We start from the raw sequence: 44,986 nt of genomic DNA, 5'->3' as shown, positions 1-44,986 counted from the left end.
CGCCTAATTTAAAGGCTAAGGTGTAATCTCGTTGTGTGCGCTTACGGCTTGAGTTAATTGATGTTGTCATAAAGAAGTCCTCTTTATGTCAACGTATTTCAGGACGAGACAGTGAATCAAAGTAAAAAGCCTGCAACAGCAGGCTTTTGATATTTAAAGAAAGAGGCTAACGCTTAACGGTATGTCAGTGTTGTCGTATCCGTTAATTTATCATTGTCTTTAACGGTTAATTCGACGGTATGCTCTCCGCGGCGCGCCAGACGCAGTACTACAGGACCATTGGCGCGGGTGCCATTATCAAACTTCCACTTATGCTGCTTAATAACCCCATCGGTGTCATAGCTAGTCGAAATAAACATATCGACCAGCCATAGATTGATGCGCTGAATTTGGGCAACGGGTGGTTTCTTCACATTTTCAACCACCACTGACACCATTTGCGAGCTGCTATGGCTTAAGCCGTCATTGTCCGTTACGGTTAACGTCACTAGATAATCACCACTTTGCGCATAAGTGTGTGATACCGCCTCTCCAATACCTTGACTATTATCGCCAAAGTCCCACTCAATAGAGACAATTTGGCCGTCGCTATCAATGGAGGTTGAAGTCAGTTGCACACTCGCACCATTCACAAGCTGAGTGAAGCTGGCTTCAGGAGCTACGTTTTCCGCTTCGAGCAGGAGTGAAATCACCACAGGATCATGGTCAGATGATCGATAAGCATCACTAGCGTACAAGTCTTGCACCTGCGCAGGGGTCTTAAACTCTTCGTTGTAATCTAACACACGTGGCTCGTCGGTATTGATATGCCACTCAGTCACATCTAGGACTTTATCCACTAACGCAGCATTCGCGAGCGCATGGTCTAACTGTCCCGATTCACCCGAGAATACATAGGAATAAGGATTAGCTTTTTCAAGTTTGGCGAACAACTCACTAAAGCCAGCGTTAGCCAATGCCATCAGCGGGTCTTCCTTGGCGTAGGAGTTTAAGTCACCAATCAGCAGTACACCTTGCTCAGGATACTGCGCGGCAATCCACTGCCCTGCCGCCGTTGCTGCACGACTACGGGTAATATTGCAGTTGCCTTGACCATCGTTCATATCTGGATCGCCAGCACACTCACTGCCTTTAGATTTCAAGTGATTAACAGCAACCACCACGCTTTCCTCACTGCCGTTTAGCGCGAAGGCTTGAGTCAACATAGGGCGATTTTTGCTGTCGTCGAACAGCGGCTGCGCGGCGTCATCTAAGGGAGAGTTAGCGCTTGATAAAATACGCGCATCCCCCTGAGGGCTCACTTTGTCACTGCGATAAATTAAACCGACGGTAATCGCATCCGTACCTATCGCACTTAAGCTGCTGCCATTGACCTTTGGAATAACATAAGCATAGCGATTTTCACCCACGGCGGCATTGAGGCCCGCCACGAGATCGGCAATCGCCGAGTTGGCGCCAAAGCCATCGTTCTCGATTTCCATCAGACCAAACACATCGGCACTGATCCCCACCATAGCGCTGACAATCTTCGCTTTTTGACGCTCAAACTCACTCAAGGTATTGGCACCACGCGCAGTCGGGAAACCACCGCCCTGTCCATCGCCATTAAAGTAGTTCAGTACGTTAAAGCTGGCGACTTTCAGGTTGCCGCCTTCGGCAAGCACTGGTGATTGTGGGCGAGGATTTTCCGCTACAAAATTAACGGGCTCAGTCGGCATAATGCGATAAAGATTAAAGCCATAGTGCATAACACCAGTAAGGCTCGTGGCTTTATCACCCACACGCACAGTGTTCGATGCGCTTAAACCTGGCGCAGGGAAAATAACCGGTTCAGGGTTCTGCGCCGTTAAGCCATCGTCGAGTAAAATACTGTCTTTGAGATTGGCCGCCGTGACGGCTAAAGCATCGGCACCTGGCGCAGCGACTTGTGTCCCAATAAAGTGACGGCTGCTACCGAGTGAAATTTCACCATAGCGGCCCAAATTGTAGACTTCGTTCACGACCAGATCTTGGCTAAAGCGTACGCGCATGCCTTCAAAGGGCTCAAAATCATCGCTTGAGTTGACGGGTAAAGTTACTACCGCGGCACTCGGCAAAGCTTGTCCTGCAACGCAAAGTTTATGATCGGCAACGGTAGTCAGTTCCGTTAAGCCTTGATATTCAGTGACTTTAGCCTTTAAGCGTACACGGTCGCCCGCCACGTAACCCATAGGCGCATTACCGGTATAAACAAACACCCCTTCAGAAGTTTGTGGATCGTTATCGGCTTCGTTGTCGGCCATTTGCACGAAGATGCCCTTTAGGCCAGCTTCTTGGTTACTCACCACAATGGCTTCTACCACTAAGGTTTGTCCGTTTAACGGACTGACATTGGTCGAACCTTGCAGAGCATGGATAGGCGTTGAGGCTTCACCACAGGCTAATGAACTCGGTGGCGGCTCAACAGGATCGGTAGGTGTGCCTGCACTGAACTTACCCAAATCCGAGATATCGTCTTTGGCAAAACCTAACCATGTATTAAAGGTGACAGCATCATCAATAATAGGATCGGCGATTAACTGATCGGGATTGCGGCGTAGCGTGTTGTCCTGGGTCGATAAATCACCACTGCCCCATTCACTGCCTGGATCGACACCCACTTGGCCTAAGCTATCAATCACTTGGTCTTGATAGGTCAGCACAATGGCATCATCACCATTGAAAAAACTCGCGCTGCTTTGTTGATTCGTCACCGCCAGAATATCGGCCGATGCGTCGTTATCAGCGACAACATAAGTTGCCCCTGCCGCTAAGGTGCCATTCAGGGTGATAGTCGTGCCCACATTTGTGCTGCCATTAAAATAGAAGCGCAATTGATACTGGCTTAAGTCGATGCTGTTGGCGGTTGGGTTGTACAGCTCAATGGCTTTGTTATTGCCGCTGCCTTCAACATATTCAGAAATAATTAGATTATCGGCAGCATGAGCAACGCCACAGATGCTACTGATGGCTAACGCCAACAGCGTTTTGTTATTAAACATAATGACCCCTAAAAGTATCTTTTATATTGATATTTGAGTTTATGATTGACCATTTTACGAAGCATTCAGCTTCGAAAACTGACGATACTATAGGGAACAAAGGTTACAAATTAGTTGCACTTAAGTTGCAACTTAAGATGGATATTTAGGCAACGATTTAGCGGATTGTACTAGGAAAAATAGCGAAGATGGCGAGCCTAACTCACCATCTTGTTAACATCCATTACGGTTTCCCGTTATAGCGGTTGCAGCTGCTCATCGAGCAGCGTCACCAACAACAACTCTCCCCGTTCGCTGACTCTAAACTCGCCGTATTTGGCTTGGCTGAAGTGGTCAGCTTGGCCCTCTTCAAAGAAAAAACTATTTGAGGCCAGCTTTACCCTATGATTGCGCAGGCGAAAATCTACCGTGAGTTGATCGGCGGCTTTGGGCTGGTCACGGTAAATACCGACAAAGTGCGCCACTTTTTGCGAATCGAGAGTCAACAGTAGTTGCCCCTGCGTCATCCCCTCAGGCAACGCGGCGCGTACCTCCTGTGCAATGGCATATTCCAAGGCCATATAATCCCCCTGCATAATCGAGCGAGGATCCACTGGCGCTAAGGCAAAACGCACCACTTTGCCATCTTGCAATAACTGCTCAAACTGGGCGATTCGCCAATTCACCATCGTCAGCAAGACCACCACAGTAACAACAACCAATAATAGGACTCTTCGGTGGCTGTTCGCTAAACACAACATAGCCGTCCCCATTACACATGCTCCTCTAACTCAGCTTGTGCGTCTGAGATAGGAAAGTAACGCCACATCACTAATCTCGCGGCAAGCAGTAACAATCCTAATCCCATCAAATACAGCGACTTAAGCATCAGCGTTGTCTCTAATGAATAATAATAACCACCAGCAAAAACCAACCCTGAAGCAATACCCATTCCCTTCAACCAAGACTCATTTGCATAGTGCCCCAACAATATAAGCCACACAGCTGTCGATAAACCCTGCATGGGTAAAGACAGTGCAGTAATCAGCACTAGGCCTAAAAACGCAAACAACCCACTGGGGGCGATGAGTGAGATTTGCCATTGGTTAAACAGACTAACGAGTAGGAAACCACAAAGAGTAAATACTACGAGTAAATGACTAACTGCCATTCCCGACTGCCAACCGGATATAAATAACGCCTCGAAGATCCTATCCATACTGAAGACATGTATTAGTTGAATGGAGAGCAAAAGTGAAGCAGCACCATAGACCAACATCCTCGCCCTCTGATAGTGATATCCTGTGCGATGGATATTTAATAGCACCACACTCAGTAACGACACCAGCAAAGTCGGTGTTAAGTTGAGTAAATGCCACTCAGCCAACAGCCCCGTCAAACAGGCTAATAAACAGAATGCAAATACCCATTGAGCAACCTTGTGTTTTATCATGCCCCAAAGCAACAGAAACAAAGCGGCCATACTCAGATACCAAGCAAGATTAAAGGTATCGCCGAGCAAATCAAACAGTCCCCAAGCAAGGGCAAGCGTACCGCTTAAACATGAGGCAAAGGCAAATTGCTGTAAAAAGTGCTGTTGGCGCCCGCCCCAATACAAGGCGAGTCCTAAGCCTAAATAGATACAACCGATAAACAGAGCGGCTCCCCCTTCGAATCGCCCCCATACACTATCGAAAAGTGACGCCATAAAGCCCAATAAAAACCAGGCGGCAATCCAAGCTGCAAAGGCTTGCATCAACGCAATATACCAAGGTATTTCATGGGATTGGGGCCGTTCTGGTGCGTTCACTTCGCCCTTTGCATACAAACTATTCCAAAGCGTTTGCGCCGCTGAAGCACCAGGATCTTGAGTCGAATCAGTGAGGGGGTTATTCATGACTCAGCTCCTCTCCTACGAGGGATATTGGCGTCATTTCGGCGCTAAATTGCCGTTGTAATCGTACTAACACAGTACTCAAGCCGGTACTTGCCAAAATAATATAAAGCCCAATCAATAAAAAGCCGCCTATAGGATCGCTATTCTTAAACAGCAGTTCGGTTAATAGCACAGCACCCACAGCAATCAAACTAAAACCGCCCAAAGCCAACGGATAAATCTGTAATAATCTGTGCCTGAACCACCAGAATCCCAATAACAAATGAATAAAGTAACCAGCCCACACACCTACAAGTAGTGGCTTAGAATCACTGGGTTCAAAAATCATCCAACAGAGCAATAAGGTAAAACAGCCCATGGCCACAAGTGAACTCGCATACTGCATAAGTGGTGCATGCCAGCGATTGCGCTGGCTTTTTCCCATAAAAACAAAAACATAATAGATAGTCAGATTAATTGCCGCAAAGACAAATAACCAAATCTGTTCATCCAAAAGGTAGGATGCGGTATCAGCAAAGAGTCCAAGGCTTAAATTAACTAACCCGAGTAATAACAACCATAAGCCATCAAAACCTGCCACCCAAGCTAAGGGGATAATGGCTAATGCCCACAACGCAAATAGCTGCCAAGGATCCGCTCCCGTTTGATAGGTCTGGCCCACCAAGGCTAAAAGTCCACCAATTAACATACTCACCACTAACAGTGCCACGTTTGCAAGCGTGGCACCAAAAAGATGATGATGGGCATCAACTTGCCTCAACATGCTGCGGTAATACAGCCAAACAAAGCACACAAGGCTAATCAATAGCACGGCTTCAATCAGGGCAAATTTGCTTATTCTGTCTAGGGACTGCCAATTGTAAGCAAAAAAGAAAATAATCCCCGTCACTAGGCTTAACGCCCCCGCCCACTGAAGCAAAAGGGATAATAACCGCTGCCAACTGAGAGAGTTGGGCGACACCAATACGCTGCGAAACAACTCATTTGCCTGCGCCCGAGTAATATGTCCTTGCTCCAGCCACTCATAAACTTGAGAAGTAAGATTGCGCAATATGAAACTTCCTTATTTTTGATACTGACTCACACAAAATACGCATTTAACCAACTTAAGTGCAATAATTAATTGTATTAACTTGTCTCTGTTAAAGATAAGCTTAAGACTTCACGATAAACAGGATAACTTATGCGACTAGCTGTATTACTGAATTTACTATTAGGCCTAGTGTTGAATTTATTCAGTGTTGCAACTGCAGGTCCCCTTTCTCCCGCTCAGACAAAAACCGTTATTCGTGTTGGGGGCTATCAATTTGCTCCCTATGTCAATTTACAGAGCGATGGCCGTTATACAGGCTTAACGCTTGATCTCATCAACGCCCTCAACCAAATTCAGCAAGAAATCAGCTTTGAATTTGTCTCCACCAGCATAGAGCATAGATATAAAGCCTATGCAGCTGGAAGATTCGATATGATCATGTTTGAAAATCCACGCTGGGGGTGGGAAAAACTTAATACAGCATTTATCCCCCTACATATCCATGATGGCGAAGTCTTTATCGCCTTGAAGGAAAAAGTAAAAGATCCTCAGTTTTTTGCTCTGTTCAAAGAGCGAACGCTAGCATTAGTTAAAGGCTACCACTATCGCTTTGCCAACTTCGAAACCGATCCTGCAGTGCTTGAAAAAAACTACAAGGTCGTTTTTGTAAACAGCAATAAAGCATCCATTGAAACCGTGCTTCGAAAGCGCGCAGAAATTGCCCCAGTGACAATTTCCTACCTCAATTTTTACCTCGCTTCAAATCCGCAAGATCAACAACTCTATGTATCAAATCAATGGGATCAACATTATTATCATGGCGTGTTAATCAATCCACATTCGAAACTACACCCAGATAAACTCAACCTTTGGTTACAGCAATTGCAGCAAAATGGCAAACTCACAGAGCTCGTGCGCCAATATGGATTAGAGCTCGCCAGCGAACACAATAGCGCAGGACAAATCACACACTAAGATGTATTGACAGCAATTTAGTGAGCACTATGGTGCCTAAAAGACAATATTAAATCTCAAACCCTCAGTGCGAACTCGATATTGATAAAACGGATTAGTGCAATGCTCCCAACAAGGTAAATAATGATACCAACAACAGGCTCAATGCCATGATATATAAACTAAACCTCTTGTCGGGTTGACCAAGTTTGGCGATATGACAATGCCAAATAGCAAAAATACCGTAATTTAAACCGATAAATAGTAATAAACTGTAGGCATACATACGAGGAACGACACCTAGCGCGCAAGCAAATAAGCTGAGGCTCGTTGTGATGAAAAAGCCCATTTGGCAATAGAATAAACTAAGTAACACTTGCTTATTCAATTGAGCAATATTGGCTCCCTGAAGCATGGCTATAATCTGTAATCTTCCTTGCGATAGGTAATAAATACAAATCATCAAGCTCAATAACGCCGCCACCAATATAGTTAACTGCATAATATTTCCCCTCCTCTGATGCTCTTCAAGAATTGAGAATAGTGCATCTGATTGCGTTAACTGTAAGACCAGCTTAAGCCTAGTTACATTTCGTAATGGGTATGAGATGGATTTAAATCGAGTCGCAGGAATATTATTTAGAGACAAAAATAAAGGAGCCTTATGGCTCCTTTATCATTGATAATATGGCATAAATCAGTGATGACAATGTTCATCATGAACGTGATCATCGTCCATAAACTCATCATCGCCGTCTTGGTGTTGCATCACACCCCAACCATCGGTCATGCCGCCAAACTCGGCCGCAAAATCATTGAGAATGGTTTCTTGCTCAACCAAGTCATCGTAGTCTGGCACCATGTTGATGCATACGATGATTTCCCACTTGCCTAGCTCATCATTCAAATTCAGCTCAACTTCACCTTCGAGATCCGAATTGGCTAATTCTTCAAGTGCAGTTTCAGCATCACGCTGATCATCAAAAACTAAAAAGAAATCAACATCGAGGGCTTTAGTAAGGTCAATTCCGGCTTCAGCCATTGCGGCCAGCATTTTGCCATTATCGTCGTCTGGAAATTGCATATCCTACTCCACAGTATCAGGCTTATTCAGCCGCAATGATTTGAACCGATTCACCGTTAAAACTGACAATATCACCCGCAACGACTTTTTTACGTTTGCGGGTTTCTACTTCGCCATTGACGGTAACCAAACCTTCATCAATAACATGCTTCGCTTCGCCACCGGCATTCGACATACCTTGTACCTTTAATACTTTGTACAATTCAATAAAATCTTCGCCGGGATGCAAAACTAACTGATTAATTTGCGTCACTTAAATACGCCTCAAAAAATAAACCTGCGGCATTATAGCAGCATGTCCATTGCGATGCAGATAATTTAACTTATCTTTGCCTTTCATCGGCGAGCAGGCCATAGGCGCATTCATCTAGCCACTCATCGCCTATCTTAAAATGCTGCCTAAATACGCCTTCGAGTTGAAAACCACATTTTTCCATCACTCGTGCCGAACCTATATTGTCTTTGGCGCAGTATCCGACGAATTTATGTATTGATAAGCTCAAACAGGCCCAATCGATGACAGCTTGCAAACTCTCAGTGGCATAGCCTTTGCCTTGTCCCGCGTGCGCCAGCAAATAACCGACCTCAGCACGTTGTTCCTCCACACTTTGGCAATGAAGACCGGTTAAACCGATAAACTCGCAAGTATCAAGGGTTTCAATCACCAGCGTAAGCCAATTGCCAGAGGTATAGTCCCAGGTGACTGAGCGCTGCTCAAACTTTTGCCAGATCACTTCGGGAGCTTCAGGAATACGCACGTAGCGATTGATGTCAGGATCTTGGTGTAATGCCAAAAAGTGTGGCCAATCCTGCTCTTGTAAACTGCGAAGTCTTAATCTGTCGGTATAGAGTTCAAGCATAGCGGCTCCCCAATGAATGGACGAACTAAAAAAAATGGCAGCCAAACGCTGCCATTGTCTCGGCAAGAAGACGATTAACCGCGGCTGGTGACTTCGAGTAAGTGGTAACCAAACTGGGTTTTAACTGGACCTTGAACCACGTTTAATGGCGCACTAAATACCACTTCATCAAACTCACGCACCATCATGCCTGGGCCGAATGAACCTAATTCACCACCTTGAGCGCCCGATGGGCATGAAGAATGAGCGCGCGCGATTTGCGCAAAATCAGCACCGTCGAGGATCTGTTGTTTAAGTGCTTGGCACTGCTCTTCACTGCTGACTAACAAATGTCTTGCTGTAGCCTGAACCATGATAAAACTCCCTGAATAATGCTGAGACATTTGCCCCAAATATCATATGGTTCCCGTTTTTATGACTGAAAACGAGATGTGAATGTTGAGTATAAAAACATTATGTTTAATTAAAAAGCTTTAAACCGCATCGTTATCAATTTTGTTATCGATAACGGCGCTACATAATCGACTCCGTGTTAAGCCTTAGTCGCCGCTATCCAGCGATCAATTTTCTGTTCCATCACCGCCATAGGTAGTGAGCCAGAAGTCAGAATCTGATCATGGAAAGCCTTAAGATCAAACTTATCACCTAGGGCTTTTTCAGCACGCTCACGTAGGGCAAGAATTTTTAGTTGACCCACTTTATAAGACAATGCTTGGCCAGGAATTGCCATATAACGTTCAACCTCGGCAATAATATCCGACTCGGCCATGGGCGAATTGTCCTTCATGTATTGAATCGCTTGTTCGCGACTCCAGCCTTTGGCATGTAATCCCGTATCCACCACCAAACGCATCGCACGCAGCATTTCGTCTGAAAGCTTACCAAAGTACTGATAAGGGTCGCTAAAGAGCCCCATTTCGATGCCTAAGTATTCAGCATACAGCGCCCAGCCCTCTTCAAACGCAGTATAACCGCTGAAGCGTTGAAACTCAGGTACACCCGTTAACTCTTGCTTAATGGCGATTTGGAAATGGTGACCAGGTGCCGCTTCATGCAGTGACAGTGTCGTCATGCCCCATTTCGGCTGAGCTTTCAAGTTGTAGGTGTTGATATAAAACACCCCTGGACGGCTCCCATCTACAGCTGGTGATTCATAGGATGCGCCCGCAGCCGATTGCTCTCTAAAGCTTTCAACCGGTTTAACCACATAGTCGGCCTTTGGCATTACATTAAAATACTGTGGCAATACTTGGTTAATCTTATCTTTCAACACCATATAACCATCGATTAAGCCTTGGCGATCGCCATAGAAGTATTGTGGCTCAGACGATAAAGAGGCAAAAAAAGCTTTTAAGTCACCTTTAAAACCCACTTGCTCACGGACTTTGTCCATCTCAGAAAGGATTCGTGCGACCTCATTAAGACCAATTTGATGAATTTCATCCACTGGCATGGTTGTGGTGGTATGAGAATTGGCTAAATGCTGATACCAAGCTTTACCATTTGGTAGACCAGACCAACCATCCGTTGCACGGGACTTAGGTAAGTAAGTCTGCTTGAAGTAATCACGCAGTCCCGTTAATGCAGGCACTAAACGCTCATTAATCATCGCTTGATAACTTGCTGTTAGCTCCGCTTTATCTTGATCCGAAAACCCTTCTGGGAAGTGATTAATCGGTGAATAGAAAATACTTTGGCTGGCATCGGTCGTCAGCATAGCATCTAACTGTGGAATAATACGCTCTACCAGCACTCGAGGAAGTACAACCTTACTTGCAATCCCCTCATCCATACGCTGTTGAGCAAGCTGGATCCACTGAATAAAACCATTCACACGCTGTTCCCAATTGCGGTAATCTTGAACGGTATTAAAAGGCTGAGCACTTTCACCACTTCCTAGCTGCACCATAGTTATAACAGTACTGTAAAACTGGCTGATAGGCATAAAGCGTGACGGATAGGTTTCATCGACTAACGCTATTTCACGATCATAAACAAACAACGAATAACTTAATTGCAAATCCGCTGGTAATTGCTCAACATCAATAGCCTTAACTTGTGCTAGATAGCGGGTATTTAGATCGTGTCGAGCCTTAAGATACTCTTCAGTTAAATCACCACCAAACTGCGCATTGTAGTCGTTAACACCCACAAAAGTGGCGTAAATAGGCTCGAGCTTCAAGTAGTCTTTAAAATAGGCATCGACGAGTGCAACATAACGCGACTCAGCCGTTTGGGTTTCTGCTTCAGTCGCTGGGGCCTGCGTTGCCCCTTCCTGTGTAACAACTGTTGATTCAGGCTTTGAGCATCCCTGTAGGGTTAGCACTAAGGCTATCGTTCCGGCAACTACATTTAATTTCATTTTTTATATTTCTCCTTTTACGTCCGAGATAGCCAGACTCTTCCTATACTTACTGAAAAGTCTACTTACGGGATTATTCTATGATCTACTCATTTCGTAACTCAGGTTTTAGAGATCCAGAAACAGGGGTTTACAACCAAACTTATTTCATGGAAGTCTTTAACCGAGAATGGCATAGGCATATACGAGAACAGCAAAGCTTGGCGCTATTGTATCTGTGCCCTCACATTCATGAAACCGTTAAACAACCGCATTTACTCGAATTTTTTACTAAACAAGTACAAGAAGCACTGCTAAGAGCAACAGATTTAATTGCTAGATTAGACCACAATCATTTTGCCTTAGGATTATTCAATATTGATGAAGCTGGTACCGAAGTTGTTCTTAATCGCATAGCAGATCATATTCAAGAATTTAATCAAGAGTTTGGCAAAACTCATAAGCTAAAAATTGACTACAAACTCGCAGCTTGCCTTTGCTTACCGACTCAAGAACAAAAAATTGAATCTATATTCAATAATGTTTCCAAACTTTCACAAGAGCTTGAACGTAAACAACAGCAATCCCAGGCATTAGTAAAGCTTCAATAAACAAAAAGCCCCTTTCGGGGCTTTTTAGATCTACCTAGCAAATTAGATGAATTACAGTTCGACGTTATGCATACGAGCTTTCTCTTTGATGTAAGAGATATAGCTGTTTGCACTCTTCTCTGTCTTCTTATCTTTCGCAGCTAATACAGCACGATTATAAGCAGACTTATACTGTTTCAAACTAAGATGAGCTAAAGCCAGCTCGAAGTTTGCTTCACCGGGATGTTCAATACCTAAAGAGATTGCTTTTTCAAGCACTGGAATCGCTTCATTATATTTCTCACCCAAGCTCAGTAAACGACCTTGCTTCAGATAAAGCTTACCATCATTGCTGATTGCAGCAGCTTTACCATAAAAGTCAGCGGCTTCTTTAAACTCTTTCGCATTTTGGTAAAAACCAGCCAAAATCTCATAAGATTTAGCATCTTGTGTGATTAAGCCCGACTTCATATGCTTCTCAAAAACTTTCGCTGCTTGGTATGGCGCACCCTTCTGAGCCATCAGCTGAGCTAAACGAGTAATGTTAGCTCCAGTTTCTAAGAAACCATTACGATATGCCAAGTCATAAGTCGCTAGCGCTTTATCATAGTCTTCAACCATTAGATAAAATTGTGCGAGCTGAACCCATAATCTGCCGTCATCCGGAAATAACGGTACCATGACTTCTAACACACCAACGGCTTTCTTATATTGCTTCTGGTTAAAGTAAGACGTTAACTTCATCTGATACAGACCTTTATCAGGTGACTCAGCAAGTGAAAGGCCTTTATCAGCCACTTCAATTACTTTATCCCACTGCTTAAGTTCTGTATATGCAATACCAATGCGACGGTACATCTGAGAATCAGTCTTACAGGTGAAATCCATCCATTTGTAATAGTATGGAATCGCTTCCTTAAACTTTTTCTCTTGTAACAACAAATCAGCATAAAGGCGCAATGTTGCAGCATGATCGGTACCACCTAAAATATCAGCTTCAACAGCTTGTTTTAGGTACTTGATCGCAGTATCCATCTTGCCTTTTTCGGCATAGAAGTTACCGAGCATACGCGCGACATAGGCTTTATCGAAATCATTCTTTGGGTTTGCTTCTAACAGAATGGCAATCGCTTCGTCAACTTGACCATTCGTATAAGCTTCAAAGGACTTCTGCACCTTTTTCGCAGCACTCTCACCTACCGCTTTAGATTGACGTTTATCAACTTCACACTTTTCAGCTGCAATAGCAGAAGAAACTGATAACGCACCACCACAAAGGGAAAGTAATAACGCAACTGCGATTTTATTAGCATTACGCATTATTAATTGCCTCCTTTGTCTAAAGTGAAGTCAAGTTGTACTGTCATACCAGGTTGTTTAAGTGGCTTACCATCAACAATCTTTGGTTTGTACTTCCACTTTTTCAGTGCTCGTATTGCTTCTTTATCAAATAAACGTTTAGGTTCTGCTTGAATAACTTCAACGTCATCAACACCACCTAACTCATTAATTGTAAAGCGTAATTGCACCCAACCTTCTTTACCATCACGAGCGGCTGCGATTGGATATTGTGGCTCGATACGAACGATTGGTGTTGCATCGCCGTCACGAGTCATCATATTACCCAATTTAAAACCACCGGCACTGTGACCACCAGCTTCAACGCCTCCCATATTGAACGACATAGACGTATCAATATTTGATGAAGTATCTGGTGGCGCAGTTTGAGGTTTCTCAGGCTGTGCTGGTGGTGGTGGCGGTTTAGGCACTACCCTTGGCTTATTCTGTGCTTTTGCATCCTGTCTATCCATGGTGATTTCAATTACAGGGGTCTCGGCCGATGTTTCAGCGCGCTGCGCCCCACCACCGACCAAGAACGCCATAAAAGCGAACAGACCAAAAGTCACAGCAGCACCAATAATGATTGATACTAGTGCTCTTAGCATATTAATCGTTCCCCGCAGATACCGAAATCTTATCTATACCAGCCGCTTTGACTTGGTCTAGAACTTTAACAACTAAGCCGTGCATTGCGTCTTTATCAGCCTGAATAAGCACTGCTGCTTCAGGCGCTTCAGCTAACATACGCTCAACGTTTGCTGTTACACGTTCGATATCAACCTGACGGTTTTCCATCATGATAACGCCAGTTTTGCTGACGCCAATGAAGATGTTAGCCGAAGGCTTTGAAGTCGCTTGTGATGCTTTTGGTTTGTTATAATCCAAACCAGATGGCTTCACGAATGACGTTGTTACAATGAAGAAGATCAGCATGATGAACACGATGTCGAGCATCGGTGTCATATCAATTTGCGCTTCCTCGTCTACACTGGAATGCTTTTTACGTGCCATGTTCAATCTCTCTCTAGTGGTGCGGCATGCTGTCTTTTAGCTTTTCTAAGCTGATTTTCATTTTCACATCAAGGCGAGTACTGAAGAATACTCCCGATAGTGCCGCAACCATTCCCGCCATAGTGGGCATGGTTGCCATTGAAATACCAGCCGCCATTAAACGAGCATTACTCGTCCCCTGAACTGCCATCACATCGAACACTGAAATCATACCGGTAACGGTACCTAATAAACCTATCATAGGACAAATCGCTACTAAGGTTTTAATCATCAGCATACGTGCATTCAAATCTTGCTTCGCTTGGGACAGCCAAGCTTCACGGATACGGTGTGCATACCAAGAGGTAGTTTCCTCTCTAGCATCCCATGCAGCTATGATTGCTTTATGTTGCTTTGGTGATATCCAATTTAGATACCAGTAACGTTCAAGCATCAATACCCACATTAAGAACAGCACAAACGCAACTAACCAGAGGACGTTGCCTCCGGAGGCCATGAAGCCCCTGACGGAATCCCATATGTCCATCAGGTGAATCATCATTAGTTAGCCCTCTTCTCAGCATGTGCTGCGATGATACCCGCACTTTGCTCTTCCAAAATTTGGGTGATTGATTTACTACGTGCAACTAAAAGTGCATGCAATAACATCAGAGGTAGAGCCGCAACCAGACCTTGAACCGTTGTTACCAGCGCCATTGAGATACCGCCAGCCATCAGTTTTGGATCGCCAGTACCGAACAATTGAATACTTTGGAAAGTTGCAATCATACCGGTTACTGTACCTAGCAGACCTAACATAGGACCGATAGCAGCAATCACTTTTAGAATTGGAATACGCGCTTCTAATGCTGGGGTTTCTTTCAGAATGGCTTCATCCAATTTCAACTCCAACGTTTCAACATCAACGTCTTTGTTTTCATGGTAAACCTTCAAGATACGGCCAAGAGCGTTATTACCTGGTTTATCAACATTCTTCGCTTGATTTTTAACTTTTGCACCAATAGCAGCCAGAACAATAAAACGCTCTGCAGCAATTAATAAGCCAAGTGCAAGTAATACCAGAATGATATAACCAATTGTGCCACCAGACTCTAAACGATCTTCCATACTCGCTTTGTTTGTAAAGATATTTAACAAAACACCACGAGCGGGGTCAATGTAGAATGGTGCAGTACCTGAAGTAGTTTGTTCCCATTTACCAACAGCACTGACTTGATAACCTTCTGGCTGTTGTGATAACTCTTGAACTAAACCTAATTCAGGATTGTAAACAACATATTTGCCATCAGCAGTTAGGTTATAAGTACCAATACGGTGAATAGTGGTATTTTTTACACTACCATCAATCGCAGTAACAGACGCATTAAATTTAACAACCTTACCAGATTGCACCATTTCGAATAACTGTTCTTGCCAGAATTGCTCTAACTCTTCAATTTTTGGTAATTGCTTACGCGCACCTAAATCAGCAACAAATTTGTCACGATTAGGAAATTGAGCACTGACGTTTGAACTCGCTAATTTACCAGCGAAATCGCCTGCTTCACCTTTAACCACACCGAACATCTCACCCAAGTCACCTTGAGCAGTTTTCAGATCTTCTTCTAACTGGGCGATTTTGCGCTCATTATCTAAGAAGGCTTGGTTTAAATCTTTACCGCGTTGTTTTTCAGCCGCCAAAGCGTCTTTTTCACGCTTCAATAAAGCCGCTTTATCGCCACGCTCAGCTTGGAACTCTTGCTCACGCTTGCTGTTAACTTTGCCTTCAGCAGCGCGATCAACTTTAACTTGCTGCAATAATTGGTCGATGGTCTTAGGTGCATCAGCAGCGCTAGCCATACCAGCAGTTAAAGAAAAACTTGCAGCTAATACAGCTGTAGTAATTAACTTCTTCATTATTGTGCAGTCTCCGCAGCAGGAATTGGTAATGCAAATAGATCTAGAGCGCCTTGTTTACGGGCAATGCGGATACCTTTAGTCAGTTCACGCAGATAGCTGTCATCTAACTTATCCCAACCCTTAGTTTCTGGGTTGTACATCCAGCCAGTCTTTTGATCTAAGCTTTGTGCATACAGAGCAACACGACCCAAGTTAAAGAAGTCTACTAACACTTCTTTACCGTCTAAGGTCAATTTACCTTGGTTAACTGCAACAGCACTACCATACTCACGCTCGATGCTGTACGCATCCAGGATCAAACGGTATTTTTCAGCTAAAGTCACTTCTGCTGTGTTTAAAAGTGTTTTTAACTCTTTAACACGGTTAGCACGGACTTCAGAGTTGAATGGCAAGTCTAATTGAACGAATTGTTCTAAAGACTCAACCATTTTAAACATTAAAGGCACAACGCCCTGACGTAGTTTATCTACGCCATTAATGTCATTTTGAACTGCGTCCATTGTTTTTTGTTGATCAGCAACCAAGCTGGCAACGTAATCGTTATAGGACTTCAGTGACTCACGCTCATCAGCAACTGAACCATACTCAAAAAGCATGTCTTGTGCTTGATCGAAATACTTATCAACGTTCTTTTGCGACGCAGCAGCATCAGCATGGATCATACTATCCGCTTTCTGCACGTCGGTAAGAGGATCTGCAACTACTAAGTTGCTGCTAGCTAATGCCAGCACGCCAACAAGTGCAGTAGCGATTTTTGTTCTATTGCTTACCTTGGACATAGTTCCCAACCAATTTGAAGTGAATAAAAAAGTTAACTTACCAGCAACATCACTTTAAGCAAGACTTACTTTAGGAAATGCTTACCGTAAGCTCATCTTTCTCTTGTGATTCTTAGTTTTTGCTTCCCTTTCCTATGCCCTTGCAGGCATAGACCCGCTGGCATCATTTCACAAAATGTTGACCTGTGTCAACATTCAGAACATGTAAAAACGAGTGTAAAGAAGTCTTAGTTATGAATTTTTTTACGGAAGATGTTTTTTTGAGCAAAGACAAAAATTTGGTTGATAAGAGAGCCGTGAATTCGTCATTAACATCTGTTAATGCAATAAGATGTGTCAGAAGCCGCCCAACCTATTCAAGCTAAATTTCAACACATTGATTGTCAGAGTGAGAATCATAGATAACGGAAAAAGCTGTACATATTCAACTAGCAACTGCAAAGGATCTTTCGTAATAAAAAAGCCGAACACTTTGCAGTGTTCGGCTCTGATACAACTAAGTTGATTTATGATTAGAACTTGGTGGTCGCACGTAAATAAATAAAGCGATCCATATTCACATCATACTCTGTAACAGAGAAGTTGTTTGTAGAAATGGCTTCGTTATTAGTTGGGCCTTCAGCTTGTGGCTTCTTAGCAAACAAGTTGTTAATACCTAGAGACACCTTAGTATTGTAAGCATCAATGTTATAACCGACAGAGACGTTATGAACCATATAGGCTTCCATTGTTTCTCTATAACCAGCATCCTTAAGACCTTGATAATATTCCTTATCTTCTGGAGAATCGGTTAAATCAGTGTAATAATCGTTATTTAATGGACCTACAAAACGTACTTTCCAATGTGCATCCCAATCACCCATTGCCCAATCAACCATTAAGTTTGACTTGAACTCAGGGAACCCACCATCACCAGTCTGAACACCGACGCGGTCAGTTCCATCAAATTCGTTTTTCATTACATATGCTACATCTAAAGATGCTTTAAATGAGCCAAACGACGTTTCAGGGAAACGATACGCTGTAAAGAAGTCAATACCTTCTACATTGTATTCACCAGAATTCTGTAGGAAATTACGTAAGTCAACGATATTGCCTAAGCTATCACGATCGATATAGTTACAAGATTCAGGTTTAGTGCCCCTTGCGCACTCTCTAGCAATATCAACATGACCATAACGGGCAATTGCATCTTCAACTTTGATTTTATAGTAGTCTAAAGTAACTTCAGCGCCTTCTAACCAAGATGGGTTATAAACCGCACCATATGTGAACGACTCAGAAGTTTCTGGTTTAAGATCGGGCGATGAAACTTGCGAAATACGAATTTGAGTATTGGATTGTCGATAACCATCAGGCACACCAGCACATCCGGGCAATGTAGAAATATTAAGCACGTTACCTTTAGCATCTCTTGTATTACAAGGATCTGTCCAAGTTGGGAATGAATCTGCATTACCCGCATACAAATCAGAGATAGAAGGAGCACGGTAGCCTTGAGCCCAGGTACCACGTAGCAACAGATCATCCATTGGGCGGAATTCTGCACCTACTTTGCCGGTGGTATTGTTACCATAAGCATCGTGGTCAGAAACCCGCACAGCTGGAGTAATTAACAGACTTTCTAATACAGGAATCGCTAACTCAACATAAGCTTCATCCAAACGGAAGCCACCTGAAGTTGCATCGCGTTGGTTACCTGAAGACTCACCAGTTACAGTTAATGGATCTGGCGTATCAAAACCAGATTCTTCTCGGCGCTCAAGACCTAAAGCTAAACCAACAGCACCAGCTGGTAAATCAAATAGATCACCAGAGATGTTAAAGGTATAATCTTTCATCGTTAAACCTGAACGGCTAACACTGTCGAAAGTAATATAATCAACCATATCCTGGGTTATAGTACCTGGTCCACCAAACAGGTTTAGTGCTACGCAGCCATTGCTTGCATTACAGTTATCGCCTAATGCTTGATTAATACGAGTTAAATTAAGTAGACCAGTGGTTAATACATCTTGGTTATTTTGACCGTAGATGTAGCTTGCACTCCATGTCCAGTTATCATCAATATTACCTTCTAAACCAAGCATCGCACGGTACGTAGTATCGTTTTGATTATATTGGCGAGAACCCGCCTCAATCATACGACGTTGTAAAGAATAAGGTACGTACCCCAAAGGTTTACCATTAGCAACAGCGCGAGCACTACTTCCGTAGAGTGTTTCACCGAATGGGTTATAGATGTTATTGGCACCAATATCCACACGACTCGCAGCCTCTCCCCATGAGGCACCTAATGTCACTGGCATAGGGGCTAATTCTTGCGATGACTTACGGTTGGTCATCATAAAGTCAGAAACAACTCTTAAATTGTCCGAAATATCATAAAAACCTTGCACATAGAAAGAATTACGGTTCTGTGGTGTAGACAAATAGTTATCAGGTGCATAGTTATACACATCAGCACCAGTACGAGGACGGAATTGGTCCGGTCCAACATTAGTTCCTGTCCCTTCCTTCACCATAAGATTGTAAATACCAGTGTCAGGATTTGGTGTTGCAAGTGCGGCTAATGCATCTTGGTTTGCTTGATTTAGTTGCGAACCTACGATTTGCAGACGCGTATTATCGGCAGTAGAACTGTAACCAGTATCCGAAATATCACGGTCTCCAGCCCAAATCGGTTGCTGAGTCACATGACTCATATTGAACAATAGCCCGCCTTTTTCAGAAACTGAACCTGCTGTAAAGTCAGCGGTGTATTGGCGACCATCGTCATATTTAGCGTTTTGTCCACCATAGACAGAAACTTCAACACCTTCAAAGTTTTTGCGAGTAATGATGTTAACTACACCAGCAATAGCATCTGAACCGTAAACGGCTGAAGCACCATCTTTTAATACTTCAATACGCTCAATTGATGATGTAGGAATGGTGTTTAAGTCTACGGTTGAACCTAAAGAAGATATCCAGCGCTTACCATTAACTAATACTAAGAGACGTTGTGCGCCAAGGTTACGCAGGTCCATGTTAGTAGAACCATCACCACCGTTGTTAAAAGCGGTGTTTAATGCTGAACCAGCAGCTGGAATCGTTTGCAGGATATCACCAATACTGATCATCCCAGTAGCTTCAAGCTCATCTCTATTCATCACAAGAACAGGACTTGCCGCTTCCATATCAGTACGCTTGATACGTGAACCAGTAACTTCAATACGTTCTACTTTTTTATCAGCACCAGCTTCATCAGCAGCCATTACTAATGGCACGTTTAGCGCGGTTGCTGCCACACCACCAATCAATGCAAAACGCACAGATTTGGCTAATAAGTTATTCTTATGCATTGTCTATCTCCCTGGACATATTATGTCTTTATTATAATCCGCTTATTTAATAAGCGGTTTCAAACAAAAGTACGTCGAAAACACGTCGCACTCGGCAGAAACAATAAAATCACATATAAAACCTTTAATCAACAAAAAACAAACAAATAAAACCAGCTGATGACAATATGCTCATTTTGAAAGCGAGATTCGTATGCTTTGAAATCTAAAAGCAAAAAACGCCAGTCATTACTGACTGGCGTTTTTGTTAAACTAAAGCCGTTTAAGGCGATGTTATGATTTTAAAGAGTGTAGCGAATACCAATAGCGATGCCATCATCTTCTGACAATGACATTCTGGCTTCTTGGGCTTGATCTGCGCTGGTGAAGTCGCTGTAGTCTTTACGTGCTTCAACATAAAGAACTGTGCTTGGGTCCCAAACAAAGTGTAAGCCTACAACTACAAACTGGCGCTTAAACACATCGTTAGGATCGGCGTTAAAGTTTGGTTGGATAACATAGTCTTTACCAGCGTCCAGAATGTTATAGGAAACGAATGGGCGTAAACCATTGTCAAACTTATATGAAACTAAAGTTTCAACGCCATAGGCATCTTTAATCAAGCGACCAATGTTATCGGTATCATGGTTCTCTTCTTTGTGAACGTTGGCGGCAACATATAAACCATTTTTGTCGAAGTCACCCCAAGTAGCGCCCACGCCATAGATTAAATCAACAGCCGTTTTTTGATCACCATTACCGTAGGCAATATCAAACTCACCGCGGTTTACACCCGCCATCAGACTAAGTTTATCTGTGGCTTTGTAAGTGACAGAACCACCATAGGTGTAATCATAGGTAACCTGTTGTGCTTCTTTTTTACCTGCATTCCATTCTGCTTCACAGGCTTCTTCTGTGATATTTTCAATATCACAGGTGTAAAAGCTATTGTTTTTTAACTGAGATTGTACCGCAAAACTGAAGTCACCTAATGAGTTGCGGTATTGTACCGTTTTATCGCCACGACCTACGCCATTTACTGCGCCATCGTCTTTATTAAAGGTGTACACACCGGCAGCGTTTCCGTCCCATACAAAACCGTAGTTGGTGTTATAAACCACGTCATACCAAGCACCCCATTGTTTACCAATAGTGATCGTGCCGTATTTATCGTGACTGATACCAGCGTAACCTAACCGATTGTAAAAAAACTCATCCTGAACGGATTCAAAGCGGTTGTTATAGACAATATCACTGTTGCCAACGGGGTTAACGCCCCATTCCAACTTAGCAAACGCATTCCAGCCATGGGTTAACTCACGGCTGAAACCAAAATTAATTCGAGAAGCACCATTTACAACCTCAGTTTCACCTTGAGTGTTGATTACACGCGCATCAATAAACCCCCCTATCTCGACTGCATTTTTGTCATCTTTGTAGATTTCGATTGCAGATACAGTTGGCGCAAGAAAGAGTGCTGCTAACGCAGTGGCGACTATCGTTTTGTTCATTTGGTGCTTAACCTTTTTCGTTTATGTTTTATCAACGTCATTCCGTTGTTATATTTCCTTACAATTTCCCACTGAGAGTAGCAAATTTTCAATAAACACTCCAAGGGAAACCTAAGCATTCTGTAGATAAATATCACAAAAACTGACTGATTAACCGCTGTAAAACAGGTTAAAACACTATAAATACCCGTTAAGAAAACACAAATAAAACAACATAAACATTAAATTAACAGCAACTGTTTAGAGACAATGTCTGTGTAATTCAATTTCATTATTGAAAAAATAGGCTCTGCAATGGGACAAATTTGCTTATCAACGTAGTATTGATAATCAATTATAGACGATCTATGTGAAACAGGTTCAGGACCATTTACAGTGATGACATAATCAATCTGAGCTCCTCTCTTGCCATAGGATACCTTTCCTGTTAACTCACATAGCTGACGTGCGACTTTGACATGGGGGGAAGATTTTGCGGTGTACTCTTCAAGATTTCGGCGCATTCGTTTACTAAACACTAATTCAGCATCCCGCTTTCCTGTCTGCAGTTCGCTTATGACACCAGCGAGATAACCGCTGATATCTCGCTGATTGAACATTCGCTCATAAAGTTCAGCTTGAACCTTACGCGCTAAGGGGCTCCAATCACTTCGCACCTGCTCCATCCCCTTAAAAGTGATTTCCAGCCCTCCATTCCTATTGCGCCAAGCACCAACATAACGCTTCTTACTACCCTCCTCCGATCCCCTCAAGGTCGGCATAAAAAACTGTTCGTAATGGCGCTCAAACTGTAGCTCAAGGAAGCTTTCTAGCTGAAACTCCTTTACGATTTTACTCTGCCATTGCTGATTAATTCGCGCGGCAATCTGCTTACCTAAGGCATTAATATCACCGAGATCAGGATCAGAGCCCAAATAAACAAAGGTGGAATCCGTGTCCCCATAAATAACTTGATAACCCATTTCCTCTATCCAAGCGCGAGTCTGTTTCATAATCTGATGACCGCGCATGGTGATGGAGCTTGCCAGTTTCGCATCATGGAACACGCAGCCTTGAGAGCCTAAAACCCCATAGAGCGAATTCATAATGATTTTAATTGCTTGCGATAAAGGCGCATTTGCCTCCCGCTTGGCTTTTTCGCGTTGTTCTGAGAGATTTTGGATGAGTTTTGGCAGGATCGGTTGATGCCGACTAAAACGAGCCCCTAAAAAACCGGGAACGATTTCAGACTCGCCCAAAATATGTTCCTCGTTATCCAGACCTTCAATGAGCCCTTTCGGATCGATCAAAAAAGTACGAATTATCGATGGATAAAGACTTTTAAAGTCAAACACTAAAATATGTTGATAAAAACCAGGGACTGAATCCATTACATAACCGCCAGGGCTTTCAATCCCTTGACTTGCAGGCTCTGCGGGCGCGACGAAACCCGTTCTATGTAAATGCGGTAGATACAAATGGTTGAATGCGGCGACCGAGGCGCCTACCCGCCCTAGTTCTAATCCCGTTAACTCGGCGCGAGCGAGGGCAAAATCCCACAACTGAGTATGCTCAAAAATATCCCACACTAAGCGACTATCGGTCAGATTATAATGTGCAAGACCTTGTTTATTTTCGGCAAATAGCGCATCAATCTCTTGCGCTCGATTTTCTACATCATGAATCGCTTTGCCTTCGCCCAGCAACGCTTGGGCGACAAACTCCAAGGAGAAGCGCTCGAATTGATAAAAGGCCGCCTTTAACCAATCGATACCATCGAGCACCACTCGCCCAGGCAAACTTAAGGTTTCTGGCCGAAATTTATTCTCCACCTTCCACTCAAGGAGCGCGCCACCTCGACCGATACGCAGCGGGATCCGGTGCAGTAAAGCACGCCGATATAACAGGGCCAAATCAAAGGTCACCACCGACCAACCAATGATCACATCGGGATCAAACTCAGTAAACCAAGCGATGAGACGATGGATAAGCGCCGCCTCGTCGTTCACCCATTCGATGTAAATTGCAGCTTCTGGCTGCGCCTCGCCCACCATAATGACTTTTTCATAGGGCTGAGATTGCGCATCGCGCCCATAAAGGGCCACAGAATAGAGTAATCCGTCAAAACTGCATTCAAAATCAAGCGAGATTGAACGCAATTTTATTTCCGGCTGCGGCGCAACCGCTTTTGCACGTATTGCGCTAAACACAGGCAACTGTCCATCTATGCCAGCGTTGCTGACATAATGCCCTAAAAATGCCACATCGAGTGCCACAAAACGCTCGATTAAAAAGCGCTGCTCTGGACGGATATCCGACTCAAATAAGGGAATACCCGCATCTGTTGCTATCCGCTGCAAGTGACGAAATACATTTGTCGATTGAGCATAAATCCCCGCCACGGATTGTCTTTTAAAACTTTTAAGCATAAGCGGCACAAAGCGTAGCGCCAGCCCCGGCGTTTGTAACTGTAATGCAGCCATATCGCTTTGATGGCAAAAACAAATGTACTCAGAGCCAGGTAACTCAAACAGCACAGGGCCAGAAACAGTGGCGAGATAATACTGCAACACGAGCGTTGAACCGCGTGTAATAGCATGGCGCGTCAGGACGCGTCCCTGTACACTCACAGGCGCAGCAGTGTCATGTGTCAGACTCTCGGGTGGATTCAACTGCGGTTTCACTCTAAGGCTCTCGCTGCTTATTGATTCTCGGGATACAGAATAAAATTGCCATAAAATGGCAGAAAAGTTTCTTAGGCTATGCAATCACTGTTATTATGTACAGCATTAATTCGATAAAGTAGTGCCGCATGTTACCTGACAACGTAAAAAACCAGATCCGCGCTATCTATAAAGATATTGCCACCGCTTTGCCTAATTTTAGGCCGCGCCGCGAGCAAAACTTTATGGTAGCAGAAATCTCTAAGACCCTGGCTGGCGACTATGACAAAGATAGACGCATCATAGTGGTCGAAGCGGGTACGGGGATTGGTAAATCATTGTCTTATATTTTGGGCACGATACCGCTTGCGCTTGCGAGTAAGAAAAAAGTCTGTATCGCCACGGCAACCGTTGCGCTGCAGGAGCAGTTGCTGCACAAAGACTTACCGTTTTTTCTCGAACAATCAGGGCTAAACTTTCGCTTTGGTCTGGTCAAAGGGCGCCAGCGGTATGTCTGTTTATCCAAACTTGCCATGTTGATCGGCGATGATAACAGTACCCAAATGGCCATGTGGCAAACAAAGCCAGATAACAGCCAAATTGCCATGCTGCAAGAGCTGCTCAGCGACTTTAATGAAGGCCGCTGGAACGGTGAAATCGATACACTATCGACACCGATACCGGACCATCTCTGGCAACAAATCGCCTGCGATAAACACAGTTGTCATCGGCAACTCGCCAGCCATCGTAATTGCCCGTTTCACAAGGCCCGTGAGGATGTGGATACTTGGGATGTACTGATCGCCAACCATAGTTTGCTGTTCGCCGACTTAGAGCTAGGCGGCGGGGTGATTTTGCCCGATCCCGAAGAGGTATTTTACGTCATTGACGAAGGTCACCACTTACCAATTGTCGCACGGGACTTTTCTAGCGCACAGGCAACGCTTAGAGGCGCCGCCGACTGGCTTGAAAAAGTCGGTAAGACCAGCGCCAAGTTACAAAATCAGATAAAGAGCAACAATATCATCGCCCCAGCGCAGGCGATGCAGGATCATATTGGCGACTTAATCGCTCAGCTCAATCAAGTCGCCCACTATTGTGATACCCAGACCAAGCAGTTTGCCAATCCAGAGAGTCGCTATCGGTTCGAACACGGCAAATTACCCGATGCGTTAAAAATCCCTGCCGAGAATCTCGCGGCCACCTCCAATCTTGCTCTCAAGCAATTTAACAAGATGCAGTTATTGCTGGCCGAGGCGATAAAAGATGGCGATATTCCTAAGCACCAGGCTGAAGCGCTGCAGGCCGAAATGGGCTTTATGTTGCAGCGACTCGAGAACCTGCAAAAGCTCTGGAAAATGATGGCCAAGGAAGATTCCACTAAAGGTGCCCCAATGGCCCGTTGGATCGAGTTAATTACAGGCAAACAGGTCGATTATCTGTTTAGCGCCTCGCCGATTGAAGTCGGTTTTATGCTCGAATCTATGCTGTGGCAAAAGGCTGCTGGCGTCGTGCTATGTAGCGCTACGCTGCGGGCGCTGAATAACTTTGACCATTTTGCCCATCAGGTAGGGTTATCATTAAAGGACGGCAGCCGTTATCTTGCCCTGCAATCCCCTTTCGATTATCCGAATAATGCCACGCTCTACTTACCTAAGATGAAAACCGAGCCGACGGATGATGCCTATACTGCTGAACTTGCCGAACAAATTATCGAGCTAATTGACGGCGAAATGGCTACCTTAGTGCTGTTTGCGTCTTATTGGCAAATGGAAAAAGTGGCCGAATTGCTCGAGGGCAAACTCACGCAGGAAATCCTGATCCAAGGTAATGCACCACGCCAGCAATTGCTGGAGACCCATAAGGCCAAATGTGATAAAGGTGAACCGAGCATCTTGTTTGGCACCGGCAGTTTTTCTGAAGGCTTGGACTTACCCGGAGATTACCTCACCAACCTCATCGTCACTAAGCTACCCTTTGCTGTGCCAACCTCGCCCGTTGAGCAAGCCCATGCTGAATATGTGAAAATAAAGGGTGGAAATCCGTTTCTGCAGCTCACCATTCCTGATGCATCGCGAAAGCTTATCCAAAGTTGTGGTAGATTACTGCGTAAAGAGCAAGATTATGGTCGAGTCACTATCCTAGATAGGCGGTTAGTGACGAAGCGTTACGGCAAATCCTTGCTAGACGCACTCCCACCTTTTAGACGAGTCATTGAGTAGGATTAAGATTTGGAGTTGTTACTTGAGCCCAGTAACTGGGCCCTGTTGGCTGTCATTGGCTTAATTGCAGGTTTTATCGATGCCGTGGTCGGTGGTGGCGGCCTGCTCTCCATTCCGGCCCTGCTAACCCTTGGTCTCTCGCCTCACACCGCTTTAGGTACCAACAAATTTGCCGCCAGTTTTGGTTCCTCAATGGCTGCCTTTACCTATTACCGTCAACACTTACTCAAACCCGCTTTTTGGTATATGGCATTTGTCGCAACCTTTTTTGGCGCAGTTCTTGGCAGCGTATTGGTGTATTTGTTAAACGCGCAGTGGCTTGAAAAAGCCTTACCACTGCTCATTATTGGCATTGCAATTTACAGCTTGCTGAGCCCTAATGCCATCTCGGATACCGATTGTCAGACGCCGACAAAAGCCCAATCCAAGCTCAAGCAAAGCCTGCAAGGTTTATTACTAGGCATCTACGATGGTTTTGCTGGTCCCGGCATTGGCGCCTTTTGGACAGTGAGTTCAGGTTCATTATATAAATTACCTCTTTTGCATAGTTGCGCGCTCGCTAGAGCCATGACTTTTACCAGCAATTTGACGGCGCTGGCGATCTTTGGCTTTCTTGGGCAAGTCCATTGGCAAATTGGCCTGTGGATGGGGTTATGTATGATGCTCGGCTCCTTTATCGGCGCTCGCTGTGCGATAAAATTTGGTATGCCTTTTATTCGGCCTTTGTTTATATTAATTGTCCTGTCAATTGCCGCTAATCTGGCGTGGAGCGCATGGTTTTGAACACTTCGCAGCTAATCAGCACGTTGAAAAATCAGCTAAAAACATTAGAGCAAGAAGTACTGCAACACGACAGTCATCTTGCGCCGAGCCAACGCAAACTCCTACTAGATATTGAACGCTTTAATCAATCGCTGTTTATTCAAAATGGCGCCCAGTTGATGCCCTGTATTGAACAAATTCGAAGTAGTATCGGTCAGTTAGAGAAGCAAATCGCCCTAAAACTCGCGCCGCAAACCATCGCCTTAAGCTGTGAACGTATTCAAGACCGTTTTACTGCGGTTAAACGGGCGCTACTGACGACCTCAATCGATATAAAGTCTAAAAATCAACAACGTGCCAGTAAGCGCGCACGTTTTGCCCAACAACAAAACCAATCGCATCAAGCCAGCGGGTTTGCTTGGATCGCCAGCAATGTGTTACAAAATAGCCACGAAATCTATGCCGAACTGAATAAGCATCTGAATTGGGCGAAAAAATTTGAACAAAAAATTGCAGAAATGGAGTCAAAACTTGAAAACTGTCATAGTGCTGACAAAATCCGTTTGCAAAATGACATCCTTTTGATGCATCGTCGTTTGGGAAAATGCAGGCAAGCCATCAGTTATATCGAAGATCGCATTCAAGCATTCGAACGTCCGCATCAGAGCCATAATCGTTAAGGAGCAACAATGAAATCACTTTTGCCAATCAGCAGCCTGCTAATGCTACTCGGCTCTGCCTCAGCCTTTGCCGCAGATCTGAATATCCCTATGTCCTTCGAATACCTTGCCCTCGATGGCAAAAAAGTCGAGTCCAGCGTATTCAACCATAAAAGCAGCTTAGAGTTGGCGCCCGGCACCCACAAAATCGCCATTCGCTACCACGAAATGGTGGAAGACGATTTTAGTGACAGCCAAACCTTTGTTAAGTCATCTCCTTTTATTGTGACCTTAGAGGTTGATGGCGATCATCAATACTATTTACAAGCCGCTGAAGGCAAAGTCGTTAAAAAGCCTAAAGTGTTTGCCCAAAATCCCCAAGTCGTGTTAACCCGCTCCGACAAAGGTCAGGTTAATTACCAAGTGGCAAACACCGATATTGAAGAAGAAGGCTTTGTCTCTCGTCTCTTTAGCGGTAACCAAGCGGTAGATGTGTCAGGCACAGCAGCCGCAGTAACAGGCGCAGCAGGCACAGCAGCGGTGGTTGCCGCGCCAGCACCCACTTCGGCGCAGGCAGCAGTTAAGGCAACCTCATTAACCGCTCCGGTTGATACTTCTAAAGCGGCTGGCGCAAATCCACAGCAGATGTTGCAATACTGGTGGTTACAAGCCGATGAGAAAACACGTAAAGAGTTTATGAGCTGGGCTATTTCACAACTCTAATCCAGATGATCCCATTGGTTTATCACGCCAGCTACTCCAAGCTGGCGTTACCCGCCCATCACCGCTTTCCCACAACCAAATACGCACGTCTTTATCAGTATCTGCTCGATAATCAACTGGCTGTTGCGGATCAATTTCATACTCCCTCGCCGATGACGGCTGAAGATGTAATGCAGGTGCATCAGCAAGATTATGTCGAACAATTTATTCAAGGTACCTTAGCCAACACGGCCTTAAGACGCATCGGCTTTCCATGGAGTCAAGCCTTGGTCGAGCGAACCTTGCACTCGGTATCGGGGACGAGTTTAACCGCAAGCTTGGCACTACAAACGGGTATCGCCCTTCACTTAACCGGTGGCTATCACCATGCTCATTATGACTTTGGCAGTGGTTACTGTATTTTCAATGACTTGATTATCGCCGCCCGCAAACTTATCGCCGAGCAGCAACTGCATAAGGTATTGATTTTTGATTGTGACGTGCACCAAGGAGACGGCACTGCTACCCTCAGCCATAGGCATCAAGGCATTATCAGTTGTTCCATCCACTGCAAAGAGAATTTCCCCAGCCGTAAACAACAGTCACACTATGATATTGAACTAACGAAAGGTGCTGATGATAGCGCCTATCAGGAAACCGTCGAACAGACTCTCGAGCTGCTTATTCGGCTCCATCAACCAGATTTAATCCTGTATGACGCTGGTGTTGATATTCATCAGGACGATGATTTAGGCCATTTACAGATCAGCCAAGAAGGGCTCTATCAACGTGATGTTACTGTGCTCTCCATGGCAAAAGCGGCAAATATTCCTGTTGCTGCGGTAATTGGCGGCGGCTACAGCCGAGACGAACTACAATTAAGCCAAAGACATAGCCAACTTTTTATTGCAGCCAACCATTTGTGGTAGCAAACTCAATAAAAATCATCATGGAGCACAGCGATGCAACTCGAAATCCGCAACTATTACGAAGTTCTCTTAATGGAAATGTTATCCGATGAAGGCCTGATGGATGAATTGCCGGAGGATTATTTAGCCGATCTCTGCTGTGTGACACTCAATCAACTGCCCGTGCGTTATATTCGCCATTTAGTCGACACTTATTTCTTTGAAGATTATGATGAATTGCAGGAACTTAAACGCGAAATACAGGCTGCACTCGAAAAATCGCGAGCCTTTTTAAAACAGAATTTACAAAAAAGAATGCAGCAGGAAGAAGCCAACAGCTAAGTCATACGGTATAGGGCATCGCTACATCGATTTGCAACAAGGTTTTACGAGTAAATTCTGCAGTGTTGCTAAATGCTAAGCTGAGCAGTTATTGCTAATCAGTGAGTTAAAGATAAAGAAGATTGGAAAATGATGGGGAGATTTGGAGGTTCCCCTAGAGCCGACACCCCGGCACACGAGTCGCTTGCTGCGGTTGCTCCCTTCCGGGCCTGGCCGAGTTCACAAGTTATCATTGCGGGGGGACCCTAGGGTCACCATAACTTCAAGTGGATCACCAAAAGGATCATCACCGAACGACGCGGATTATCCCCTATGACCTCTATGGGATCAAGTGCTAATCCGCCCGTTTGATAAATATCCGGTTTAAATGGACAATCTATAGGCAAACCTAAGTATTGAAAATGATAAAAGCCTGCAAAGCAGGCTTTTTATTCGCTAAAAGATGTCAAGCTAACGCAAATGACTCAAGACAATGCCAAGGCGTTACAGCTTAATCATATGACGATTTTGCTCAATCAGCTTAGCACCGATCCCTGAGACATTTGCTAACTCATCAATAGTCTTAAATTGCCCATTTTGAGTGCGATAATCTATGATTGCCTGCGCTTTAGCGGCACCAATCCCCTTTAGCAGTTGTAATTGCTCAGTTGAAGCGGTATTGATGTTGACTTGAGCTGCGTCTGGCAATGCTTGTTTAGCATCGCTTGCCATATTTTTGGCCTCAGTTTTCGCTTGGTTTTGCACCTTACTCGCTTCTTTTACCGGATCAGCTGCCATTACTGGCAAGGTTAACAGGGCAGAAAATGCAATAGCAGATACCATCGCAGGTAAACTAGGTTTTAGTTTCATAATGCTTCCTCTCTCCTTGATATTCGGCCTTTCGTCCAACTTCCGTGGCCTCCAATCAAACATAGACGAAGCTTTTATGAATTTCCAAACGCCAAAGTACAAATATTACCTCTGGCTTAAATATGTAACTTTAGAGCAATGAATTTACAGATAACAATGAAGAAAAAGGATGCGGTTAATGCATCCTTGTTATAAAAATTATCCATAACCAGCTAAACAATCGTTGCTAATGCCTGGCTTAAATCAGCAATAATATCGTCGCAATCCTCCAAACCGACAGAAATTCTCAGCAGATTATCCCCAATGCCCGCAGCTGCCCGCGCTTCTGGGGAGTAAGGAGAGTGGGTCATTGAAGCCGGATGCTGAATAAGGGATTCCGCATCGCCCAAACTAACCGCAATTGAAAATAATTTAAGCTTGCCAACAAACGCCATAGCCTGAGTAAAATCCGCAGCTAATTCAAAGGCGATCACCCCTCCTGCTCGCTGCATCTGCTGACCAATAAATTGATGACCCGAATGGGATTTAAGCCCTGGATAGTACACTCGCGTCACCGCAGGGTGTTGCTCTAAAAACTCAGCAACCCGCTGGGCACTCTCGCAATGGCGCTGTAAGCGCACATCGAGAGTTTTAAGTCCCCGTAGAATAAGCCAAGCATCATGGGGTGAGATCACTGCACCGATATCCTTTAGGATTTCATACTTCACTCTGTGAAGTTGCTCTTCGCTGCCACAGACGATGCCCGCAATCACATCACCGTGACCATTTAAGTATTTAGTCGCGCTGTGAACCACTAAATCAATGCCTAGTGCAATCGGTTGCTGCAGTAGCGGCGTCATAAAAGTATTATCGACAATGCTAACTAATTGATGCCGCTTCGCAATATCGGCAATAGCTCTAAGATCAAACACCTGCAGATGAGGATTGACCGGCGTTTCACAAAAAATCACCCGAGTGTTCGGTTTGATTGCCCGCTCAATTGCCGCTAAATCGGTAAAGTCGACTAAGGTGACTTCGATGCCAAAACGGGCAAATTGGCTGGTCATAAGTGCAAAAGTGCAACCATATACCGCATTAGAAGCCACTAAATGATCGCCCATCTGCAAATTAGCGAGCAATGCCGCCGACACAGCCCCCATACCTGACGCCGTTGCCGCCGCCGCTTCAGCCCCTTCTAAAATCGCCATTTTACGCTCAAGTTCGGCCACAGTTGGATTACCAAGACGGGTATAAATATAACCGGGCTCGTTACCCGCAAAACGCTCGCCACCTTGCTGCGCCGATTCAAATACAAAAGTTGCAGTTTGATAAAGTGGTGTGACTAACGAACCGAAGGCCTCTCGCTCATGTCCTGCATGAATGGCTTGGGTCGCCGCTTTCCACATCTTGCTCGATTCATCTTGCATTGCTTACTCCTTGTTATGCCATTACATCATTCGATTCTTGATTGATTGTTCGAGGAATGATGATTTGCTTGTGTTTTTAGTCCATATAGATAAGTTAATAAAACATTAGCCCTATCGAATAAGCACTAACATACCCTGCTGAACAGTTGAAACCAGTGCAACGGTGAAAATAGCAACAGAACCACTGTAACTAAGTTGTTACATTCAGGCGTTTGGGGCAGAACATCGGCGATAAAAAATGCGCTAATGACAGAGTCATTAGCGCATTAGCATTTAGCCTAAAGTGCACTCGCGGTTTTGTGCATTCGGCTATGTTATTTGTCTTTTGCCGTTGAGCTGGTTTTTAGCTCAGCAGCCTCTAATTGGCTCTTAAGCGCATCACGCCCATCTTTGGTCAATAACTTACCAGCAAACTGCTTAAGCTCAATCAACAAATCTTGATGAACTTTCGATAATTTGGGGCGCTGCTCTTCCCTAAAACCGATTGGCCGACACAGTGCCATGGCCTGATATCCTAGGCGCGCCGTTAACAAACCGCCCCCTAATCCTTGGGCAAGCCGCGCGGATAATTTACCGGTCATCTCGACCGACAGCAATTGAGTTCCTAAGTCCGTGACTAACTCACTGGTGCCAGCATAAATAATGTTAATCACTATGCTGCGAATGAGTTTAATCCGGCTCCAATAGCCTAACTCTATCCCATAACAGGCAGCGACATCACGCAGCATTCGCTGATTACGCCAAAGAATGATCGCCATATCCAATGCAGCAAGCGGGCTAGCAGCCAATAACACTGCTGATTCAGCCGCATATCGACGCACGACTTTTTTGGCGAGTTCATCCCGCTCCGTTAGGACTAAGTCCTCAAATAACAGCACTTTTTCGGCATCGTTATGTTCATCTTTTAACGAGTGACGCAGCCGTTGTAATCCTTGGCTATCGGGGTAATGCCGTACAATATTATCGATAAAGCTATCGGCCTCACCCATTTGCATACTCAGGGCAAGCCTTGCACCTGTATCCTGGGTATCGGCAACCTGTTTTAAGCGTTTTAATTTTCGATACTCGCTAACGGCACCGACTATAGCCCAGCTCCCGACTAAACCAAGCACCACACCATAAAAACTAAATAGCCAAGGACTGGCAACCCAAGCATCCCGCAAACCAAGGCCTATTTGCACTAGCGAGAGTAGTATTAATGCCATTAGTGATAAGCGTGCCAACCAAGACCAGCGGCGAGATTGATGTAATTTAGGGCGTATCGATGCCACATCTAACACCTGCGGTTGAGCAGCTAACGTCTCTTCAACAACGTCATCAATCGCCTTTATCGGGGTTTGTGGCGCAAACATTTGCGCACTTTTTAACTCATCTGTTACAGACTGTAGTTTGACCTGTTCAGCATCAAATACTTGCTGCTTTTTAAGCGCTTGAGTTGTAATCGGAGCGACAGACTGCTCCGACTCATTTATTTGAGACTCAGTTGAATGTGGTAACGGGTCTTTTCTCATTCCAGTTTATCCCCCACAAGATACTGCAGAAGGTGATCAAGACGGATATGGTCAAAATGCACCGAAGATGGATCAAGATTACGGTTATCCGGCGGTGCAAAACCGATAAAATTAAAGCCTTGCTCACGCCAAAAAGTGGACTCAGGTAAGCGAGTGGGCACTTCGCCGGGAAACAGTGTCAGGGCTTGGCCATTCAATCCTGTGCCCTGCACGACTTCCACATCCCCATCTTGAGTGGTCACCATACCGTGGCGTGTGGCCTTAATCGCACTAATGGCCATGGTTTCGACTTTACAACCATCAAAACTAGCAAAGTGCTGACTGTGCTTGAGCATATCCGTTAACAGCGACAACACATGACTTTGTTGATCCCGCGTGACATGGTCAACCTTACTGGCGGCAAAGAGCAAACGGTCAATCCGCGGCGCAAAAAGCCGACGTAAATAACTGGATTGTCCGTATTGAAAACTCTCCATAATGGCATTTAGCGCCGCGCCCATATCTTCAAATTGTGATTTGCCACGATTTAACGCACTGAAGCAATCAACGAGCACCACCTGACGATCAAACCCTGCGAAATGTTGTTTATAAAAAGGTTTAACAACCTTAGCGACATACTCTTGATAGCGCTTTTCCAGCACATGAAAAGCGCTGTGCTTCTCACTTTGTTTAAGGTTGCTCCACTGAGCATCAGTCACAGATAACAGAGGGAAAAACGCCAGCAGCGGTGCACCTTGCCACTCACCGGGTAATAACATACGCCCCGGTTGCGCTTGGTAATACCCCTGCACATGCACTAAATCCTGTAATAACTGCTGATATTGATCGGCAAGTCGTTTCAGTTCCGCTTCATCGGCCATCGCCGCTAAATTGAGTGCATTTAACGATGTTTCAAAACCAGCATATAAAGGTGAACTCTTCAAAACCGCAAGCCGTTGCTGCTGGGCAGTACACCACTCAATATAGTTTTGGCGCAGCATAGGTAAATCTAACAGCCACTCCCCTGGATAATCCACAATATCTAAATATAGCGTTGCGGTATCGGCAAACTTGGCGAGTAATCCCTTTTGCGGCCGATATTTAATCGCTAGACGCAACTCTGAAATGGTGCGAGTCGATTCAGGCCAAGTAGGAGGATTCGAAGTCAGCGCTAACATAGCGCCCTGATAATCAAAACTCGCGATTTCAAGATCCGGCTGCATCGCTCGCTTAACCCCAAGCAAACGTTGTTCACGGCTCACCTGCCAAAGAGGCAAACCATGTTGGCGAGAATGCGATGCAGATGATGCAGCACCGCTATTGAGTAATTGATTGACTAACCCTGTAATAAAAGCCGTTTTTCCCGCTCCCGATAACCCTGTTACTGCAAGTCGCAAATGCCTATCGGCCGTTCTGTGGAGCAAAGATTGACTCTTTTGCGTGATTTTGTGGATCGATACATCAAGCATTCCCATAAGGATTTCCCTAAATGTTGAATGAGATAACTATATACTGGAATCAACGAGAGATGACACTGGAATCAACGAAAGATAAAACAACAAGGGCGGACATGGCCGCCCTTTAGAGGGATTACAAGCTATTGATTTGTCTTTTTAAATCAAAATTGTCAGACGTCACATGGCGCTCAAGGTTTTGCAATCTCACCTCAAGGCTCCTAAACTGACGATTCACATCGCTTAGCGCCTGTTTAGCTGGCTCTCCCGACTGCCAAGGTTTCTTCTTCACTTCAATGTCATCCCTAACAGAGCTATTTTGAGGTTTGATATCGAGTATCACCCATAACGCCACATAGATGATAAAGACAACACCCGAACCACCTAATAGAAAGATAGAAACAGCAAGTACGCGTACTAACCAAGTTTCAATCGCAAAGTACTCAGCAATCCCTGCACACACTCCGGCGATTTTACCTGACTGGGGAATACGGTACAAAGTTCGACCACTAGATCCTCTCATGTTTCCCCCTCCATTCAGGCGATTCAGAATCGAGAATCGCCTCTAAGGTTTCGATACGCGCAGCCATTTTATCGGCTTTCGCAATCAAGTCATTCAGCTGTGAAAACTCTTCCTCAGTGAGTCCCTGGCTCACTTGTCGCTTACTGCGATAATGAAGAACTAACCATATAGGCGCCACCACTATCATAAAGATGATAATCGGAGCCATTAGTATGTCCATATCCATAACTCACCTCTAAAATGTTATTCTTTTGACTTTGTGGGAGCTTTGCCTTTCACTTTTGCCTTGAGCGCTTCCAACTCAGCATTGACTGAATCTTCAGCTTCTAATGCCGCAAACTCATCAGCTAAGGTTTTTTTGCTGCCAAGATCGTAGGATTCAACCTGCGCTTCTAATCCTTCAACACGGCGTTCATATTGCTCAAACTTAAGCATGGCATTATCAATTTTGCTTGAGTCTAACTGCTTTTTCACTTCTAAACGTGATGACGCAGTTTGAGTGCGCAAAATAATGGTCTTTTGGCGCGCTTTTGCATCTAACAGTTTTTCCTGTAACAGGCTCACTTCATCTTTTAAACGAGCGATATGCTCATCCAGCACTGCCAACTCTTGGTTTAAAGTATCCACTAAACCCGCCGCTTTTTGTTTTTCAACTAAAGCCGCTTTGGCTAAATCTTCGCGGTCCTTTGAAAGTGCCAGTTCCGCTTTATCCTGCCAATCCTGAACTTGCTCCTCGACTCGGCTGATACGGCGATGCAATTCTTTCTTTTCAGCCAATACCTTAGCTGAGGTTGAACGCACTTCTACCAGTGTATCTTCCATTTCTTGGATGATCAGGCGAACCATTTTTTCAGGGTCTTCGGCTTTGTCGAGTAATGCGCTGATATTAGAGTTAATGATATCGGCGAAACGAGAGAAAATACCCATAATGCTATCCTCAAATTGATGTTGGTCTCGCTTAAGGTAATACACTAACTGTGCCAACTTTTATTTATTATTTAAATTCAATTAGATAAACAAAATTTTAACTTTTCCTTTATTTTACAACGCAAGCCACTTATTATGATTTTCACCAAAATTTAGCGTTAAAGACTAAAAAATATCGTGGATAATAAATTTCAGCAAGACAATCTAATCGGTCAATCAAACGCCCTACTTGAAGTATTAGAGCACGTCTCACAAATCGCTCCGTTATCAAAACCTGTACTGATCATTGGTGAACGAGGCACAGGTAAAGAGCTGATTGCCGAACGCCTACATTATCTGTCTAAGCGCTGGGATCAAAATTTTATTAAGCTAAATTGTTCATCTTTGAGCGAAAACTTGCTTGAAAGTGAATTATTTGGCCACGAATCTGGGGCCTTTACAGGTGCTAAAGGTAAACACGAAGGCCGTTTTGAACGGGCTGATGGTGGAACACTGTTTCTTGACGAGTTAGCCAATACCTCTGGATTGATTCAAGAAAAACTACTGCGAGTTATCGAGTACGGTGAATTTGAACGTGTCGGTGGCAGTAAAACCATTCAAGCGGATGTGCGCCTTATCTGCGCCGCCAACGAAGATTTACCCTCACTGGCCGAGGCCGGTGAATTTCGGGCCGACTTACTCGATCGTTTAGCCTTCGATGTGATCACACTGCCGCCACTACGTTGTCGTCCAGAAGATATCATGACATTAGCCGAATACTTTGCAGTGGGAATGGCTCGGCAACTCAAACTCGAACTCTTTAGTGGCTTTAGTGCAAATGCCATCGAGCAGCTCATGAGTCATGACTGGCCCGGTAATATTCGTGAGCTTAAAAACGTAGTTGAGCGCAGTGTTTACCGTAATTGCGGTGAAAATCGTCCCATCGAGCACATTATTCTCGACCCTTTCGCCTCCCCGTACCGGCCGACAACTCGAGTGCGCACTCTTGAGCGTCAGGTGGTGCCCACACCGCACTCAACCATCATAAGCCCTCCCACCGTTACGGCAAAAACCGATATTGATGTCATTGCACCTAGTGAAGCGCCGTTAAATGACTTTAGTTTTCCATTAGACTTTAAAGAACAAACCGAGCGTTATGAGATGGAGCTTATTCAGCAAGCCTTATCGGCGAGCCAATATAATCAAAAGAAGACCGCTGAAATCTTGGGGTTAAGTTATCATCAGCTACGTGGCATTCTAAAAAAATACAATTTGCTCGATAAAGCATAAGCTGATTGCCCATGGGCGAGATGCACTGCTAAAATAGTCGTTCATAGTCGATAAAATAATGATTTATAAATGAGTGTGCTAATTAGACGCCTGTGCCTAGCAACTGCGGTATTCTGCATGAGTGGGTTGTTGGTTGCATGTGGCCCCCAACGACTTCCTTCTGGTTTGGTCTATTGTTCCGAAGGGAATCCCGAGTCTTTTAATCCGCAGTTGGTGACCTCAGGCACTACGATCGACGCCACTTCACACCTGATTTATAGCCGCTTAGTAGACTATGACGCGCTCTCTGGTCAGTTGGTTCCGGCCTTGGCAACCAGTTGGGCTGAAAGTGATGATGGTCTTAGTTATCGTTTTACGCTCAGGGAGGATGTTAAGTTTCAGCATTCTTCCCGTTTTACGCCAAGTCGCTCATTTAACGCCGACGACGTACTGTTTTCCTTCAATCGAATTATCGATAAGCATCACCCTTACCATGGTGTGTCACGCACTGGTTATCCCTTTTTTCAAAGCATTGGTTTTTCTGAACAAGTTAAAAGTGTTGAAAAAATCAATGACTATGAAGTCATCTTTCGCTTAGCCCGTAAGGATGCTTCATTTTTATCGAATTTAGCGACTGACTTTGCCGTTATTCTCTCCAGTGAGTACGCCGAACAACAACTTGCACTAGGTCACCCGGAAAATGTTGACCATTTTGCCATTGGTACAGGGCCTTTTACTTTAGTGCATTACGCCAAAAACGAATATATTCGCTATCGCCGTAATCCGGATTTTTGGGGAGAACCCGCCAATGTCGAGATGTTGGTCTATGATATCACCCCAAAAAGCACCGTGAGATTAGCAAAGTTAATCGCGGGTGACTGCAGTGTTTCAGCCCTGCCAAAAGCAGGGGAACTTCCCGTTATTAAGCAACATGAACAGCTCAATATCGAATCACAACCCGGCCTTAACGTAGCATTTTGGGCATTTAACACTCAAAAAGCGCCATTAAATGATGTTCGAGTTCGCCGCGCGCTCGCCCATGCGGTGGATAAACAAAATATCTTACGTGCTGTGTATCAAAACACCGCAATAGAGGCGATAGGCGTACTTCCACCAGCCTCTTGGGCCTACGACAGCAATAAGAAGCTACTCGATTATAATCCCCAAAAAGCCAGAGACCTGCTAAAAGAGGCAGGTATTAACAATCTCAGCATCGATATTTGGGCAATGCCTGTTGCGAGAGCTTATAATCCTAATGCACTGAAAACAGCTGAGTTAATTCAATCTGATTTGGCCAATATCGGTGTTAAAGTCAACATAATCAGTTACGACTGGAGTGTCTTTACCCAAAGATTAAGTCGAGATGAATACGATTCAGTGCTCATCGGCTGGAACGCCGATAACAGTGATCCCGATAACTTTTTCACGCCACTGCTTAGCTGCGCGTCGATGCAATCAAACAACAACCGCTCTCGCTGGTGCAATAAACAGTTTGATACCATTCTAGACAGAGCAAGAGAAGTCTCAACACAAGCAGAGCGCAAACAAATTTATCAAGAAGCCGAAGCATTCATCGCCGAGCAAGTACCAATGCTGAGTTTGGCTCATGCCAAACGGGTCGCTTTAACGCGTAATAATGTACATAATATGCAACTCACGCCTTTTGGCGGCATTTCCTTTACAAAAACCAGCCAAACCACACAGGAGACTAACTGATGTTAAGATACCTGTTACGGCGCCTCAATTTATTCCTAGCGACTTCACTCGTCATGATTGGTGTCCTATTTTATGCAACAGGTTTGTTCCCCATTGAACGCACCTTTGCCCTCACAGGAATACATTCACCATCGGCAGCTCAGCTTAGCCAAATCGAACAAGACTATAAGTTAGATAGCAACAAGGCGTTGCAGTTTATTGCTTATTTGCAGCAAAGGCTGAGTGGTAACTTAGGGGTTTCAGTGACGTCCCATCAAAGCGTTGCAGAGGAGTTAAGTACCGTACTCCCCGCCTCCTTCGAGCTCGCAGTCATGGCCGCGGTAATCGCCATTGGTTTAGGCGTGCCTTTGGGCGTTTTGGCTTCACAAAGTCAGCATAAACTCACCCAAAATACCATTATGGCTATTACTCTTACGGGTTACTCTGTTCCAGTCTTTTGGTTGGGACTGTATTTATCGCTTTGGTTTGGTGTCGATCTCGGTTGGTTGCCAATATCGGGGCAACTCAATCTTTTATATGAGATAAAACCCGTCACTGGTTTTATGCTGGTCGATATCCTACTGTCTGATTCGGAGTATCGCATATCGGCGTTTAAGGATGCACTGCTACACATTATTCTGCCAGCGACAACGCTCGCAGTGCTGCCTTTTACTGTGGTAGTACGTAGCACACGTTCTGCAATGATGAATGTGATGAACCAAACCTTTATCCGCGCAGCCGAAGCCAGAGGCATGCACACCAATACCATTATTTTACGCCATGCCTTACCCAACGCGCTTATCCCTGTATTAAAGCACTTAGGTTTAATGCTAGGTGCCTTTGCTAGCTATGCTATTGTTGTTGAAGTGATATTTTCATGGCCAGGTGTAGGCTCTTGGTTAGTATCAGGAATTTATCAGCGGGATTACACGGTTATTCAAGGTGGAATATTGGCTGTCGCCTTGCTGATCATCTTTTTAAGTATTTTGATTGAAGTGCTACATACCGTCTTCAATCCATTAAGCAGAAAAGATCTTTATGCCTCCAGTTAAAATTTATCAGGAAGATCAAATTGCTTCCCCAATGATGCGGGTCTGGCAAAATTTTTCGGCAAACCCTTTTGCCTTGGCGGGATTGTGGACCATTATTTTTCTGCTGCTGCTCACCCTCTTTGGTCCAATGATTGCGCCTTTCGCACCAGAGGCTCAAGATCCACGCGCCCTATTGTTACCTCCCTCATGGGATCCTTCCGGCACTGTGGCGCATTTTTTAGGCACCGACGATCTTGGCCGGGATATTTTTAGCCGCTTGCTACATGGCGCGCATTTAACCTTTGGCATGGCATTAATGATTGTCGGTACAGCTCTGTTTACTGGATTTATCATCGGCTCACTTTCCGGCATGATGCGTGGATTAAAGTCTAGTATTTTGGGCCATTTGCTCGATGCATTGCTGTCAATCCCTTCGCTTCTGATGGCGATTTTAGTGGTTGCCGTTATGGGGCCAGGACTTGAAAACGTGTTTTGGGCCGTAGGCATTGCCTTGACGCCACAGTTTGTCCGCTCTATTCATCAATCGGTCCATGAAGAATTACAAAAAGAATATGTTACCGCTGCCCGTTTGGATGGAGCCAATTCAATGCAGATTTTTTGGTATGTGATCATGCCAAACGTCTGGGAAGTAGTGATTATTCAAACCACGTTAGCCATTTCTGCCGCGATTTTAGATATTGCTGCCCTCGGCTTTTTAAGTCTTGGTGCTCAAGCCCCTAGCCCAGAATGGGGCGCTATGGTGGCGCAAGGCATGGATAATTTATTGACCGCACCTTGGACTGTAACTATTCCAGGGCTAGCGATTCTCTTTAGTGTGCTTGCCATTAACTTGGTAGGCGATGGCTTGAGATCGGCGCTTGCGCCCATCAGAAACTAACCTATGCCATTACTCGACGTTAGAAACCTGACTATTGAACTCGACACGCCCCACGGCAAAGTGCGAGCTCTTGAGAAAGTAAGCTTGACCTTGAATGCGGGTGAAATCCACGGCCTAGTGGGTGAATCCGGCTCGGGCCGAAGTCTACTCGCCAGAGCTATTCTAGGGATCCCTGGCCCCAACTGGACCATTACTGCCGACCGCATGATGTGGGATGGTAACAATCTGATGGCCATGACCTCGAAGGAGCGCCGTAATCTGATGGGCTCAGATATGGCGATGATATTCCAAGACCCATCAGGCAGCCTTGATCCTTCGCAAACCGTGGGTAGCCAGCTGATGCAGGCCATGCCTAAGAATCCTAAAGCTTATTTTTGGCAAAAGCACAAACATGCCAAACTCACGGCGCAGAAATGGCTACACAAAGTTGGCATTAAAAATCCGCAAAAAGTCATGTCCAGCTATGCATGGGAATTATCCGAAGGCGAATGCCAAAAAGTGATGATCGCCATGGCAATTGCCAACCAGCCTAGATTATTAATTGCAGATGAGCCGACAAACTCGATGGAGCTGAGTACTCAGGCGCAGATATTTCGCCTACTATCACAGCTTAACCAACTGCAAAATGTGTCAATCTTAATCATCAGTCATGAGCTTGAGACCCTCGCCCAATGGTGCGATCACTTATCGGTACTCTATTGCGGCCAAGTGATGGAGTCAGGGCCGACGGATGAATTAATTAATCAGCCCTATCATCCTTACACTAAGGCACTCTTGGATAATATGCCGGATTATTCGGGGATAGAGGCGCACAAGGCCATTATGCCAACACTGCCAGGCTCGGCGCCAGCACTCCAACATCTCCCCATTGGTTGTCGCTTAGGGCCAAGATGTCCTGAGGCGCAAAAGAAATGTGTTAATCAGCCAAGTTTGAGTCATTCAAGAGACCGCTACTTTGCCTGCCATTTCCCTTACCACGGTGAAACGACAAATGACGACTCCACTGCTTAAAGTTAACGATCTCTTTAAAAGGTATGATACTGGTTATAAAGGCTTTACCCGCCAATATAACGATGCCTTAGCCCCGGTTTCCTTTGAACTCAATCGCGGTGAGACCTTAGCCATCGTGGGTGAAGCTGGCTCAGGTAAAAGTACTCTTGCACGTATTTTAGTGGGCGCAGAACCGCGCAGCGGCGGTGAAATTTACTTCGAAGGCGAAGCCTTAGACAGCCGTAATATCAAACAACGCTGCCGCCTTATTCGGATGATTTTTCAAGATCCTAATACCTCGCTCAACCCAAGGCTCACCATTGGTCAGTTACTCGATGAACCATTGCGCTTTAACACTCAGCTATCTGCCAAAGAGCGTAATTCTCAAGTAATTGAGACATTAAGGAAAGTCGGTTTATTACCTGAACATTCTGACTTTTATCCGCATATGATTTCTGAAGGCCAAAAACAGCGGGTTGCCGTGGCGCGTGCGCTAATGCTCAACCCCAAAATCATTATCGCCGATGAAGCGTTGACCGCTTTAGATCTGTCCGTACGCTCGCAAATCCTCAATTTGCTACTGAAATTGCAAAAAGACTTAGGCTTGTCATATATTTTTGTGTCCCATAACCTCAATATTATTCGCCATGTTAGCGATAAAATTATGGTTCTTCATAAAGGCGTTATGGTTGAGAAAGCTCTAACAGAACAGATATTTAATTCACCGCAGCACGAATATACCCAAAGGCTTATTCAGGAGCAGAGCCTGTTTGTTCATAAGCGTTAAACTGCTCCAACCACTTAAATATTCAGGCAAATTGGCTAAAAATAGATGCCATTTAATCGCCGAAGTATTTATCCTATTGGTCATTTTGATAGAAGAAGCTTAAACATGATTATCAAACCCAAAATTCGTGGATTCATTTGTACCACTACTCATCCCGTTGGTTGCGAAGCTAACGTTCAAGAACAAATTGCCTTAACCAAAGCGAAGGGCAAAATCGCCAACGGGCCTAAAAAAGTCCTCGTTGTTGGTTCATCAAGTGGTTATGGCCTGTCTTCACGCATTGCCGCCGCCTTTGGTAGCGATGCAGCAACTATTGGTGTGTTCTTCGAAAAACCAGGTACAGAAGCTAAGCCAGGTACTGCTGGCTGGTACAACTCTGCCGCTTTCGACAAGTTTGCCAAAGCTGAAGGTTTGTACTCTAAGAGCATCAACTGCGATGCCTTTAGCCATGAAGCTAAACAAAAAGTCATTGAGCTAATCAAGCAAGATTTAGGTCAAGTGGATATGGTGGTGTATTCATTAGCATCACCTGTGCGCAAACTGCCTGACTCTGGTGAGCTGGTGCGCTCAGCGCTCAAACCAATTGGTGAGACTTACACTGCAACAGCCGTTGATACAAATAAAGACTGCATTATTGAAGCGACAGTTGAGCCCGCAACAGAGCAAGAAATTGCCGATACAGTAACAGTGATGGGCGGCCAAGATTGGGAATTGTGGATTAACGCGCTCGCCGAGGCTGGCGTATTGAGCGACAACTGCAAGACCGTTGCCTATAGCTATATCGGTACAGAGTTAACTTGGCCAATCTACTGGCATGGCGCATTAGGTAAAGCCAAAATGGATTTAGACCGTGCTGCAAAAGCCTTAAACGATAAGCTCTCAGTGACAGGCGGTAGCGCCAACGTTGCCGTGCTCAAAAGCGTTGTCACTCAAGCCAGCTCAGCCATCCCAGTGATGCCACTGTATATTGCAATGGTGTTTAAGAAGATGCGCCAAGAAGGCCTGCACGAAGGCTGTATGGAGCAAATCTATCGAATGTTCAGTGAGCGTCTGTTCCGTGCCGATGGTGCAAAACCTGAGACCGACAGCGACAACCGTCTGCGTTTAGACGATTGGGAACTGCGCGAAGATATCCAGCAGCATTGCCGTGATCTGTGGCCACAAGTGACCACTGAAAATCTATCAGAGCTGACCGATTATCAAGAATATAAAGCCGAGTTTATTAAACTTTTCGGCTTTGGTATTGAAGGCATCGACTACGACGCTGATGTGAATCCGTACGTTGAGTTCGATGTGATCGAGCTGTAATCGTCACGATTACAGCTTGCTTTTAAACGCCACCCTCGGGTGGCGTTTTTATTTGCTGCAAACCCATGGCAATAGGCTAGAATAGCATGACCATTCAACACTAAATAAGGATAAAGAATGAAGATCAGTGCACGTAATACCCTAAGTGGCACTATTACCGCAATCGAAATTGGCTTTGTAAACAACGAAGTCACTATCGAACTGGCACCGGGCGTAGTGTTAACCTCCGTCGTAACTAAAGCCTCCTGTGAGCGTTTAAACTTGAAGGTGGGTGATTCGGCTTACGCACTCATTAAAGCCAGCAGCGTGATGATTGGCGTGGATGATTAAGCTGCTGAAATAGCGCCCATATCGTTTGATAACGCACAAACAAAAAGGCCAAGTAAACACTTGGCCTTTTCTATTTGATTTGTCTCGTCCTGAAATACGTTGACATAAAGAGGACTTCTTTATGACAACATCAATTAACTCAAGCCGTAAGCGCACACAACGAGATTACACCTTAGCCTTTAAATTAGGCG

42 protein-coding genes, 1 other RNA gene and 2 pseudogenes are annotated in these 44,986 nt (G+C 44.8%); 17 read left to right on the top strand and 28 right to left on the bottom strand.

Translation table 11 applies throughout. From position 1 onward, the window contains the following. From M0413_RS19670 to M0413_RS19650, 5 genes and pseudogenes are all read right to left on the bottom strand, one after another. Positions 1 to 70: pseudogene (locus tag M0413_RS19670) on the bottom strand (valyl-tRNA synthetase); the annotation flags it as partial. A 103-nt stretch (positions 71 to 173) separates the two neighbouring features. Beyond that, on the bottom strand, positions 174 to 3,020 hold the full coding sequence (locus M0413_RS19665; protein WP_088585755.1) for an ExeM/NucH family extracellular endonuclease: 2,847 nt from the start codon (positions 3,018 to 3,020) through the stop codon (positions 174 to 176). A 236-nt stretch (positions 3,021 to 3,256) separates the two neighbouring features. Beyond that, positions 3,257 to 3,772 carry a GDYXXLXY domain-containing protein gene (locus M0413_RS19660; protein WP_047536158.1) on the bottom strand — a complete coding sequence of 172 codons (516 nt, stop codon included), beginning with the start codon at positions 3,770 to 3,772 and terminating at the stop codon, positions 3,257 to 3,259. Further along, positions 3,772 to 4,896: a DUF4401 domain-containing protein gene (locus tag M0413_RS19655; protein WP_047536161.1), complete on the bottom strand. Its 1,125-nt coding sequence runs from the start codon at positions 4,894 to 4,896 to the stop codon at positions 3,772 to 3,774. Before M0413_RS19655 ends, M0413_RS19660 begins: the two co-directional genes overlap by 1 nt. Further along, positions 4,889 to 5,947 (bottom strand): DUF2157 domain-containing protein, encoded by a 1,059-nt coding sequence (locus tag M0413_RS19650; RefSeq protein ID WP_249555362.1) that lies wholly within the window; start codon positions 5,945 to 5,947, stop codon positions 4,889 to 4,891. Before M0413_RS19650 ends, M0413_RS19655 begins: the two co-directional genes overlap by 8 nt. Before the next feature lie 132 nt (positions 5,948 to 6,079). Here M0413_RS19650 and M0413_RS19645 point away from each other — a divergent pair, with 132 nt between their 5' ends. Further along, the gene (locus M0413_RS19645) at positions 6,080 to 6,904 is read left to right on the top strand and encodes a transporter substrate-binding domain-containing protein (protein ID WP_037417302.1); all 825 of its coding nucleotides are present in this window, start codon (positions 6,080 to 6,082) and stop codon (positions 6,902 to 6,904) included. A gap of 94 nt (positions 6,905 to 6,998) precedes the next feature. Here M0413_RS19645 and M0413_RS19640 read toward each other — a convergent pair whose 3' ends face one another. The 6 genes from M0413_RS19640 to M0413_RS19615 form a co-directional block, all read right to left on the bottom strand. Continuing rightward, a complete protein-coding gene (locus M0413_RS19640; protein ID WP_037417299.1) occupies positions 6,999 to 7,385 on the bottom strand; it encodes a hypothetical protein in 387 nt (128 codons plus the stop codon). A 195-nt stretch (positions 7,386 to 7,580) separates the two neighbouring features. Beyond that, complete coding sequence (locus M0413_RS19635; RefSeq protein ID WP_037417296.1) at positions 7,581 to 7,967, bottom strand: ribonuclease E inhibitor RraB; 387 nt, start codon at positions 7,965 to 7,967, stop codon at positions 7,581 to 7,583. Between the two features lie 22 nt (positions 7,968 to 7,989). Further along, the gene (locus M0413_RS19630) at positions 7,990 to 8,220 is read right to left on the bottom strand and encodes an RNA-binding S4 domain-containing protein (RefSeq protein ID WP_037417290.1); all 231 of its coding nucleotides are present in this window, start codon (positions 8,218 to 8,220) and stop codon (positions 7,990 to 7,992) included. A 70-nt stretch (positions 8,221 to 8,290) separates the two neighbouring features. Further along, entirely contained in the window at positions 8,291 to 8,827 is a 537-nt protein-coding gene (locus M0413_RS19625) for a GNAT family N-acetyltransferase (RefSeq protein WP_037417287.1), read from the bottom strand. A gap of 74 nt (positions 8,828 to 8,901) precedes the next feature. Next, the gene (locus M0413_RS19620; RefSeq protein ID WP_011623210.1) at positions 8,902 to 9,180 is read right to left on the bottom strand and encodes a peptidylprolyl isomerase; all 279 of its coding nucleotides are present in this window, start codon (positions 9,178 to 9,180) and stop codon (positions 8,902 to 8,904) included. A gap of 179 nt (positions 9,181 to 9,359) precedes the next feature. Beyond that, positions 9,360 to 11,189, bottom strand: a complete 1,830-nt coding sequence (locus tag M0413_RS19615) for a DUF885 domain-containing protein (protein ID WP_069454736.1) — start codon at positions 11,187 to 11,189, stop codon at positions 9,360 to 9,362. A gap of 80 nt (positions 11,190 to 11,269) precedes the next feature. Between M0413_RS19615 and M0413_RS19610 the strand changes: the two genes are divergently transcribed. Further along, complete coding sequence (locus M0413_RS19610) at positions 11,270 to 11,779, top strand: diguanylate cyclase domain-containing protein (RefSeq protein WP_037428125.1); 510 nt, start codon at positions 11,270 to 11,272, stop codon at positions 11,777 to 11,779. 51 nt (positions 11,780 to 11,830) lie between these two features. Here M0413_RS19610 and M0413_RS19605 read toward each other — a convergent pair whose 3' ends face one another. The 9 genes from M0413_RS19605 to M0413_RS19565 all read right to left on the bottom strand — a co-directional run bounded on the left by M0413_RS19605 (position 11,831) and on the right by M0413_RS19565 (position 24,273). Further along, positions 11,831 to 13,078: a tetratricopeptide repeat protein gene (locus M0413_RS19605; RefSeq protein WP_037428127.1), complete on the bottom strand. Its 1,248-nt coding sequence runs from the start codon at positions 13,076 to 13,078 to the stop codon at positions 11,831 to 11,833. 2 nt (positions 13,079 to 13,080) lie between these two features. Next, positions 13,081 to 13,704, bottom strand: a complete 624-nt coding sequence (locus tag M0413_RS19600; RefSeq protein WP_037417276.1) for an energy transducer TonB — start codon at positions 13,702 to 13,704, stop codon at positions 13,081 to 13,083. A gap of 1 nt (position 13,705) precedes the next feature. After that, positions 13,706 to 14,110, bottom strand: coding sequence for an ExbD/TolR family protein (locus tag M0413_RS19595; RefSeq protein ID WP_037428129.1), 405 nt, complete (start codon positions 14,108 to 14,110; stop codon positions 13,706 to 13,708). Between the two features lie 13 nt (positions 14,111 to 14,123). Next, on the bottom strand, positions 14,124 to 14,651 hold the full coding sequence (locus M0413_RS19590; RefSeq protein ID WP_080612365.1) for a MotA/TolQ/ExbB proton channel family protein: 528 nt from the start codon (positions 14,649 to 14,651) through the stop codon (positions 14,124 to 14,126). Continuing rightward, the gene (locus M0413_RS19585) at positions 14,651 to 16,006 is read right to left on the bottom strand and encodes a MotA/TolQ/ExbB proton channel family protein (RefSeq protein ID WP_037428132.1); all 1,356 of its coding nucleotides are present in this window, start codon (positions 16,004 to 16,006) and stop codon (positions 14,651 to 14,653) included. The genes M0413_RS19590 and M0413_RS19585 overlap by 1 nt, the downstream gene beginning before the upstream one ends. Further along, entirely contained in the window at positions 16,006 to 16,788 is a 783-nt protein-coding gene (locus M0413_RS19580) for a DUF3450 domain-containing protein (RefSeq protein WP_037417266.1), read from the bottom strand. Before M0413_RS19580 ends, M0413_RS19585 begins: the two co-directional genes overlap by 1 nt. A 512-nt stretch (positions 16,789 to 17,300) precedes the next feature. Then, complete coding sequence (locus tag M0413_RS19575) at positions 17,301 to 20,132, bottom strand: TonB-dependent receptor plug domain-containing protein (RefSeq protein ID WP_037428134.1); 2,832 nt, start codon at positions 20,130 to 20,132, stop codon at positions 17,301 to 17,303. A gap of 281 nt (positions 20,133 to 20,413) precedes the next feature. Next, positions 20,414 to 21,622, bottom strand: a complete 1,209-nt coding sequence (locus tag M0413_RS19570; protein ID WP_037428136.1) for a porin — start codon at positions 21,620 to 21,622, stop codon at positions 20,414 to 20,416. A 221-nt stretch (positions 21,623 to 21,843) separates the two neighbouring features. Next, on the bottom strand, positions 21,844 to 24,273 hold the full coding sequence (locus tag M0413_RS19565) for a DNA polymerase II (RefSeq protein ID WP_069455428.1): 2,430 nt from the start codon (positions 24,271 to 24,273) through the stop codon (positions 21,844 to 21,846). 140 nt (positions 24,274 to 24,413) lie between these two features. On the opposite strand from M0413_RS19565, the gene dinG reads away from it, so the two are divergent. From dinG to M0413_RS19535, 6 genes are read left to right on the top strand one after another with little or no spacing between them, the layout of a single operon-like run. After that, entirely contained in the window at positions 24,414 to 26,486 is a 2,073-nt protein-coding gene (gene dinG / locus M0413_RS19560) for an ATP-dependent DNA helicase DinG (protein ID WP_069454734.1), read from the top strand. Positions 26,487 to 26,495: 9 nt separating this feature from the next. Further along, positions 26,496 to 27,269, top strand: a complete 774-nt coding sequence (locus tag M0413_RS19555; RefSeq protein ID WP_069454733.1) for a sulfite exporter TauE/SafE family protein — start codon at positions 26,496 to 26,498, stop codon at positions 27,267 to 27,269. After that, a complete protein-coding gene (locus tag M0413_RS19550) occupies positions 27,260 to 27,928 on the top strand; it encodes a primosomal replication protein (protein WP_170919380.1) in 669 nt (222 codons plus the stop codon). Before M0413_RS19555 ends, M0413_RS19550 begins: the two co-directional genes overlap by 10 nt. Before the next feature lie 9 nt (positions 27,929 to 27,937). After that, positions 27,938 to 28,630, top strand: coding sequence for a DUF2057 domain-containing protein (locus tag M0413_RS19545; protein WP_037428139.1), 693 nt, complete (start codon positions 27,938 to 27,940; stop codon positions 28,628 to 28,630). A gap of 5 nt (positions 28,631 to 28,635) precedes the next feature. Further along, complete coding sequence (locus M0413_RS19540) at positions 28,636 to 29,538, top strand: histone deacetylase family protein (protein WP_139122644.1); 903 nt, start codon at positions 28,636 to 28,638, stop codon at positions 29,536 to 29,538. A gap of 33 nt (positions 29,539 to 29,571) precedes the next feature. Continuing rightward, positions 29,572 to 29,859: a late competence development ComFB family protein gene (locus M0413_RS19535; protein ID WP_037417243.1), complete on the top strand. Its 288-nt coding sequence runs from the start codon at positions 29,572 to 29,574 to the stop codon at positions 29,857 to 29,859. 151 nt (positions 29,860 to 30,010) lie between these two features. Here M0413_RS19535 and ffs read toward each other — a convergent pair. From ffs to pspA, 8 genes are all read right to left on the bottom strand, one after another. Beyond that, positions 30,011 to 30,108: signal recognition particle sRNA small type (ffs, locus tag M0413_RS19530), an RNA gene on the bottom strand. Between the two features lie 234 nt (positions 30,109 to 30,342). Next, the gene (locus M0413_RS19525) at positions 30,343 to 30,708 is read right to left on the bottom strand and encodes a ComEA family DNA-binding protein (RefSeq protein WP_037417240.1); all 366 of its coding nucleotides are present in this window, start codon (positions 30,706 to 30,708) and stop codon (positions 30,343 to 30,345) included. Positions 30,709 to 30,920: 212 nt separating this feature from the next. Continuing rightward, positions 30,921 to 32,114, bottom strand: a complete 1,194-nt coding sequence (gene megL / locus M0413_RS19520) for a methionine gamma-lyase (protein WP_037417238.1) — start codon at positions 32,112 to 32,114, stop codon at positions 30,921 to 30,923. Between the two features lie 314 nt (positions 32,115 to 32,428). Beyond that, complete coding sequence (locus M0413_RS19515) at positions 32,429 to 33,625, bottom strand: TIGR01620 family protein (protein ID WP_249555359.1); 1,197 nt, start codon at positions 33,623 to 33,625, stop codon at positions 32,429 to 32,431. Beyond that, positions 33,622 to 35,079, bottom strand: coding sequence for a YcjX family GTP-binding protein (locus M0413_RS19510; protein WP_249555357.1), 1,458 nt, complete (start codon positions 35,077 to 35,079; stop codon positions 33,622 to 33,624). Before M0413_RS19510 ends, M0413_RS19515 begins: the two co-directional genes overlap by 4 nt. A gap of 115 nt (positions 35,080 to 35,194) precedes the next feature. Next, positions 35,195 to 35,581: an envelope stress response membrane protein PspC gene (gene pspC / locus M0413_RS19505; protein ID WP_037417230.1), complete on the bottom strand. Its 387-nt coding sequence runs from the start codon at positions 35,579 to 35,581 to the stop codon at positions 35,195 to 35,197. Further along, complete coding sequence (gene pspB, locus M0413_RS19500) at positions 35,568 to 35,807, bottom strand: envelope stress response membrane protein PspB (RefSeq protein WP_086024023.1); 240 nt, start codon at positions 35,805 to 35,807, stop codon at positions 35,568 to 35,570. Before pspB ends, pspC begins: the two co-directional genes overlap by 14 nt. Positions 35,808 to 35,824: 17 nt before the next feature. Further along, a complete protein-coding gene (gene pspA, locus M0413_RS19495; protein WP_011071928.1) occupies positions 35,825 to 36,508 on the bottom strand; it encodes a phage shock protein PspA in 684 nt (227 codons plus the stop codon). A 177-nt stretch (positions 36,509 to 36,685) separates the two neighbouring features. Here pspA and pspF point away from each other — a divergent pair, with 177 nt between their 5' ends. The 9 genes and pseudogenes from pspF to M0413_RS19450 all read left to right on the top strand — a co-directional run. Then, positions 36,686 to 37,777, top strand: coding sequence for a phage shock protein operon transcriptional activator (gene pspF / locus M0413_RS19490; RefSeq protein ID WP_037428146.1), 1,092 nt, complete (start codon positions 36,686 to 36,688; stop codon positions 37,775 to 37,777). A 69-nt stretch (positions 37,778 to 37,846) separates the two neighbouring features. Then, the gene (locus tag M0413_RS19485) at positions 37,847 to 39,472 is read left to right on the top strand and encodes an ABC transporter substrate-binding protein (RefSeq protein ID WP_249555355.1); all 1,626 of its coding nucleotides are present in this window, start codon (positions 37,847 to 37,849) and stop codon (positions 39,470 to 39,472) included. Next, positions 39,472 to 40,503, top strand: a complete 1,032-nt coding sequence (locus tag M0413_RS19480) for an ABC transporter permease subunit (RefSeq protein WP_037417220.1) — start codon at positions 39,472 to 39,474, stop codon at positions 40,501 to 40,503. The genes M0413_RS19485 and M0413_RS19480 overlap by 1 nt, the downstream gene beginning before the upstream one ends. Beyond that, a complete protein-coding gene (locus tag M0413_RS19475; protein ID WP_037417217.1) occupies positions 40,490 to 41,380 on the top strand; it encodes an ABC transporter permease subunit in 891 nt (296 codons plus the stop codon). Before M0413_RS19480 ends, M0413_RS19475 begins: the two co-directional genes overlap by 14 nt. Positions 41,381 to 41,383: 3 nt before the next feature. After that, positions 41,384 to 42,391 (top strand): peptide ABC transporter ATP-binding protein, encoded by a 1,008-nt coding sequence (locus M0413_RS19470; RefSeq protein ID WP_037417214.1) that lies wholly within the window; start codon positions 41,384 to 41,386, stop codon positions 42,389 to 42,391. Next, positions 42,372 to 43,157 (top strand): peptide ABC transporter ATP-binding protein, encoded by a 786-nt coding sequence (locus M0413_RS19465; protein WP_249555352.1) that lies wholly within the window; start codon positions 42,372 to 42,374, stop codon positions 43,155 to 43,157. The genes M0413_RS19470 and M0413_RS19465 overlap by 20 nt, the downstream gene beginning before the upstream one ends. A 105-nt stretch (positions 43,158 to 43,262) precedes the next feature. Beyond that, on the top strand, positions 43,263 to 44,465 hold the full coding sequence (fabV, locus tag M0413_RS19460; protein ID WP_037428157.1) for an enoyl-ACP reductase FabV: 1,203 nt from the start codon (positions 43,263 to 43,265) through the stop codon (positions 44,463 to 44,465). 117 nt (positions 44,466 to 44,582) lie between these two features. Beyond that, positions 44,583 to 44,795 carry a TOBE domain-containing protein gene (locus tag M0413_RS19455; RefSeq protein ID WP_249555350.1) on the top strand — a complete coding sequence of 71 codons (213 nt, stop codon included), beginning with the start codon at positions 44,583 to 44,585 and terminating at the stop codon, positions 44,793 to 44,795. Positions 44,796 to 44,916: 121 nt separating this feature from the next. Next, positions 44,917 to 44,986: pseudogene (locus M0413_RS19450) on the top strand (valyl-tRNA synthetase); the annotation flags it as partial.

Origin of the sequence: Shewanella sp. 8A, assembly GCF_023475945.1 — a bacterium.
Classification (GTDB): Bacteria; Pseudomonadota; Gammaproteobacteria; order Enterobacterales; family Shewanellaceae; genus Shewanella; species Shewanella xiamenensis.
Note: the sequence above shows the minus strand (reverse complement) of the source record. Positions and strands in the feature narration are given on the sequence as shown.

Coding starts and splice junctions, on each gene's coding strand:
- M0413_RS19665 (WP_088585755.1), bottom strand. CDS start 3,020: ATGTTTAATAACAAAACGCTGTTGGCGTTAGCCATCAGTAGCATCTGT.
- M0413_RS19660 (WP_047536158.1), bottom strand. CDS start 3,772: ATGGGGACGGCTATGTTGTGTTTAGCGAACAGCCACCGAAGAGTCCTA.
- M0413_RS19655 (WP_047536161.1), bottom strand. CDS start 4,896: ATGAATAACCCCCTCACTGATTCGACTCAAGATCCTGGTGCTTCAGCG.
- M0413_RS19645 (WP_037417302.1), top strand. CDS start 6,080: ATGCGACTAGCTGTATTACTGAATTTACTATTAGGCCTAGTGTTGAAT.
- M0413_RS19640 (WP_037417299.1), bottom strand. CDS start 7,385: ATGCAGTTAACTATATTGGTGGCGGCGTTATTGAGCTTGATGATTTGT.
- M0413_RS19635 (WP_037417296.1), bottom strand. CDS start 7,967: ATGCAATTTCCAGACGACGATAATGGCAAAATGCTGGCCGCAATGGCT.
- M0413_RS19625 (WP_037417287.1), bottom strand. CDS start 8,827: ATGCTTGAACTCTATACCGACAGATTAAGACTTCGCAGTTTACAAGAG.
- M0413_RS19620 (WP_011623210.1), bottom strand. CDS start 9,180: ATGGTTCAGGCTACAGCAAGACATTTGTTAGTCAGCAGTGAAGAGCAG.
- M0413_RS19615 (WP_069454736.1), bottom strand. CDS start 11,189: ATGAAATTAAATGTAGTTGCCGGAACGATAGCCTTAGTGCTAACCCTA.
- M0413_RS19610 (WP_037428125.1), top strand. CDS start 11,270: ATGATCTACTCATTTCGTAACTCAGGTTTTAGAGATCCAGAAACAGGG.
- M0413_RS19605 (WP_037428127.1), bottom strand. CDS start 13,078: ATGCGTAATGCTAATAAAATCGCAGTTGCGTTATTACTTTCCCTTTGT.
- M0413_RS19600 (WP_037417276.1), bottom strand. CDS start 13,704: ATGCTAAGAGCACTAGTATCAATCATTATTGGTGCTGCTGTGACTTTT.
- M0413_RS19595 (WP_037428129.1), bottom strand. CDS start 14,110: ATGGCACGTAAAAAGCATTCCAGTGTAGACGAGGAAGCGCAAATTGAT.
- M0413_RS19590 (WP_080612365.1), bottom strand. CDS start 14,651: ATGATGATTCACCTGATGGACATATGGGATTCCGTCAGGGGCTTCATG.
- M0413_RS19585 (WP_037428132.1), bottom strand. CDS start 16,006: ATGAAGAAGTTAATTACTACAGCTGTATTAGCTGCAAGTTTTTCTTTA.
- M0413_RS19580 (WP_037417266.1), bottom strand. CDS start 16,788: ATGTCCAAGGTAAGCAATAGAACAAAAATCGCTACTGCACTTGTTGGC.
- M0413_RS19575 (WP_037428134.1), bottom strand. CDS start 20,132: ATGCATAAGAATAACTTATTAGCCAAATCTGTGCGTTTTGCATTGATT.
- M0413_RS19570 (WP_037428136.1), bottom strand. CDS start 21,622: ATGAACAAAACGATAGTCGCCACTGCGTTAGCAGCACTCTTTCTTGCG.
- dinG (WP_069454734.1), top strand. CDS start 24,414: ATGTTACCTGACAACGTAAAAAACCAGATCCGCGCTATCTATAAAGAT.
- M0413_RS19550 (WP_170919380.1), top strand. CDS start 27,260: ATGGTTTTGAACACTTCGCAGCTAATCAGCACGTTGAAAAATCAGCTA.
- M0413_RS19545 (WP_037428139.1), top strand. CDS start 27,938: ATGAAATCACTTTTGCCAATCAGCAGCCTGCTAATGCTACTCGGCTCT.
- M0413_RS19540 (WP_139122644.1), top strand. CDS start 28,636: ATGATCCCATTGGTTTATCACGCCAGCTACTCCAAGCTGGCGTTACCC.
- M0413_RS19535 (WP_037417243.1), top strand. CDS start 29,572: ATGCAACTCGAAATCCGCAACTATTACGAAGTTCTCTTAATGGAAATG.
- M0413_RS19525 (WP_037417240.1), bottom strand. CDS start 30,708: ATGAAACTAAAACCTAGTTTACCTGCGATGGTATCTGCTATTGCATTT.
- megL (WP_037417238.1), bottom strand. CDS start 32,114: ATGCAAGATGAATCGAGCAAGATGTGGAAAGCGGCGACCCAAGCCATT.
- M0413_RS19515 (WP_249555359.1), bottom strand. CDS start 33,625: ATGAGAAAAGACCCGTTACCACATTCAACTGAGTCTCAAATAAATGAG.
- M0413_RS19510 (WP_249555357.1), bottom strand. CDS start 35,079: ATGGGAATGCTTGATGTATCGATCCACAAAATCACGCAAAAGAGTCAA.
- pspC (WP_037417230.1), bottom strand. CDS start 35,581: ATGAGAGGATCTAGTGGTCGAACTTTGTACCGTATTCCCCAGTCAGGT.
- pspB (WP_086024023.1), bottom strand. CDS start 35,807: ATGGATATGGACATACTAATGGCTCCGATTATCATCTTTATGATAGTG.
- pspA (WP_011071928.1), bottom strand. CDS start 36,508: ATGGGTATTTTCTCTCGTTTCGCCGATATCATTAACTCTAATATCAGC.
- M0413_RS19485 (WP_249555355.1), top strand. CDS start 37,847: ATGAGTGTGCTAATTAGACGCCTGTGCCTAGCAACTGCGGTATTCTGC.
- M0413_RS19480 (WP_037417220.1), top strand. CDS start 39,472: ATGTTAAGATACCTGTTACGGCGCCTCAATTTATTCCTAGCGACTTCA.
- M0413_RS19475 (WP_037417217.1), top strand. CDS start 40,490: ATGCCTCCAGTTAAAATTTATCAGGAAGATCAAATTGCTTCCCCAATG.
- M0413_RS19470 (WP_037417214.1), top strand. CDS start 41,384: ATGCCATTACTCGACGTTAGAAACCTGACTATTGAACTCGACACGCCC.
- M0413_RS19465 (WP_249555352.1), top strand. CDS start 42,372: ATGACGACTCCACTGCTTAAAGTTAACGATCTCTTTAAAAGGTATGAT.
- fabV (WP_037428157.1), top strand. CDS start 43,263: ATGATTATCAAACCCAAAATTCGTGGATTCATTTGTACCACTACTCAT.
- M0413_RS19455 (WP_249555350.1), top strand. CDS start 44,583: ATGAAGATCAGTGCACGTAATACCCTAAGTGGCACTATTACCGCAATC.